Origin of the sequence: Streptomyces sp. NBC_00104 (assembly GCF_045160825.1) — a bacterium.
Lineage (GTDB): Bacteria > Actinomycetota > Actinomycetes > Streptomycetales > Streptomycetaceae > Streptomyces.
The window spans coordinates 5,001,756-5,058,576 of sequence record NZ_CP108215.1; the positions used below are offsets into that span (position 1 = coordinate 5,001,756).

General features: G+C 70.0%; 52 protein-coding genes and 1 pseudogene (2 of these 53 only partly in view). 25 read left to right on the forward strand and 28 right to left on the reverse strand.

What is annotated here, in order from left to right:
• On the forward strand, positions 1-424 hold the 3' portion of the coding sequence (locus OG272_RS21945; protein WP_327729182.1) for an SAM-dependent methyltransferase. 407 nt of this gene lie to the left of the window's left edge; the window shows 424 of its 831 coding nt (coding positions 408-831); the start codon falls outside the window, past its left edge; it ends in the stop codon at positions 422-424.
• A 28-nt stretch (positions 425-452) separates the two neighbouring features.
• On the opposite strand, the gene OG272_RS21950 is transcribed toward OG272_RS21945, so the two are convergent.
• Positions 453-1,466: an endonuclease/exonuclease/phosphatase family protein gene (locus OG272_RS21950; RefSeq protein WP_327729180.1), complete on the reverse strand. Its 1,014-nt coding sequence runs from the start codon at positions 1,464-1,466 to the stop codon at positions 453-455.
• Positions 1,467-1,548: 82 nt separating this feature from the next.
• Between OG272_RS21950 and OG272_RS21955 the strand changes: the two genes are divergently transcribed.
• Complete coding sequence (locus OG272_RS21955) at positions 1,549-1,971, forward strand: nitroreductase/quinone reductase family protein (RefSeq protein WP_327729179.1); 423 nt, start codon at positions 1,549-1,551, stop codon at positions 1,969-1,971.
• Here OG272_RS21955 and OG272_RS21960 read toward each other — a convergent pair.
• From OG272_RS21960 to OG272_RS21975, 4 genes are all read right to left on the reverse strand, one after another.
• Positions 1,968-3,308: an MFS transporter gene (locus OG272_RS21960; protein ID WP_327729178.1), complete on the reverse strand. Its 1,341-nt coding sequence runs from the start codon at positions 3,306-3,308 to the stop codon at positions 1,968-1,970. The genes OG272_RS21955 and OG272_RS21960 overlap by 4 nt on opposite strands.
• Positions 3,309-3,334: 26 nt before the next feature.
• Entirely contained in the window at positions 3,335-3,988 is a 654-nt protein-coding gene (locus tag OG272_RS21965; RefSeq protein ID WP_326585771.1) for a winged helix-turn-helix domain-containing protein, read from the reverse strand.
• Positions 3,989-4,425: 437 nt separating this feature from the next.
• Positions 4,426-4,689, reverse strand: a complete 264-nt coding sequence (locus tag OG272_RS21970; RefSeq protein WP_327729177.1) for a hypothetical protein — start codon at positions 4,687-4,689, stop codon at positions 4,426-4,428.
• 101 nt (positions 4,690-4,790) lie between these two features.
• Positions 4,791-5,225: an ATP-binding protein gene (locus OG272_RS21975; protein WP_326582055.1), complete on the reverse strand. Its 435-nt coding sequence runs from the start codon at positions 5,223-5,225 to the stop codon at positions 4,791-4,793.
• Between the two features lie 230 nt (positions 5,226-5,455).
• Here OG272_RS21975 and OG272_RS21980 point away from each other — a divergent pair, with 230 nt between their 5' ends.
• Both OG272_RS21980 and OG272_RS21985 read left to right on the forward strand, forming a co-directional pair.
• Entirely contained in the window at positions 5,456-6,307 is an 852-nt protein-coding gene (locus tag OG272_RS21980; RefSeq protein WP_327729175.1) for a helix-turn-helix transcriptional regulator, read from the forward strand.
• 12 nt (positions 6,308-6,319) lie between these two features.
• The gene (locus tag OG272_RS21985) at positions 6,320-6,562 is read left to right on the forward strand and encodes a DUF397 domain-containing protein (RefSeq protein WP_327729174.1); all 243 of its coding nucleotides are present in this window, start codon (positions 6,320-6,322) and stop codon (positions 6,560-6,562) included.
• Between the two features lie 408 nt (positions 6,563-6,970).
• Here OG272_RS21985 and OG272_RS21990 read toward each other — a convergent pair whose 3' ends face one another.
• Positions 6,971-7,255 carry a hypothetical protein gene (locus OG272_RS21990; RefSeq protein ID WP_327729173.1) on the reverse strand — a complete coding sequence of 95 codons (285 nt, stop codon included), beginning with the start codon at positions 7,253-7,255 and terminating at the stop codon, positions 6,971-6,973.
• 667 nt (positions 7,256-7,922) lie between these two features.
• On the opposite strand from OG272_RS21990, the gene OG272_RS21995 reads away from it, so the two are divergent.
• Complete coding sequence (locus OG272_RS21995; RefSeq protein WP_328223359.1) at positions 7,923-8,375, forward strand: IclR family transcriptional regulator C-terminal domain-containing protein; 453 nt, start codon at positions 7,923-7,925, stop codon at positions 8,373-8,375.
• Positions 8,376-8,450: 75 nt separating this feature from the next.
• On the opposite strand, the gene OG272_RS22000 is transcribed toward OG272_RS21995, so the two are convergent.
• Both OG272_RS22000 and OG272_RS22005 read right to left on the reverse strand, forming a co-directional pair.
• Positions 8,451-9,512 carry an esterase-like activity of phytase family protein gene (locus OG272_RS22000; protein WP_327729171.1) on the reverse strand — a complete coding sequence of 354 codons (1,062 nt, stop codon included), beginning with the start codon at positions 9,510-9,512 and terminating at the stop codon, positions 8,451-8,453.
• 337 nt (positions 9,513-9,849) lie between these two features.
• Complete coding sequence (locus OG272_RS22005; protein WP_327729170.1) at positions 9,850-10,284, reverse strand: hypothetical protein; 435 nt, start codon at positions 10,282-10,284, stop codon at positions 9,850-9,852.
• Positions 10,285-10,813: 529 nt separating this feature from the next.
• Between OG272_RS22005 and OG272_RS22010 the strand changes: the two genes are divergently transcribed.
• The 4 genes from OG272_RS22010 to OG272_RS22025 all read left to right on the forward strand — a co-directional run bounded on the left by OG272_RS22010 (position 10,814) and on the right by OG272_RS22025 (position 14,479).
• Positions 10,814-11,242: a DUF485 domain-containing protein gene (locus tag OG272_RS22010; RefSeq protein WP_327729169.1), complete on the forward strand. Its 429-nt coding sequence runs from the start codon at positions 10,814-10,816 to the stop codon at positions 11,240-11,242.
• Entirely contained in the window at positions 11,239-12,864 is a 1,626-nt protein-coding gene (locus OG272_RS22015; protein ID WP_328223360.1) for a cation acetate symporter, read from the forward strand. Before OG272_RS22010 ends, OG272_RS22015 begins: the two co-directional genes overlap by 4 nt.
• A gap of 185 nt (positions 12,865-13,049) precedes the next feature.
• Positions 13,050-13,196, forward strand: coding sequence for a hypothetical protein (locus OG272_RS22020; RefSeq protein ID WP_405894564.1), 147 nt, complete (start codon positions 13,050-13,052; stop codon positions 13,194-13,196).
• A gap of 302 nt (positions 13,197-13,498) precedes the next feature.
• On the forward strand, positions 13,499-14,479 hold the full coding sequence (locus OG272_RS22025) for a phosphotransferase (protein ID WP_327732212.1): 981 nt from the start codon (positions 13,499-13,501) through the stop codon (positions 14,477-14,479).
• A gap of 75 nt (positions 14,480-14,554) precedes the next feature.
• Here OG272_RS22025 and OG272_RS22030 read toward each other — a convergent pair whose 3' ends face one another.
• Complete coding sequence (locus OG272_RS22030) at positions 14,555-15,685, reverse strand: transposase (protein ID WP_327732211.1); 1,131 nt, start codon at positions 15,683-15,685, stop codon at positions 14,555-14,557.
• 50 nt (positions 15,686-15,735) lie between these two features.
• Between OG272_RS22030 and tnpA the strand changes: the two genes are divergently transcribed.
• Together tnpA and OG272_RS22040 are read left to right on the forward strand one after the other, a co-directional pair.
• Positions 15,736-16,164, forward strand: a complete 429-nt coding sequence (tnpA, locus tag OG272_RS22035) for an IS200/IS605 family transposase (RefSeq protein ID WP_326582560.1) — start codon at positions 15,736-15,738, stop codon at positions 16,162-16,164.
• A 225-nt stretch (positions 16,165-16,389) separates the two neighbouring features.
• A complete protein-coding gene (locus OG272_RS22040; RefSeq protein ID WP_328223367.1) occupies positions 16,390-16,887 on the forward strand; it encodes a hypothetical protein in 498 nt (165 codons plus the stop codon).
• Positions 16,888-16,947: 60 nt separating this feature from the next.
• On the opposite strand, the gene OG272_RS22045 is transcribed toward OG272_RS22040, so the two are convergent.
• The 7 genes from OG272_RS22045 to OG272_RS22075 form a co-directional block, all read right to left on the reverse strand.
• Complete coding sequence (locus tag OG272_RS22045) at positions 16,948-17,481, reverse strand: AAA family ATPase (RefSeq protein ID WP_328223368.1); 534 nt, start codon at positions 17,479-17,481, stop codon at positions 16,948-16,950.
• Positions 17,482-17,496: 15 nt separating this feature from the next.
• A complete protein-coding gene (locus tag OG272_RS22050) occupies positions 17,497-18,063 on the reverse strand; it encodes an HAD domain-containing protein (RefSeq protein WP_326582047.1) in 567 nt (188 codons plus the stop codon).
• The gene (locus OG272_RS22055; protein ID WP_405894566.1) at positions 18,063-18,878 is read right to left on the reverse strand and encodes a tetratricopeptide repeat protein; all 816 of its coding nucleotides are present in this window, start codon (positions 18,876-18,878) and stop codon (positions 18,063-18,065) included. The genes OG272_RS22050 and OG272_RS22055 overlap by 1 nt, the downstream gene beginning before the upstream one ends.
• Positions 18,879-18,917: 39 nt before the next feature.
• Positions 18,918-20,396 carry an aldehyde dehydrogenase family protein gene (locus tag OG272_RS22060; RefSeq protein ID WP_405894567.1) on the reverse strand — a complete coding sequence of 493 codons (1,479 nt, stop codon included), beginning with the start codon at positions 20,394-20,396 and terminating at the stop codon, positions 18,918-18,920.
• Positions 20,393-22,123: a D-aminoacylase gene (locus OG272_RS22065; protein WP_327729161.1), complete on the reverse strand. Its 1,731-nt coding sequence runs from the start codon at positions 22,121-22,123 to the stop codon at positions 20,393-20,395. Before OG272_RS22065 ends, OG272_RS22060 begins: the two co-directional genes overlap by 4 nt.
• A 131-nt stretch (positions 22,124-22,254) precedes the next feature.
• Positions 22,255-23,373: an LLM class flavin-dependent oxidoreductase gene (locus tag OG272_RS22070; protein ID WP_326582043.1), complete on the reverse strand. Its 1,119-nt coding sequence runs from the start codon at positions 23,371-23,373 to the stop codon at positions 22,255-22,257.
• Positions 23,374-23,533: 160 nt separating this feature from the next.
• The gene (locus OG272_RS22075) at positions 23,534-24,286 is read right to left on the reverse strand and encodes a glucose 1-dehydrogenase (RefSeq protein WP_326582042.1); all 753 of its coding nucleotides are present in this window, start codon (positions 24,284-24,286) and stop codon (positions 23,534-23,536) included.
• Positions 24,287-24,493: 207 nt separating this feature from the next.
• On the opposite strand from OG272_RS22075, the gene OG272_RS22080 reads away from it, so the two are divergent.
• Together OG272_RS22080 and OG272_RS22085 are read left to right on the forward strand one after the other, a co-directional pair.
• Positions 24,494-25,231 carry a hypothetical protein gene (locus OG272_RS22080; protein WP_327729158.1) on the forward strand — a complete coding sequence of 246 codons (738 nt, stop codon included), beginning with the start codon at positions 24,494-24,496 and terminating at the stop codon, positions 25,229-25,231.
• Positions 25,232-25,383: 152 nt separating this feature from the next.
• Positions 25,384-26,175 carry a hypothetical protein gene (locus tag OG272_RS22085; protein ID WP_327729156.1) on the forward strand — a complete coding sequence of 264 codons (792 nt, stop codon included), beginning with the start codon at positions 25,384-25,386 and terminating at the stop codon, positions 26,173-26,175.
• Positions 26,176-26,281: 106 nt separating this feature from the next.
• Here the strand turns inward: OG272_RS22085 and OG272_RS22090 are convergent, their stop codons facing one another.
• Both OG272_RS22090 and OG272_RS22095 read right to left on the reverse strand, forming a co-directional pair.
• On the reverse strand, positions 26,282-27,037 hold the full coding sequence (locus tag OG272_RS22090; protein ID WP_405894568.1) for a response regulator transcription factor: 756 nt from the start codon (positions 27,035-27,037) through the stop codon (positions 26,282-26,284).
• Between the two features lie 226 nt (positions 27,038-27,263).
• A complete protein-coding gene (locus OG272_RS22095; protein WP_405894569.1) occupies positions 27,264-28,784 on the reverse strand; it encodes a metallophosphoesterase family protein in 1,521 nt (506 codons plus the stop codon).
• A 373-nt stretch (positions 28,785-29,157) separates the two neighbouring features.
• Between OG272_RS22095 and OG272_RS22100 the strand changes: the two genes are divergently transcribed.
• Positions 29,158-29,895: a hypothetical protein gene (locus OG272_RS22100; protein ID WP_326582037.1), complete on the forward strand. Its 738-nt coding sequence runs from the start codon at positions 29,158-29,160 to the stop codon at positions 29,893-29,895.
• 265 nt (positions 29,896-30,160) lie between these two features.
• Here the strand turns inward: OG272_RS22100 and OG272_RS22105 are convergent.
• The 3 genes and pseudogenes from OG272_RS22105 to OG272_RS22115 form a co-directional block, all read right to left on the reverse strand.
• Positions 30,161-30,823 (reverse strand): annotated as a pseudogene (locus OG272_RS22105) (methyltransferase domain-containing protein); the annotation flags it as partial.
• The gene (tgmB, locus tag OG272_RS22110) at positions 30,820-31,791 is read right to left on the reverse strand and encodes an ATP-grasp ribosomal peptide maturase (protein ID WP_405894571.1); all 972 of its coding nucleotides are present in this window, start codon (positions 31,789-31,791) and stop codon (positions 30,820-30,822) included. The pseudogene OG272_RS22105 and the gene tgmB, both read right to left, overlap by 4 nt.
• Entirely contained in the window at positions 31,791-32,462 is a 672-nt protein-coding gene (locus tag OG272_RS22115) for a DUF6415 family natural product biosynthesis protein (RefSeq protein ID WP_405894572.1), read from the reverse strand. The genes tgmB and OG272_RS22115 overlap by 1 nt, the downstream gene beginning before the upstream one ends.
• A gap of 229 nt (positions 32,463-32,691) precedes the next feature.
• Between OG272_RS22115 and OG272_RS22120 the strand changes: the two genes are divergently transcribed.
• Genes OG272_RS22120 through OG272_RS22130 form a run of 3 tightly spaced genes read left to right on the forward strand, consistent with a single transcriptional unit; the run spans position 32,692 to position 34,329 of the window.
• Entirely contained in the window at positions 32,692-32,952 is a 261-nt protein-coding gene (locus OG272_RS22120) for a hypothetical protein (RefSeq protein WP_326582033.1), read from the forward strand.
• Positions 32,924-33,451, forward strand: coding sequence for a DUF6879 family protein (locus OG272_RS22125; protein ID WP_326582032.1), 528 nt, complete (start codon positions 32,924-32,926; stop codon positions 33,449-33,451). Before OG272_RS22120 ends, OG272_RS22125 begins: the two co-directional genes overlap by 29 nt.
• Positions 33,452-33,474: 23 nt before the next feature.
• A complete protein-coding gene (locus OG272_RS22130; protein WP_405894574.1) occupies positions 33,475-34,329 on the forward strand; it encodes a helix-turn-helix domain-containing protein in 855 nt (284 codons plus the stop codon).
• A gap of 21 nt (positions 34,330-34,350) precedes the next feature.
• On the opposite strand, the gene OG272_RS22135 is transcribed toward OG272_RS22130, so the two are convergent.
• Both OG272_RS22135 and OG272_RS22140 read right to left on the reverse strand, forming a co-directional pair.
• Positions 34,351-34,584, reverse strand: coding sequence for a GntR family transcriptional regulator (locus tag OG272_RS22135; protein WP_405896052.1), 234 nt, complete (start codon positions 34,582-34,584; stop codon positions 34,351-34,353).
• A 25-nt stretch (positions 34,585-34,609) separates the two neighbouring features.
• Complete coding sequence (locus tag OG272_RS22140) at positions 34,610-34,870, reverse strand: GntR family transcriptional regulator (protein WP_327729147.1); 261 nt, start codon at positions 34,868-34,870, stop codon at positions 34,610-34,612.
• A 156-nt stretch (positions 34,871-35,026) separates the two neighbouring features.
• Here OG272_RS22140 and OG272_RS22145 point away from each other — a divergent pair, with 156 nt between their 5' ends.
• Positions 35,027-35,371: a hypothetical protein gene (locus tag OG272_RS22145; RefSeq protein WP_327729146.1), complete on the forward strand. Its 345-nt coding sequence runs from the start codon at positions 35,027-35,029 to the stop codon at positions 35,369-35,371.
• Between the two features lie 454 nt (positions 35,372-35,825).
• Here OG272_RS22145 and OG272_RS22150 read toward each other — a convergent pair whose 3' ends face one another.
• Positions 35,826-36,728, reverse strand: coding sequence for an LLM class F420-dependent oxidoreductase (locus tag OG272_RS22150; protein ID WP_405896053.1), 903 nt, complete (start codon positions 36,726-36,728; stop codon positions 35,826-35,828).
• Between the two features lie 29 nt (positions 36,729-36,757).
• Positions 36,758-38,020, reverse strand: a complete 1,263-nt coding sequence (locus OG272_RS22155) for an amidohydrolase family protein (protein WP_405894576.1) — start codon at positions 38,018-38,020, stop codon at positions 36,758-36,760.
• Positions 38,021-38,420: 400 nt separating this feature from the next.
• On the opposite strand from OG272_RS22155, the gene OG272_RS22160 reads away from it, so the two are divergent.
• On the forward strand, positions 38,421-41,423 hold the full coding sequence (locus OG272_RS22160; protein ID WP_405894578.1) for an AfsR/SARP family transcriptional regulator: 3,003 nt from the start codon (positions 38,421-38,423) through the stop codon (positions 41,421-41,423).
• Between the two features lie 206 nt (positions 41,424-41,629).
• Positions 41,630-41,872: a sigma-like protein gene (locus OG272_RS22165; protein ID WP_405894580.1), complete on the forward strand. Its 243-nt coding sequence runs from the start codon at positions 41,630-41,632 to the stop codon at positions 41,870-41,872.
• Positions 41,873-41,961: 89 nt separating this feature from the next.
• Here OG272_RS22165 and OG272_RS22170 read toward each other — a convergent pair whose 3' ends face one another.
• From OG272_RS22170 to OG272_RS22180, 3 genes are all read right to left on the reverse strand, one after another.
• The gene (locus tag OG272_RS22170) at positions 41,962-42,333 is read right to left on the reverse strand and encodes a fic family toxin-antitoxin system, toxin component (RefSeq protein ID WP_326582024.1); all 372 of its coding nucleotides are present in this window, start codon (positions 42,331-42,333) and stop codon (positions 41,962-41,964) included.
• On the reverse strand, positions 42,330-42,548 hold the full coding sequence (locus OG272_RS22175; protein WP_215456223.1) for a hypothetical protein: 219 nt from the start codon (positions 42,546-42,548) through the stop codon (positions 42,330-42,332). The genes OG272_RS22170 and OG272_RS22175 overlap by 4 nt, the downstream gene beginning before the upstream one ends.
• Before the next feature lie 86 nt (positions 42,549-42,634).
• Entirely contained in the window at positions 42,635-44,296 is a 1,662-nt protein-coding gene (locus OG272_RS22180; protein WP_405894583.1) for a fatty acid--CoA ligase family protein, read from the reverse strand.
• Positions 44,297-44,469: 173 nt separating this feature from the next.
• Here OG272_RS22180 and OG272_RS22185 point away from each other — a divergent pair, with 173 nt between their 5' ends.
• The 5 genes from OG272_RS22185 to OG272_RS22205 form a co-directional block, all read left to right on the forward strand.
• A complete protein-coding gene (locus OG272_RS22185; protein WP_326585770.1) occupies positions 44,470-45,618 on the forward strand; it encodes a lipid-transfer protein in 1,149 nt (382 codons plus the stop codon).
• A 38-nt stretch (positions 45,619-45,656) separates the two neighbouring features.
• Positions 45,657-46,073: a Zn-ribbon domain-containing OB-fold protein gene (locus tag OG272_RS22190; protein WP_405894585.1), complete on the forward strand. Its 417-nt coding sequence runs from the start codon at positions 45,657-45,659 to the stop codon at positions 46,071-46,073.
• Entirely contained in the window at positions 46,070-46,849 is a 780-nt protein-coding gene (locus tag OG272_RS22195) for an enoyl-CoA hydratase/isomerase family protein (RefSeq protein WP_405894587.1), read from the forward strand. The genes OG272_RS22190 and OG272_RS22195 overlap by 4 nt, the downstream gene beginning before the upstream one ends.
• Before the next feature lie 248 nt (positions 46,850-47,097).
• Positions 47,098-51,438, forward strand: coding sequence for a LamG domain-containing protein (locus tag OG272_RS22200; RefSeq protein WP_405894588.1), 4,341 nt, complete (start codon positions 47,098-47,100; stop codon positions 51,436-51,438).
• A gap of 132 nt (positions 51,439-51,570) precedes the next feature.
• A protein-coding gene (locus OG272_RS22205; RefSeq protein ID WP_405894590.1) for a polymorphic toxin-type HINT domain-containing protein crosses the window boundary here: on the forward strand, positions 51,571-56,821 show its 5' portion. The gene runs 1,571 nt beyond the window's last position; only the first 5,251 of its 6,822 coding nucleotides appear in the window; the start codon lies at positions 51,571-51,573; its stop codon lies beyond the right edge, outside the window.

Genomic DNA, 56,821 nt, shown 5'->3' on the forward strand with positions numbered 1-56,821 from the left:
CGCGTACGTGGACGCCAGCCTCTACGACACGGACCGCGTCCTGGAGGCCGCGGCCGCGACGCTGGACCTGTCCCGGCCCACGGCTCTGATCCTCAGCGGCATCCTCGGCCACGTCCGCGACTACGAGGAGGCCCGCGACATCGTCCGCCGCCTCCTCGACGGCCTCCCCTCCGGCAGCTACCTCAACATCAACGAGGGCTCCCGGGGCACCGATCCCGACTACGAGCGCGCCCAGGACGCCTACAACGAGACCGGCGCCGTCCCGTACTTCCTCCGCCCCATCGACCAGATCACCGGCTACTTCGACGGCCTCGACCTGATCGACCCCGGCATCGTCTCCGTACCGCTGTGGCGCCCGGACGACACGGCGGCGGGCGAGCCGAAGCCGATCGGGCAGCACGGGGGGTTGGGCAGGAAGCCGTAGGTTTTCCGGGGGTGGGCGACCGGGGGTTTCAGTGGCCCCCGGCCCCGCCGTCACGCACGTCGTCGTCCGCTCCATCCGATCCGTTCGCTCCGTCGGTCAGGTCGGCCACGACCGCCATGTGGTCGGAGGGCCATACGCCGTCGACGGGGGCGTCGCCCGCCCTCCGTACGGCGCGCACGTGCCCGATTCCGCCGGCGCCCGGCGGCCCGACGTGGATGTAGTCGACCCGCACGCTCGGCCCGAACGACTTGGCGACGTACGGGTTCGCGATGTCCCAGGTGGCCGACGGCGCTCCCGGCTCGGCGTACTCCCAGACGTCGAAGAAGCACTGCCCGGGTACGGCGGGCGCGGTCTTGTACCCGCCGAGCAGCCGGACCTCGTCGGAGTCGGGCCAGGCGTTGAAGTCCCCGGTGATCACGGGCGGGTGGGCGCCTCGGCCCCGGTGGCGGGCGACGAACTCGACCAGCGCGGTGACCTGGCGGCAGCGCACCGCGGACGCGTCGGTCGCGGAGCTGAGGTGGGCGGTGAAGAAGGGGACGGGTGCCGCCGGTGCGTCGAGGAGGGCATAGAGGGCGCCGCGCCCGCTGTCGCCCTCTCCCGTCGGCAGCCCGATGGTGTCCCGCTCCAGCACGGGCCACCGGCTCAACACGGCGTTACCGATCCCGACGCTCGGGTCCCCGATCCGCCGCTGCCAGCGCGCGGGGTCGCCGTACGTGCCCCAGGCCCAGTGCATACCGAGTTCCCCGGCGAGCCACCCGGCCAGGTTCTCCCGGTTCGCCGTATCCGCCGGGTTCGCTGCGGTGGCCGTACCCGCTGCGGTCGTCGTGTTCGCGGCATTCGCCGTATCCGCCGCGCTCACCACACCCGCCGCCGCGTCTGCCCCCGCGTCTGCCGCGTCTGCCGAGTGCTCTCCGCCCTGCTCCCAGACCTCCTGCAACCCGACCACGTCGGGCCGCAGTTCACGCAGCACGGCGAGGATCGCCTTCTGCCGCTCCTGCCACGGCCCGAACCTCCACCACAGATTCCATGTCACGACCCGCACCGGCCACCCACCGCCTTCGCCCCGTAACCCCGTACCCGATCCTGTAATCCGTACCTCCCACACCCCGAGGAGAACCACGCCGATGTCCCGCAGTGCGGACCACGCGAACCATCCGGGCCACGCCGGCCTCAAGCAACGCGTCGTCACGGCCTTCCAGCGCCGTGTCGCCAACCCGGTCCTCCGCCGCGTACCGCTCCAGACGGTTCTGGAGACCACCGGCCGCACCTCCGGCCTCCCCCGCCGCACCCCCATCGGCGGGCGCCGCGTCGGCACCACGTTCTGGCTGGTCTCCGAGTACGGCGAGAAGTCCCACTACATCCGCAACATCAAGGCCGACCCCTCGGTCCGCGTCCGCATCCGGGGCCACTGGCACGAGGGCACGGCCCACCTCCTCCCGGACGACGACGCGGTGGCCCGCCTGCGCACCCTGCCCCGCATGAACAGCGCGGCGGTACGGGTGCTGGGGGCGGAGCTGCTGACGGTACGGGTGGACCTGCGCGGCTAATGCGCTGTGCCGGCACCGGCGCCGGGCCCGCGGGTTGATCGGTCAGGGAGCCTTGGTGGAGCTTCTTCCTCAGGGTGGCGTTTCAGAACACCTCTCCCACCCGGACGGTCCATCTCGCGCCACTCCGGCCGCAGTCCTGCCAGGTTCGTGGTGAGGAAGTACGTGGCCCCGCAGACGAGCAGTACCGGCACCAGTCCGACGGAGGCCACCGCCGCCCCGGCGATCAGCCCACCGAGCGGGATTCCTGCCCAGGCCAACGAGTCGCGGAGCGCGTTGACCCGGCCCAGCATCCGGCGGGGCACCCGTTCGAGGAGGACGACCCCGATCACCGGGTTGAGGAAGCCCGCACCGAATCCACTGACGGCGAAGACGGCCAGCACCGCTCCCAACGGGGCGTCGACGGCGAGGATCAGGAATCTCGGGGCCCCGGCCAACAGGAACCCGGTGAAGAACACGACCCTGCGCCGCAGCCGGTGTGCGGCCACCGCGGCGATCAGGCTCCCGGCAACCGCCGCGGCTCCCATCGCGCTGCCTGTGAGGCCGATCGCGGTCGGCCCGTTGCCGGACTCCTTGGCCCAGACGGGCAGGAGAACCGTCATGAACGCCGCATCGAGCAGGTTGGTGATGCCCACCATGATGATGACGATGAGCAGCAGCGGCTCGGTGCGCAGGAAGGTGAGGCCTTCACCGAAGCGTTTCCAGTAGCCCGCTTTCGTCTCTTCCGCCTGCGACGAGGCGCCCTCGGCCGGCTCTCCCATACGGCGGGGCAGCGCCAGGGCGATGATCACCGATCCGAGAGCGAAGCAGCCTGCGTTGACGACGAGACCTGTCAAGGGGCCGAGCAGTGCCACCAAGGAACCGCCGACCGCCGGGCCGACGGTGGAGGCGAGCCGCTCGGTCGCGCCGGACAGGCCGGTGGCCCGCTCCAGCGGCACCCCACAACGCTCAGCCGCTTCCGGGACCATGACTTCCTTGGCCAGGTCGCCGGGTCCACGGGCGGCGCCGATCACCGCGACGAGGGCCAGCAGAAGCGGAAAGGACAGCAGGTGCAGGGCGTGCAGTAAGGGGACGGCGGCGGCAGCGGTTGCGCTGACGAGGTCCGTCGTCCAGGAAACGATCCGTGGGCCGGCCCGGTCCACCAGTGGTCCGGTGAACGCCTTGACCACCACGTAGGGAGCCATCTCGAAGAAGGCGACCAGCCCGGTCTGGGTGGCGCTGCCGGTCGTGACCAGGACGAACCAGGGCAGCGCGACCGCCGAGATCCGCGTACCGGTCAGCGACACGGCTATGGCCGCCAGCACCCCACCGAGGGGCCGTAAGGACCGCCTTGTGGACATGCTGTCGGCGCCTAAGCCGTCCCGTGTCACGACGTCTCCGTTCCGGTCACGGCCTCAGAACCGGAGTGGGCCGCCGACGGGGCGGGCGCATCCAGTTCCGGCAGGAACTGCGTGATGACGCCGACCCGCTCGGCTCCCTCCGGGGCACTCGCCGCCGCCTCGGGCGTATCTCTCCGGTACCGGGCGATGACGGCCCGCAACTCCTGCCGCAAGGCGACGGCCTCTTCGGGTGTGAGCCGCAAGGCCAAGTCGCTCATGTCGAAGGTGTCCCGCCACGCGCGGGGCATCGTCTGCAACTCGTTCAGCGTCTGCTGGGTGCGCAAGGTGTAGGTGGCGGCGACGGATTGCAGGAAGGCCAAGGTGGCCTCGGGCTCCCGATCGACCAGCTCCCGGTCGTTGAGCTCCGTCATCTGATGCACGGAACGCCACCAGCGCTCTCGCGCGTTGCCCCGCCCGGCGTCCTCCTCAACGAAACCGGCCGCGCCGAGCTGGCGCAGGTGGTAGCTGGCCGTCCCGGAATTCACGCCCAGCCGCTCCGCGAGACGGGTAGCTGTCGATGGGCCGTACTTCCGCAGCAGTCCAACCAGCTGCACGCGCACCGGATGCGCCATGGCACGCAGCCCCTTGGCATCCAGAACAACGGAGTCCTCTTCAACCTTGGGGCCCTCTGGCCTCTTCATCGCGTCGGTCACACCGCACAGGCTAAACCGCGAAGAGTCCTTCGCGAAGAGTCCTTCGCAAAGAACTCTTCGCGGTCTGCTTCGCGCGCGAGATACCGTTGCTCATCCATCGACCGATCGATGAGCAGGAAATTGCGGTCCGAGCAGGGCGGCCGCGCGGGGATCACGGAGCCTGACACAGCCGATGCCCGCCGGCCGCCTCACAGCGCCGACCGGGGCCGTCGCCGTCTCCTGCGACCGCCGGCAGCGCCAGGTCTCCGGCGACACCGGCACCGAGCCGGCGAGCGAGCAGGCACTCCGGCCGCCTGGACAGAGATCGGGCCGGCACCGCGCCGCCGGGACGCCCGTCATCCGGCCTACGAACGGCCGTCAGGGTCCAGCTCCTCCCGCCAGAGCGTCTGCCACAAACAGCGGTTGCGGGACAGCCCTTGGCCCTGTCAGGTGTCCTCGGGCTCCAGCTCGAAGGTGAAGTAGATGCTCAGCGTGTAGGGCTCGTCCTCGTCGTGTGCGAAGTCCCATGACACGTCCACGAGGAAGACGTCGTGCTCCCCCACCCACTCATGGGCCTTCCTGAAGGCGTCCGCGGCGGTCGTGGCGGGAAACAGCTTCCTCGCCATGGGATGCACCTGGGACTCGGCGTCCGTGTCGTCGAAGCCCTCCGGAACGGCCAGGCAGAGATTGGGATCGGGATCGGGTTTCATGGAGTACGCCCTTTCCGGTCGGTCGCCGGTACGAGTCGGGCGGAGGCCGACCCTCCGATCACGACGCCGGGTAAGACCGCCGCACCCCCGGCAGGGTTGCTTCAGCCCACCGCGGCCCCGCAGTCCACCCACAACAACTTCCCGCCCCGCGAGACGCCGAGGTCGCGCAGGACGGACACTCCCCGATCCTCGGAGCAGGCCCGCACGAGACACAGCCCCCGACCGCGCTCCGAGTCGGCGTGGACATCGACGCGCTCGCCCTTGCCCTCGAACCCGGCCGGCACCCGCCAGTCCCGGTCCCACACCCCCACCCGCAACCGCCCGCCGATCTCCACCACCCGCAGGGCGTACTCCCTCGTGGTGTGCTGGTGGGCGTTCGTCAGCAACTCCGTGGCCAACAGCTCTGCCACCGGGCGGAGTTCATCCAGGTCATGGGCTGCCAGCACGGCCCGCAGGGTGGCACGTCCCACGCCGGGGGAGCGCGGGTCGCGGGGAAGGCGCAGCGTGTAGTCGAGCGACGGCGATACGGTGGCCATGAAAGTCTCCGGTCACTGAGGGGAGTTGGATCGTGTCGTTGAGCAGTCGAAGTCGGGGTCGAGCAGTACCCAGTGGCCGTCGCCGCTCCGTCGAGCGGGGCACTTCTGGGTGGGGCGCCTGGAAATAAAATAGAGCCCACGCAAGTAACTTTTGATGAATCCGCGAAAACTTCGACAAGCTTCCCTCGTGTGGGTGATACCCCAGTCGGTCCTGAACAAGAGGAGTTCGCATGCCCCCGAAGCCCGTGGCGTCCGCCCGCCGCCTCCGGCTGGCTGTCGAGCTGCGCAAAATGCGCGAACGAGCGGGTATGACCGCCACCGAGGCAGCACGGCACCTCGGCATCGGCCAGGGCCAACTCAGCAACATCGAGTCGGCCCGGTTCGGTGTCAGCCCCGATCGGCTTCGAGCGATGGCCCGCGCCTACTCATGTGCGGACCAGGCCTTCGTTGAGGCCCTGGTCGACATCTCGACCGACAAGTCACGCGGCTGGTGGGAGACGTTTCGCGAAGTGCTCCCGCCCACGCTCCTGAACATCGCCGAGTTGGAGCATCACGCGACCGCGCTCTGTTCGGCCAACACGGCACACGTGCCCGGACTGCTGCAGATCACCGACCATGCTCGCGAAATCTTCCGGCAGGTGGTTCCCGAGTTCTCCCGTTCCGAGATCGAGCACCGGGTGAGTCACCGTCTCCAGCGTCAAGCGCTACTGGACCACAACGACGCGGTGCCGTTCCGCGCGATCATCCACGAAGCCGCACTACGTGTGCCGGTGGGCGGCCCCTCCGTCGCCAAACGTCAGTTGGATCACATCGTGGAACAGAGCGAACAGGCGCACATCACCGTGACGGTGATCCCGTTCGCCATCGGCGCCTACCCCGGTTCCGGGCAGAACATCTTCTACGCGTACGGGCCCGTCCCCCAACTCGACACGGTTTCACTGGATCAGTCTCACGGGCCTGTACTCGTGGACGCGGAAGCCCAGTTGGAGACCTACCGCATGCTGCTGGACCGTATGGAACAAGCAGCCCTCAAGCCGTCGAAATCGCGCGACTTCATCCACAACCTCGTCCACGACCTGTGAAGGGTAAAAGCCATGCCTGCCTACGCCTGGCAGAAGTCGTCCTACTGCGGCCAGGGCGAATCCTGCGTCCACGTCGCCGCCATGCAGAAGTCCTCGCACTGCCAAGAAGGCGAAGCCTGCGTCCACATATCCGCCGACCCCACCACCATCCGCCTCATCGAGTCCGCCGACCCCACCCAAGCCGTACTCGACGCCGCCCCCTCTGCCTTCGGCGCCCTGCTGCGCTCGCTGAAGGAACTCCCACGTCGCGACTGACATCCTCCGCGTACTGGTGGGCTCCCGTGTTCAACTGTCGCCGGAGCTGGTGGAGTTCAACGGGGCGAGGGACCACGTCCACAGACCCGACCGACACGGGACGCAAACGCTGGACCATGCACTGGAAGGCCGCGCTCCAAGCCTTCGACATCACCTTCGACGGCCGGCTCACCGCCGGACACCGCTGAACAAAACCGAGGGTGTCGGCGAGGTCGGCTGGGTAGGCCGGGGGCTTCATGAAGCGCGTGCAGAAGGGGCCCTGCCAGTGCCGGGGCCCCTTCTCAAAGCTGGGCAGGACGTGGACCTGCGACTCGCGCTTAGTTGCGGGCTACCAAGCTACGCAACCCGTGTCGGGGGCGTTCAGCCTGGGTGGTGGCCGACTGTGACAGGAAGTTATGAAGCAGCGATTTACGTGCTGGGATCCTCTGCCAGAATCGCGTCTCGAATTACTTCGAAACTGGACTCCGCTTCTGGGTCACGTTCCATCATGCGCTCCCAGAAGTCGCCTGCAATCCATTCCCTCGGCCCGAGGCTCAAACCACCCCGGCGGTTGATCTCCACACTCCACTGGGAAGGGATGACGTCCGACACTTGATCGAAGCACTTCCCACTGTACAGGCCAGCGAGTTCACCCGACGAGTCCTCGATTCGCAGCGAGGAAGAACCGTCGCTACTCACATGCAGTTCGAGCACGACGTACTCCCGGCCGGGGGTGAGGTGGTACCTGCCGTCGACGGGATTGGGCGGTGAATCCGGAGAACCCAAATAGCGAACTCTCACCTTCTCTCCCCTCCACCCAGCTTGATCTTGTAGTCGCATCAGTAGATTTCTTCGGTCACTTCATTCTTGTAGAAATAAACGTGCGTCGCGCCGTCGTAACAGTGCACGATTCCATACAACGGGCACGGGGAGGTCGCCTCCCCGGGCCCGTTGTATGCAGGGGCGAGGGTCAGATGTCCCCGGGCGCTGTGGCGGTGAGCCGGTCGGCGGCTTCGGCATCGGTCATGATCAGCATCTGCGGCTGGTGGGCGGTGCCGTCTTGGACGACGTGAACGTGACCCGGATGGGCACTACAACTCGCACAACTCTCCCAGATCCCCAAAGGTCCCAGTCAGACAGAAATTCTGAACAATATCCCAGGCGTGGTCGACGGCTGCCGTGTAGAGGTGCCGGAACTCGCCGCCCTGCTCGCCGCGGTCGTAGAGGATGCCGAGTTCCCGGTAGGTGTCCAGCTCGCCGGGGGTGAACTCGTAGCGGGCGTCGAGGTCGTCGTAGTAGTGGCGGGGATCTGGAGCAGTCGCGTGCCGGCTGTGCGGAGTCGGCGGGCGGTGGCGGCGATGTCGTCGGCGGCGAGTGAAACGTGTTCGTCGCCCGCGACCTCAGACGCGTCTGCGTCGCCCACGAGGAGAGCCCGCACCCTCTGCGCCACGTCGTCGACATCGGTGACGAGCAGCCCTTGTGGGCCGGCGCCTCCTCCAAGATCCTCCTGCGGGACGCCTCCGACACCCTGCTGCGCCGCGTCGCCGCCTCCTCCCCGCACGGCGAGGCGTACGCGGACGAACTGCGCACGCGAGCGCAGGAGGCGGTGCATCACGGCTACGCGGTCAGCAGCAGCGAGTGGGACGAGGGCCCGACCGCGGTCGCCGTCCCGGTCACCGGCCTCTCCGGCAAGGTCATCGCCTCCCTCTCCGTCAGCGGCCCCAGCCACCGCTTCCCCTACGACGCGGTCGAGCGGTTCGCGGCCGACCTCTGCGAAGCGGCGGGGCTCATCTCCGATCAGGGGTTCAGCCACCCGCTCGGGCCGAACCACTGAACCCGCCTCGGCCGGCCCGTCGCTCCCGCGGTCGCGTGGGACGACGCGCCGGCCACGTCACGGCTGCCCGATCACTCAACGCGGCAGCCGGACATCGAGCGAATACAGGCGGGTGATCTGGGTCTCCCGCTCGTTGTCGTCGCTGACCAGCAGCAACCGCAGGCGCCCGGCGGCTGTGTGGCCGGTCACGGCCAGTCCTTCGATGTTGTCCAGCAGGGGGTTGGGCTGAGGCTGTTCGGCCGTCGCGCCGAGGCTCGGGCAGTCGACAAGGTCGGCCAGCAGGGTCTTGGACGCCAGCCGGGCCGGGCCGTCCGAGGTGAGGGCCTCGGTGCCACTGACGTCGTCGGCCCGGCGCGGGTCGGCCAAGTAGAGGCGGACGGTGTTGCCGACGCCGACGGTGAAGCCGCGTTCGAGGACGAGCAGCCGGCCGTCTCCGACAGCGGCGAGCTCGACGACTCCCAGGCCTGTGTCGGCCTGGTAGCCGTACTGGGCGCCGACCTTGAAGGACTTGCCAAGGCCTGCGCGGTGCCAGGTCTGCAGCCGCACCACGTCGGCCTGGTCCCCGGAGAGCGCGCCCTCCATCGAGGCGACCAGGGTGCGTCCGCCGCGCTGGAGCGTCAGCCCCTCGAAGGTCTGGTTGCGTACCGCCCGTCCAGCCGGGGCGACGGCGAGGGCCGCCGGTACCGGCAGTGCCTCGACCGCCGTGCCGTCACGGTCGTAACGGGTGACGGAGGGCTCGGTCTCCGAGCTGATCAGCCGGGTGCCGTCCAGGTCGACGGCCAGCCCCTCGGAGTCCGGCGCCCTGCCGTTCGCGTCGGTGAGCGAGGCCACCGCCACCGCCTCGGCGCTCAGCGAACGGGCCCTCTCCCGCACGTCGAGCGAGTAGACGTACGACTCGTCGGACACCGCGGTGATCCGGCCGCCCCGGTCGACGGCGAGGGCGGACAGATTGCCCACGTAGACGTCATCCAGCGTCTTCTTGTCGAGGTCGTCGGAGAAGGCCCGTATGCGGACAAGGTCGGAACAGTCACGCGACAGGGCCCCCGGGGAGCCCGCGTGAGCCGCGCCCTGCGCCAGCACCACACCTATTGCCATGCTCATGACCACAGATGCCGTGATCGATCTGCTCAAGCGCATGCGCGTACTCCTTGAACGAGGGAAAGAGGGGGAAAGTCCGTTCCCGCACGGAGCCGCGCACGCCGAACACCCTCGTCCGACATGCGCGGTGGCGTGCACACCCCGGGCGTCACGACAGGCCAGGCGCCCAGGCCGCACAGACATGACGGGCAGGGCGGACGGCCGAGCACCGCGCGGGTTCAACAAAATGTCAACCTACAGCGCGAAGGTCCGGATGTCTCTACTCACCCGGCAAGTGCCCAATGAGTAACTTGTGCAGCCGCGCAACCGAACACTCCGGAGCTGCAACGTCGGCCTTTCAGCCACACCGCCGGCGCTCTCGGCTCTCTCGGTGCCCTCACTCGGTGAATGCGGTGAGCTCCTGCGGGTGTTCGGTACCGTGTTCCCGCAAGTCGGCGGCCTCGGACTCCAGTCCCTCCACCTGAGCCGTGATCGCTGCCACGGCCTCCTCCGGCGACATCCCGTCGATGTCGGCGGGGTCACCCGCCGCAGGGCAGACGGCAAGCAGAGTCCGCGCGATCTCCCACGGCTCGTGCACGAACCGCGGCCCGCTCACGGGCTGCCCGAAGTCGTCGTAACCCAGGAGGACTTCATGGCTCGGCCCGTCGTCACGCTGGAGCCACAGGTGCCAGATCCGAGCGAGCGCAGCACAGGCGCGCAGCAGCAGCGCGCGGCCCTCCTCGTCCAACGCGGAAGGCGAGATGCAGGTGTGCCCGTACGTCCGGGCAATCTGCTCGTAGTGCCTCAGTTCCGATGTGGCGTCGCGGCGCACCCGCCTTCCACCAGTCGTGGGGGACCTCGGGGGCCCAGCTTCCAGGATTTCGCGGGCCGGTGACGGAACGCCGAAAGGGACGATGACGTCCGGGGACGACCTGCCCATGCCCTTCTCCCAACGCGACCAGGAACCGCACCCGTTGGCCCATTTCCACAAGCACAACATTCACCGACAGGCCACTGCAAGGGTTTGTGTCCGCCACAGCAAGCCGGCTCGGTCGCTCGTCGAAGAACGAAACGTACGCAAGTAGGCCGGATCGTTGCCTGACCAGCCTTGTCGCATGGCGGGCCGTTACGGCACCGTGAACGGCCAATGAGGTGCAGGTGCCTGGTGGTCGCGCTGCGGCCCCGGTGGCGGACGGTACGGACGTCTGCGCTGTCGGACGGCACCCGGCCGGGCACCCCCGGTGCATCGTGTCAGACCAACTCTTCGCGGCTGTGGGCCCGTCGGCTCCAGACATATGCCGCTTCCCCCGACCACGCGAGTCCTTCCGCCGGCTGTGCGCCCTTCCAAGCTGAGGACACCCATGCACCCGTACGAGCAAACCGACCGTCACGACGACACCGATCCGTACGGGCACTCCGGTCCCCGCGCCCAAACCAACGAGCAAGGCTCATGGTCCGACCGCGCCCCCCAGCAGTTGCGGTCACTCCCGTCCCGGAACGACGCCGCCGCTCTGCGCAAGCTTCGCGCCGCGCGCAAGCCGCCCGCGAAGGTCGCCGCCGCCGTGGCCGGCGGGCAGGTGTGCGCCGTGGTCCTGGCCGCCGAGGTACCGGGCTTCATGGGGACCGGGCTGCTCGGGCCGGTCAACATCGGCCTCGTGCTCATCCTCGTGGAACTCGCCCTCGCCGCCTGGGCGATGGTGTGGTACGGGCGCTACGCGGGCACCAAGCTCGATCCAGTGGCGGCGCGGCTCAGACCCGTTCTCCCGCCCCAGCGAAAGGGCCACCGGTGAACACCTTCGTCGCCCTGGCCGCGCCCCACGACGTCGGCCCCGTCCTCGCCATCTTCGCGATCTTCGTCGTCCTCACCCTGCTGCTCTCCCTCCTCGGAACCACATCGGAGGGCACCGACCTCAGCGACTTCTACGTCGGCCGACGTCGGCTGTCGTCGGCAGTCAACGGGATCGCGCTCTTCGGCGGGTACATGTCCGCGGCCTCGATGCTCGGCAACCCCGGACAGATCTCCCTCAACGGGTTCGACGGCATCGCCTACGTACTGGCGCCGGCGGTCACCTGGGTGGTGGTGCTGATGCTGGTCGCCGAGCCGTACCACAGCACCTCGCGGTTCACCGTCGGCGACACACTCGCCCACCGTCTGCGGTCGCGTCCGGTGCACCTGGCGGCGGGGATCACCACCCTGTTCATCTCCCTGCCGTACCTGATCGCCCAGCTCGTCGGAGCCGGGGTGCTCGCCGCGCCCGTCCTCGGCTACGACGGGCCGGCCGCTCAGCGGGGCATCGTGGCCTGCCTCGGTCTGGTGATGATCCTCTTCGTCGTCCTCGGAGGGATGCGGGTGACCACCCTGCTGGAGACCGTCAAGGCCGTCCTGATGATCGGTGCGTGCGTCGCCCTCGCCCTCGCGGTGTTGTGGCGCTTCGGCTGGAACCCGGCGGACCTGCTGTCGCAGGCGGCCGGGCGCAGCGGCTTCGGTGAGCAGTTCCTGCGCCCGGGCATCCGCTACGACGATGGCGTCAGCAAGCTGGACCTGGTGAGTCTGCAGGTGGCGTTCCTGCTCGGAGCGGCCGGGCTGCCGCACGTCCTGATGCGCCTGTCGACCGTCTCCACCGGTCCCAGGGCCCGCCGCTCGGTGCAGTGGATGGGGCTGCTGAACCTCGGTTTCGTCGTGCTGGTCGTGGTGAACGGGCTGGGCGCCACTGCCCTGCTCAGCCGGGACACCATCGTCGCCGACGCCGACTCCGGCAACACCGCCATCCTGCTGGTCGCCGAGCACGTGGGCGGCACCGTCCTGCTGACCGTGATCTCCTGCGTGGTGTTCGTGACGATCCTGACGGTCGTCGCCGGAATCACGCTCACTGTGGCCTGCGCGCTCGCCCACGACATCTACGGCGCGGTGATCATGCGGGGGAGGTCGTCGGAGAAGAGCGAACTGCTGGTCGCACGGCTGGCGGTCGTCTTCATCGGGCTCGTGACCATCGTGCTGTCGCTGTACGCCCAGCACCTGCCCATCTCGTTCCTCGTCAGCCTGGCCTTCGCGATCGCGGCCTCCGCGGTGCTGCCGGCCATCCTCTTCACCCTGTGGTGGAAGGGGTTCACCACCCGGGGGGCGATCTGGAGCATGTACGGAGGGCTGAGCACGGCGGTGCTGCTGGTGGCGCTGTCCCCGGCCGTCTCAGGCGACCCCCACGCGCTGCTGCCGGACGCCGATTTCGCGGTGTTCCCGCTGCGCAACCCCGGCCTGGTGTCCATACCCGTCGGCTTCTTCCTGGGGTGGATCGGCTCGGTGCGCGACCGGCGGGAGCCCGGCGGCGCGGACTACACGGAGACGGAGATCCGCGTGCTCACCGGAGCGCCGGGCGACACCGAGTCGAAGGCAGGGGTGGGGCAGCCCGCCTGATGCGGGTGAGCACGTCCGCAGGCGGACCGCGGCCGGACCGAGGCTTCGTAACGGTCCGGCCCCCGCGTATGAGTCCGACTCCGCACAACTCCATGAGAGAGGCTTCGCTTGAGCAGGCAGGGAACGCGATGACACAGGCGTACGACACGACGGCGCACGACCGAGGTGCTGCCGGGGTGCCGCTCGTGAGCAGAACGGCCGAACTGGGCTTCCTCGAGCAGGCCGTTGTTCAAGGCCGCTCACGTCCCGCGATCGTGGTCGGCAGGGGGCCCAGCAGGCTTACCGCTGCCGTCGCCCTGGCCCTGGCCCTGGCCCTGGCCCTGGTGGAGTAGATCACGGTGCTGGTGGCGGCCGGTGACATCGACTCCGTTCACCGCTCGGCGACGAGCTCAGCCGCCTACCCGTTCTCGCAGTTCCGTCAGCAGCCGCTGTACCCGGAAGCCCCATTCCACGGACCCGCGATGCTCGACGCCGAAGCACTCCTGGAGAAGTACCGGCGCCTCCTCGACATCGTGGAAGCCAGGCGGCGTCGGCGTTCTGACGTCCTTCGCGTGCTGACAGGCTCCCGTGTTCAACTGATCGCCGGACGAATTGTCGGGGCGGAGAGGCGGTTCGGAACGTGGCTTCCAGGTCAGTGGCACGGGAGCAGTTGGCGGGTGCGGCGCGGGCCGCGCTGGGCGGCGGACGGCGGCTGGCGGCGGTCGAGCGGGTCGCGGGCGGCAGCAAGAAGGGCGTGTACCGCTTGGTGATGGACGACGCGACGACCGCGATCGCCTACCTGTGGGACGACGCCGAGAACTACTGGCCTGCCGCCGAGGGGGACGACGACCTGACCGACCCGTTCTCACCCGGCCTCGGACTCGATCTGTTCGAGGCCGCGCACACGCGGCTGGACACGCTCGGCGTCCGCGTCCCGGCGATCCGTCTCGTCGACCGCGACGGTGCCCACTGCCCGGCCGACCTGGCGATCGTCGAGGACCTTCAGGGCGAGAGCCTGGAGGAGCTGCTCGCGCGCGACCGGCGGGCGGCCGCTCCGGTCATGGCCCGGCTCGCGGAGTCGCTGGAGGCGATGCGGCTCCACCGGGCCCCGGCTTACGGCAAGGTCGCCGTGGTCGACGCGGGCGGGTCCTCACGCGGTACGTCGTGCGAGGGAGTGGTTCTCGAACGTGCGCTGCGGGACCTCGCCGAGGCAGCCTCCCGCGATCCACGGATAGCGGACGCCCGCGACCGGCTGGAGGAGCGGCTGCTGGACCTGGCGGCGGCCGTGCGGCCGCGCGCGGAGTACGCGGTCGTGCACGGCGAACTGGGGCCCGACCACGTACTGGTGGACACGGACGGGAACCCCGTGGCGATCGACATCGAGGGCACGATGTACTTCGACGTCGAGTGGGAGCACGTGTTTCTACGGATCCGCCTGCACGATGCCTACCAGCCCCTGGCGGCGGCCGGATTGGACGAGGACCGGCTCGCGCTCTACATGCTCGCGCAGCGGCTCTCGCTGACGGCGGGGCCACTGCGGCTGCTCGACGGGGACTTCCCCGACCGGGCGTTCATGGCGGGTATCGCCGAGCACAACCTGAAGCAGGCGCTGGACCTGATGCACGCGTCAACTTGACCCGGTCCTGAAGGGCCGGGCTTGGAGGTAGTGCCCAGCTGGCGGCTGGGTGGGCTCCTCCGTCCTGCCACCCCTTTACGGGGTGGCTGGGACGCGTGACTCACGCCCCGCGTTCCACACCACGGCGCCACGTTGGGCGATGTTGTGGGAAGCGTTCCGGTCCGCGTGGGCAACGACCCCGCAGTTCCGGCAGATGAAGAGGGCCTGGTCGACCCGGTTCTTCTTGTCGACGTGCCCGCACTCGCAGCATGTCTGCGAGGTGTGGGCAGGGTCGACGTGAACCACGGGCACGCCTGCTCGGCGTGCCTTGTACGCGATGAACTCTCCGAGCTGGGCGAAGGCCCAGGAGTGGAGCGCGACCCGTTGGGGCTTGCGGAGCCGTACCCTCTGCCGGATGCCGCCCAAATCTTCCAGGGCGATTCCGGCCGAGGTGCGTTCAGCCTCGGTCACGATGCGTTTCGCGATGATGTGGTTGGTGTTGGAGACATGGCGCTGCTCGCGCCGGTTGCGCTTCTTCAGCAGCCGCTTGGCGGACTTGGTGCCCTTGCGCTGGAGCTTGCCGCGTAGATCGCCGTGGCGTTTGCGGTGGTGGTTCAGGTCGCGCCCGGCGGCCTGGTAGCCGGTGGACGTAGTGGCGATGTTGACGATGCCGAGGTCGACGCCGATGAACCCGTCGGGCTCGTACTGCTTCTCCTCGGGGACCTCGCAGGTAGCGATCAGGTAGAACACGCCGTCGCGTTCCACCAGATCCGATTCGCCCTGCCGGTGCTCACGCAGCATCTTGAGGCCGTCGGCGGAACAGACGAACCGCACACCCCGGATGCGTCCGGCAGTGGTCCAGATAGACACCGTCTGCGCGTCGTACTGCCAGCTCAGGCACCGGTCGTCGTACGGCTGGGCTGCCTCGGGCCGAAAGGCGACGGGCTTGGACTCGGCCTTCCTGCGCCGCTTCGAGCCCGGTCTGCCGAGGTTCCCAGCCTTGATGTTGGCCTTGAGTGTCGTGTAGGCGTCGCGGACCTTCTTGATGGTGTGCTGGGCTGCTTGCGCCCCCAACCCCCGCGACTTCAACTCCGCGTAGGTGTGCTTACGCAGCTCGTACTCACGCGGCACACCCTGCTCGAACGCCACCGCCGACACCCAGTTCGCGGCCTCGTTGACCGTGCGCAGGGCCGCGAGAAGCGCGGTGGCCTGCCCGGCCTCCGGCATCAGCTTCACCTGCACAACGAGTTTCACAGGCGTGATCGTATCATTGATCTATGTCACCACGCTGGGAACCAAACCCCAATATTCGTAGGGGTAGAACAGTCGTCTACACCCTTCACGCGCACTTGGTCTTCACACCAAAGTATCGGCGCGGCCCGTTCACCGATGAGATCCTTCGGCGCTGCGAGGAGGTCATGCGTGACGTGTGCGCGGACTTCGACACCGAGCTGGTGGAGTTCAACGGGGAGAGGGACCACGTCCACCTGCTGGTGCACTACCCGCCCAAAGTCGCCCTGTCCCGGCTGGTCGGCTCTCTCAAGGGCGTCTCTGCCCGGCGGCTCCGCCAGGAGTTCCCAGCCCATATCCGTAAGTACCTGTGGGGTGACCACTTCTGGTCGCCTTCGTACTTCGCCGCCTCGTGCGGCGGAGCACCGTTGGAGATCATCAAGGAGTACATCGAGAACCAGAAGCGCCCTGGCTGAGGTCAACAGTGCAGACCCGTGAGCACCTGCAAGTCAGAGCGATCCAGAGAAGCGCTTCCTCCCGGACGTGAACGCCCGGGGTTCCGCGCTAGATCAAGCTGAAGTCGCCCCTTCGCCTTGTCGCAGCTCTCGGCCCGGTGCCACGATCACGGCCTCGCCCGCCACCAACGGGCCGACCGACGGGGGTAGTTCATGTCACGCCGCACACTCATCACCCTGACGCTCATGTCAGCTGCCGCCCTCCTCTCCGCCACCGGTTGCTCGTCGGGCGGCGACACGGAGGCGCGGGAGCAGCGGCCCGTACGGACGGCCGGGCCGACCCCGGCGAAGGCGACACCGGCGGCCGACTCGAACCAGTTCGACTCGCGGAGCGAGTTGGCGAACCGTGCCCCGGACCACTTCGCCGAGCGCGTCGTCCTGCGTCAGAACCGGACGCAGGGCAGTGCGCACCTGGAGTTCGGCAAGGCGGAGAAGGACGAGGGCAAGGCCCTGACCGTCGCGGTGAACTGCGAGGGCAAGGGCACCATCGAGGTCGTGTTGCGCCCCATGGACGCCTCCTTCCCCATGGACTGCCTCGACGGGGAAGTGACCAGCATCGGCAACCAGTTCGCCATCGACGACGCGGAGCGCGCCGGCACGGTCTCCGTCACCGCCACCTCGGGAGTGCGCTGGTCCCTGTCGATCGGTCGCGGTGAGCCGGCGGAACAGGACCTCGGCGACTAGACACCGAAGCCCGACGGCTCACGCGCCCTCACCCGGCCACTCGGCGGAGCTGCTTCTCGGCTACTCGGCTACTCGGCGAAGAACCAGTCCGGCCAGCTCGCCAGGGCTCGACTCGCCGTCCAGGAAGACCGTGTCGGTGGGCAAGGTGTCGGCCGCGGCCACGCACGCCGCGATCCGCCCCTTGCACCACTGCCGGACCCGTTCGTCCTGCTCGGGGTCGTCCGGTGTGAAGCTGCGGCCGTCGATCCGGGCGACCAACACCCCCTCGGGGACCTTGAGAAAGAAGTGGTGGAGCGGGATGCCGGCCGCCTCGATGGCGCCGAACACCTCAGCCACGTACGCGGGGTTCACCAGGGTCATCGGCACCAGCACCGGCCGCCGGTACTCCTCCACCAGGCCCACCAGAGACTCGGCGACCTGCCGCCGCCACAGCCGCAGGTCCTGGAAGTCGCCGGTCGGCACCTCCACGATCTCCCTCAGCACGTAGCCGATCACTTCGGGGTCGAACACCAGCGCCTCGGGCCACAGCCCCCGCAGCTCCTCGACCAACGTCGTCTTTCCGCTCCCGAAGGCCCCGTTCACCCACACGATCATCGGCCGACCGTATCTCTACCCCGCCCGGCCGGTGGTCCGGGCGAAGGCAGCGAGGGTGGCGAAGTCCGGTTCGCGCAGGCCGAGCCGGGGGTCGACGCGGTGCAGCAGGGCGGAGTTCCGGTGGTGGGTGGCCACGAACCGCTGGTCGGCGGTGCCGATCTCGTCGTCCACCCATGCGAACGGACGCCCCGCCGCGTGTTCGACGAGACGCGATGTCTTCCAGAACACGCCGGGCTCCGGGGCCACCCCGGACCGTTGGGTGACAGGGCTCTGAGGCCAGTCCACCACCGGCAGTTCCGGCAGCCCGAGGACCGGGGCTATGTAGGTGTTCGCCTCACCGACCCAGGTCGTCGCCCACACCAGGTCGAACAGCTCGCTCAGCTCCAGCAGCCGGCGGCCGTGGTCCGGGTTGAGCCAGACCCGTAACGGCCTGACGTACGCCGCGGGCTTCTCCGGATGCTGGGCGATCCAGCCCTGCGGTTTCATCCGGTGGGTCGTGTAACCGGCGGGCCGCCGCTCCGGCTGAGCGGCGTACGGGTTCAACGGTCCGTCCACATCGAGGTAGAGGAGAGGGCGGTCCATCAGCCGGTCTCTCGGGGCCGGGCGTTCTGCCACTGGGTGAGGAGGCGGCGGGTGGAGGCCGTGGTCGGATCGTCGGCGCCGAGGGCGCGTTCCATCGCGTCGACGACGGCGGCCATGTCGTCGACGGCGACAGCGGACGCGGTCCCGTCGCCGGTCCGGCCGGCCCGGTCGTGGCGCAGGATCGTCAGTGAACTGCGGGCGATCAACGTCATGTTGTGGTCGGCGCCCAGATGCTCCGTGGTCGCGGCGATGACGTCGGTGTACGCCGCCTCCGCCTCGTCGGTACGGCCGTCCTGGCCGAGCCACTCGGCTCGGCAGTAGACGGCGGCGAGCGTGTCGGGGTGGCCGGGACCGAGGACGCGGCCGATGTCGGAGATCACTTCGTCGACCGCGGTGAGCCGGTCGGGCAAGTCACCGATCTGGCCGCGCAGTTGGACGCCCAGCACGCGGGCGGACAGCGTCTCGGGGTGGTCCGGCCCCAAGGCGCGGGCCAGGTCCGGCAGCACGGACTTCAGCCGGTACACCGCGAGAGCGGGCTGCCCCTGCTGCAGGCACGCCACCGCCGAGAGGGCACGGGCGCGCAGTACGTCGGGATCGTCGCCCCCGAGCCGCCATTGCGCCACGGCCACCGGGAACGGGACCTCCCGGTTCGCCATGCGTACGAGGGTGACGATCGCGCCCAGTGTCACCGACAGATGCACCCAGAGCAGTGCGCCGATCGGCACGAACAGGGCGCCCACGACGGCGACCACCGCACCCCACAGCGGCCAACGCCACGCCTTCGCCACTCGCCCACCACGCCGCACATCCCGCATTCGAACATCATTGCGTCACCGACGGCCGCACGGAAGACATCAGCCGGGCCAGACGATCGCCTGCGTCTCGCTGTACGCGTGCAGCGCGTACGACCCCACGTCACGCCCCACCCCGCTCTTCTTGAAGCCGCCGAAGGGGGCCTCCATGTTGCGGCCGACGGTGTTCACGCCCACTCCCCCCGCCCTCAGGCACCGGGCCACGCGGAAGGCACGGGCGACATCGCCGGACCAGACGTAGTCGATGAGGCCGTAGTCGCTGTCGTTGGCGAGGGTGACGGCCTCGTCCTCGTCGTCGAAGGGGAGGACGACGACGACCGGGCCGAAGATCTCCTCGCGGACGACGCGCATGTCGGGGGTGCAGTCGGCGAGCAGGGTCGGGGCGACGAAGAACCCCCGGTCGTACGGCGGCCGTTCACCGCCCGCCACCACCCGCGCGCCCTCCTTGCGGCCCAGCTCGACGTACGACTCGACACGGTCCCGGTGCGCCGCCGAGATCACCGGTCCGACCACCGTGCCCGGCTCGCGCGGGTCGCCCACCGGCAACCGCCCCGCGTATGCGGCCAGTTGGGTCACCAGCCGGTCGTAGACGCCGCGTTGCGCGATCACCCGCGTCGGTGCCGTGCAGATCTGCCCGCTGTAGAAGGAGAAGGTGGTGGCGATGCCGGCCACCGCCGAGCCCACGTCCGCGTCGTCGAAGACGACCGCCGCGCCCTTGCCGCCCAGTTCCATCAGCTGGCGCTTCATCCCGCGCCCGCACACCTCCGCGATCCGCTGTCCGACCGCCGTCGAGCCGGTGAAGCTCACCATGTCCACGTCGGGCGCATCGACCGCCGCCTCGCCGACGTCCGCGCCCGACCCGCTCACCACGTTCACCACACCCGGCGGAACACCGGCGGCCTCCAGTGCCTCCGCCATGCGGTAGACGGAGAGCGGGTCCTGCGGGGCCGGCTTCACCACCACCGTGTTGCCCATGGCCAGGGCCGGGGCGATCTTGCCGGCCGGGTTGGCCCAGGGGTTGTTGTACGAGGTGACGCAGGTGACCACGCCCACCGGCTGCCGTACGGCCAGGGCGCCCATCACGGCCGCCCTGCCGAAGGGGCCCGCCTCGTTGATCTGGGGGGCGATCGGCTCCTCCACCGGCTCCACGCGGGCGTACCGCCGGAAACGGGCCGCGCCCACGCCCACCTGCATCGCCCGCGCCGTACCGGTCGTCGCACCGCTCTCGGCCTGCGCGAGTTCGGCGTACGGGACGAGGTGGCGGCGTATGTGGTCCGCCGTCCGGGCGAGGATCGCCGCCCGTTCGGCGGCGGGGGTCCGTGACCACGGGCCGAAGGCCTCGCGGGCTGCGGCGGCGGCCGCGTGCACCTGGTCCCGCGAGGCCTGCGGCGCCCACCCGACGACGCTCTCCGTCGCCGGGTCGACCACCTCGTAGTGCCCTCCGTCGGGCTCCACCCAGGAGCCCCCGACGAACAACCGCTGCCCCTCGGACGCCCCTTCGGACGCCCCTGCGGAACTCACTTCGTACTCACCGTCCGTGTGTCCCGTCCGCTGCGCAGCACCTTGCCGGGCACGGCCCCGGTCACCACGTCGTCGCGGATCGCCTCGACGCCGTTGACCCAGACGGCCCGGATGCCGATCGCCTTGGAGTCGAGGCGCGGGCTGTCACCCGGCAGGTCGTGCACCAGGGTGGCCTTGCCGGCGTCGACGCGTGCCGGGTCGAAGAGGACGAGGTCCGCGTGCCAGCCCTCCCGCACCTGCCCCCGTTCCCGCAGGCCGAAGAGGCGCGCCGGGTCGTCGGTCAGCATCTTCACCGCCTGTTCGAGCCCGACGAGCTTCCGGCCGCGCAGACAGTCCCCGATGAACCGGGTGGTGTACGGGGCGCCGCACATACGGTCCAGATGGGCGCCCGCGTCCGAGCCGCCGAGCAGCACGTCCTCGTGGCGCCAGGTCTCGGCGCGCAGGGCCCAGGAGTCGGGGTCGTTGTCGGTGGGCATGGGCCACAGGACCGTACGAAGGTGGTCGGCGGCGCAGATCTCCACCAGGCACTCGAACGGTTCCTGCCCCCGCTCCGCCGCGATGTCCTTCACGACCCGCCCGGTGAGGCCCTCGTTCGCCTCGCTGTACGTGTCGCCGATGACGTACCGCCCGAAGTTGGCGAGCCGGCGGAAGACGCCCGCCTCCTTGCTGTCCGCCCGCCGCAGCATCTCGGCGCGGACGTCGGGATCCCGCAGGCGCTCGATCCGTTCGGGCACCGGCAGGCCCAGGATCGGCCCCCACCCGGGGATCAGGTTCAGCGCGCAGAACGTACCCAGCGACATGTTCATCGGCGTGAGGATCGGCATCGTCAGGGCGACCACCCGGCCGCCGGCCTTCCGCGCCCGCTCACTCGCCTCCAACTGCCTCGGCACCCGCTCGGGGACGGCGGCGTCGATGGTCAGCACGTTCCAGTTGAGCGGCCGCCCGGCCACCGCGCTCATCTCCACGAACAGATCGATCTCGTCGTCGCCGAACTGGTCCAGGCAGCCCGCCACGATCGCCTCGATCTGCGTGCCCTCGTGCTCGCCCACGGCCCGGGAGAGGGCGATGAGTTCGGCGGGCTTCGCATGCCGCGACGCGACCGGCTGTCCGTCCCCGTCGCTGTGCGTCGACGACTGCGTGGTCGACAGCCCCCACGCCCCCGCCTCCATCGCCTCGTGGAACAGCCGCAGCATCGCGTCCAGTTGCTCGTCGGTGGGCTGCCCGCCGATGGCATCCGGGCCCATCACATACCGCCGGAGCGCGCAATGCCCCACCATGAAGCCCGCGTTGACGGCGATCCGTCCTTCGAGGGCGTCCAGGTACTCCCCGAAGCCGTGCCAGCTCCAGGGCGCCCCCTCCTCCAGCGCGACCAGTGACATCCCCTCGACCTTGGACATCATCCGCCGCGTGTAGTCCGCGTCCTCGGGACGGGAGGGGTTGAGGGGCGCCAGCGTGAACCCGCAGTTCCCGCCCGCGACGGTCGTCACCCCGTGGTTGAGGGACGGCGTCGCGTACGGGTCCCAGAACAGCTGGGCGTCGTAGTGGGTGTGGGGATCGACGAACCCGGGCGCGAGCACGAGCCCGGCCGCGTCCTCGGACGTGCGGGCCTCTTCGGTGACGGTCCCGACGACGGCGATACGACCGTCGCGTATCCCCACGTCAGCGGTGTACGCGGGAGCGCCGGTCCCGTCGACGACGGTCACACCTTTGATGACATGGTCGAGCATGCCTCACCCCTCCGGGCGCCTAGTAGCAACCGAGTACCGCGGTCGGCCCAGGGGCGCGGGGCCGCGTCGATGTGCGGCTCCGCCGCGTGGGCGCGACCAGCCCCCACCGCCCCGCGGCCGCCGTACCGACCTCAACCCGCCGCCCGGAACCGCGACGTCCGGTGCACGGGATCCGTGTCGATCTTCGGGATCACGTGCTCCCCGACCAGCCGGATGGTCTGCAGGGTCGCCTCCTTCGGCACCCCCACCGGCAGCCCAAAGCTCAGCTGGTCCGCCCCGGCCTGCTCCCACCGCTTGCACTGCCGGACCACTTCGTCGGGGTCCCCGCAGATCAACAGCTCTTCCTCGATGAGCAGTTCGATGAACTCCTCGTTGTACTCGGGCAGCGTCTCCGGCCACACGGGGAAGCCGTCCGGCCGCGGGAACGTGTCGTGGTAGCGGAAGACGAGCGAGGGCAGATAGTGCAGCCCGCCGTTCACCGCGATCCGCACCGCCTCGTCGTGCGTGGGCGCGCAGATCGCGGTCGTCGTCACCATCACGTTGTCGTTGACGAAGTCCCCGATCGGCTCGGCGTCGACGATCGCCGTCTTGTACTTCTCCAGCACCCACTCCATGTCGGAGACCTTCTGCACGCTGAAGCCCAGTACGCCGAGTCCCTTGCGGGCGGCCATGGAGTACGACGGCGGCGACCCGGCGGCGTACCACATCGCGGGGTGCGACTTCCCGTACGGCTTGGGCAGGATCTTGCGCGGCGGCAGGGACCAGTGCTTGCCCTGGAAGCCGACGTACTCGTCCTGGAGCCACATCTTGGGGAACTCGGCGATGGTCTCTTCCCAGATCTCCTTGGTGTAGTTCATGTCGGTCACACCGGGGATGAAGCCGAGGATCTCGTGCGAGCCGGCCCCGCGCCCGCTGCCGAACTCGAAGCGCCCCTCGGTGAGATGGTCGAGCATGGTGACCTTCTCGGCGACCTTCACCGGGTGGTTGACCTGGGCGAGCGGGTTGAAGATGCCGGACCCCAGATGGATCCGCTCGGTCGCGTGCGCCAGGTAGCCCAGGAACACCTCGTTGGCGGAGAGGTGCGAGTACTCCTCCAGGAAGTGGTGCTCGGAGGCCCACGCGTACTTGAAGCCGGACTTGTCCGCCTGGATGACGTACTCGGTCTCCTCCATCAGCGCCTTGTGCTCCGCGAGTGGGTCGGTCTCGGCCCGCTTGCCCACGTATCCCTGTACAAAGAGCCCGAATTCCAAGGAGGTTCACCGTCCTCAGCGATACCCGGCAACTGTTTCTGACAGTACGTCAGATCTGGATACGGCCGACTGTTCCACCGGCCCCGTGGAGCGTCAATAGCTGACGTACCGTCAGATGGACGGGTTCGGACAGATGCCGTGCGGTCACAAGGTCACCGGCTCACAGGCTCACTCCGGCCAGCCAGCCCCCGTCGATCACGAACGGCTGTCCGGTGATGTAGGAGGAGTCCTCGCAGGAGAGGAAGAGGGCGAGGCGGGCGACCTCCTCGGGGCGGCCGATCCGGCCGAGCGGAATCCGCTTGCGGTAGAGCTTGCCGACGGCCTCCGCGGACGCCTCGTCGCCCGGGTCGGTCATCGCGGTGTCGACGGAGCCGGGACAGACCGCGTTGACCCGGATGCCCTTGCGGGCCAGCTCCAGCGCGGCCACGCGGGTGAGGCCGACGATCGCGTGCTTGGTCGCCGCGTACGCGCCGACGTACGCCATGCCCGTCATCCCCGTGTACGAGGCGGTGTTGACGATCGTGCCGCCGCCGGCCGCCTCGATCTCGGGGGCCAGGGTCTTGATGCCGAGGAAGACGCCGACCTGGTTGACCCGCACGACCTGCATGAACTCGTCGAGGGGGGTGTCGACGAGGGAGTTGAAGCGCAGGATGCCGGCGTTGTTGACGAGCCCGTCGACGCGGCCGTACGCGGCCTTGGCGGCGGCCGCGGCGGCCGTCCAGTCGTCCGCACTGCTCACGTCCAGGTGGACGTAGTGCGCGCCCAGCTCCTTGGCGAGGGCCTCGCCCTGGTCGTCGAGGACGTCGGCGACGACGACCTCGGCCCCTTCCGCCCGGAACAGCCGGGCCTCCTGCTCCCCCTGGCCGCGTGCGGCGCCTGTGACGAGGACGACACGTCCGTCGAGCTTGCCCATGTGGACTCCCTTCGCGGTGCGTTGACCGAGGTCAGCGTACCTCCGTAGCTGACGAAGCGTCAGATGCGGGGCGCGGGCGAGCGCATGCTTGCGATTGCGATCTCAAGTGACCAATGGGTAGGGACATTTGACCCTGTCCACAACACGTACGGGACCTCAATAATCCGTCATCAGAAGGTAAAGCCACCCCCAAGGAGAGAGCCGAGCATGGCGAAGAGGCGCTTCAAGAACAAGAAGGTCCGATACCTGGCGATCGGTGCCTCACTCGTGACCGGTACCGCTATCGCAGCCGTGCTGCTGCCGTCGGCCAGCGCGGCCGACGAGAAGACGCCCGAGCAGATCATGAGGATGTGCGAAAGGACTGCCAAGCTCAACGGAAAACAGCAGACGACGAGGGATTTCGGGGGTGGTCTCGGGGACGGTTTCGAGTCCGACACCTGTGATTTCGTCGAGACGAAGTTCGAGACCTTCGACGGTCCCACGGAGAAGGTCACCGTCGACTTCCCGAACTGCGAGCCGAACGCCACCGAACCGTCGAAGGTGACCACCGAGTTCTCGAAGGCGGTGGGCCAGGGCCAGGGCAAGTACACCGCGACCCAGCAGGGCGCCCTCGGCGGTCTCTTCGGAGCCCTGAGCGGCGGCTGGGTGAAGCACAAGGGCACGCTGGACATGACCATCAAGACGGCCACCGCCAGCGAGTCGGAACAGCGGGAAGTGCCCGTCGGCAAGGTCATGCACGTGACGTTCACACCGAAGATGCAGCGCATGACCGGCGAATGGCGGGTGCACCTCGACGCCGATCCCGGAAGCTTCGCCGTGAACCCCTCCCCCGAGCAGAACTTCGTGGCGCCGGAGGTCGTCGAGGGCCCGGTCATCCTGGAGAGCGCCGCGGGTACGCCCGGACTCGCGGACGGCACCAGCAAGGTCGTCCTGGAGGACTGCTGACCGAAGACCGGCGGCCGACGGCCGGCAGCCGACGGCCTCGGGGCGCCCGCCCCACCCCACAGACTTCTCCCCCCACGGGATCACCCCACCCCCCACGGGACGACCCCTCCCACCAGCACACAACCCCCTCATCACCCTCGCAGGAGACACACATGACACGCACCGGGCGCAGCGGCAACCACCGCAGCAAGAAGAAGCGCATCACCCTCGCGCTGGCGCCGGTCGTCGCCCTCGGACTGGCCGTCCCGCTGATGTACAGCGCGGGTGCCGCCACCCCCGACGAGGTGGCCACCGACTGCCGTACGGACTCGGACAAGCTGGAGAACTGCGAGTTCGTCGACGTCCAGTCCAAGGCCAACAGCCTCGGCCCCAACGAACGGGTCACCTCGGTGACCGACAACTGCGGAGTCAGCACCGCGGCGACGAAGACCTTCAGCGGCACGGCGTCCGTGACACGCGTCATTCAGCTGGAGGACGGCTTCAACACGGACGGCAGCACGAAGCTGGCGAGCTCCATCTTCGAGATCGGCATCAAGTTCGCCACGCAGGAATTCAATATCAAGCGCGACGACACCACGTCGTCGTTCTCCTTCTCGAGGAGTGACACGGTCAAGCCGGACCACATCGCCTTCTTCATGTGGTCCCACAAGCGCACCGACGTGAGCGGTTTCCTCAAGGCCACCTACAAGGACGCCCAGGACGGCCAGAAGGTGTTCTTCTCCCCCAGTGAGGGAGCCGCGACCGTGCACGTCTTCTATCCGCAGCTCCTGCCCAGCGGAACGCCGGACGGTCGGCTCTGGCTGCGCAACGTCCAGTGCGGTACGCCCCAGGCCAACGGAATCATCAACAGCGAGAACAGCGCCCGCGCCGAACCCGGATTCGACGAGGGTGGCGCGAACGTGACCGACATCGAGGTTCCGCTCTCCGAAGTCACCATTCAATAGCGGCCGGATAAACCCGAGTAATCCCCCGTGCCCTGCGCGGGGGATTCTTTTGTGCGGTTTCCCAAACAGGCTCCCCGTGTTCCTGGACGCGCTCAGTCCCGCGTTCTCATACGCGAACCCCGGGGGTCGCCCCCAGCCATCGCAGCACCGCCTCCGTGCTCCCCCGGACATCCAACTTGGCGTAGACGTTGCTCAGGTTGTTGCGGACGGTCTTCTCGCTCAGCCGCAGCCGCAGCCCGATCTCCTGGGCGCCGAGACCGGTGGAGAGGAGTTCCATGATCTGGCGTTCGCGGGGCGAGAGCAGCGAGCGCAGTCGCTCCATCGCCTCCCCGTGGTCCGGCAGCTGCCGGGCCGCGTCCCGGACGGCGGCGCAGGCGACGGGCGAGAAGTAGGTGTGGCCGACCGTGGCGGCCATGACCGCCGAGGAGAGCATGCAGGTGCAGTAGTCGCCCTCGACCAGGTAGCCGGCCCCGCCGCGGAACACCTCCACCACCACCTCGGCGTCCCGGCGGGGGCTGACGACGATCACCGGAGCGCTCATGGAGCCCATGGCCTTCAGCAGCTCCGCGAAGGAGACCGACGGGTCCTCGCAGCGCAGGACCACGACATCCGCCTCGGTCTCCCGGAGTGCGCGATAGGGCGGCGGGATGTGCAGCGCGCTGCTCACGTACCGGTCGTCGGGGGCCGGCCAGTCGTCGTGCGGCCACTCCCTTTCGGCACAGGCGAGCGCGACGGACAGGCCCTGGGACGACGGTTCCGGCAGGTGGGGTGGGTGTGCCGGGACGCGGGAGGGGCGTGCGGGAACAGCTGAAACGGGGGTGCCTACGTACTGGGACGTGCCGACGTGCCGGGGGGATCGCACTTCGCGTGTCCTTCCGCCGAAGCCATGACTCCCCTACATACGTGACTCCGGCGTAAGTTGTTCGAAGTTTCAAGAACGAAACGCGAAGCTGTCTGACAGGTTCGGCCGCCCCGTCCCGCCCCCGCCCCCGTCCCGCGCCCGCCCACTCCGACGGCGGGACGGAGAAGCCGCTGACACGGTTCTCCGCCCCGCTGCCCGAACATGCCCGAACATGCTCGAACGGCTCCTAGCAGACGAAGTTCCGGTGGTCGGTGCTCGTGCTCAGCCGGCAGCTGCTGCCCAGGGGGTCGCCGGTCCTGTCACGGAAGGTGAGATTCCAGGTCGTGCCGTCCCAGCGGAGGTCCCCGTAACCGTAGATCGCCAGACCTCCGGGGGTCCGCAGCTTGGTCACCGACTGGTTCACCTGCTGCGGCGGCGTGCCGATGGACTGCAGCTCGACATTGCCGTCGATCGGGCCGTTGTCCAGGGGACCACCGGAGTTGCCCAGGGTCAGCTGGGGTGGGCGGGTGCTGTCGAAGTCGAGCTTCTGGGCGAGGTGGAAGTGTCCCGAGAGCACCATGCGCACCTTGCTCTGCAGGTGACGCAGCTGGGTGTTGGCGACGGCCCCGTCGAGAACCCGCGTCGCCCAGGTGACCGCCCCCGGCGTCTGTCCGGCCGCCTTCACCATCCACAGCGGCTTGTGCGTGACCACGAAGACGTCGCCGGGAGCCAGCGCCGCGGCCTGGTTCACGGCGTTGAACTGCGTGGTGTAGGTGCCCTGGTTCGCTGTGCTGCCGTCGTCCCTCCGGTCGGCGAGCGAGGAGTCCACGGAAGCGAGGGTCAGCGTGCCGGCGTGGATCATCGCAGGCCGGCTGAACAGGCTGCAGGAACCGTTGGAGCGCAGTTCGTCGGCGAGATAGCGGAACCACGCGCCGCCCGCGCCGCCCTGCTGGTTCATGTTGCAGTCCTCGTGGTTGCCCCGCGCCAGCACGACGGGAGCCGTGGCCAGCAGCCGTTCGGCGGGCCTGAAGAAGTCGGCGACCACACAGGCCCAGTTGGCCGCGTCGGCGGTGCTCGTGCAGCCCGCCGGATTGTCGTTCCCCCTGCCGGGGTCCTCCCGGTAGAGGTAGTCACCGACGTGGACGACGAGATTCGGCCTCGTCCGGTCGACGACACTGTCCGCGATCTGCCGGAACGGCCAGCGGTTCGCACAGTTCTGCGCCGGCTCGTTCATGTCCGTGGGGAGCTCGCAGCCGGTGTCGCCGATCACGCCGATCCTGGCGGGACGGGTGGTCGAGGTCCAGTTCGGCAGAGGCAGCTGACCCGTCGACGGGTGCAGCCTGGCCGCTCGTACCGTCGCGGGAACCAGCGTCGCGTCGGAGGCCGTGAGGGGTACCTCGGCCTCACAGACGGTGGTCGGGAACTGGAGCCCCCGGGGCTCGCTCCTCCGGCCCAGGGGGTCGGTGTGCTGGCTACCCCCGTACGTGTAGCGCACGCTGGGGCACGTCTGGCTGGAGTCCGTGGACACGTATCGGATCTGGGTGCCGCCGCTGGTCAGCTGCGTCCAGGCCCAGGCCTCGCCGTCCGGGGACGCCGAACCGGGCGGCGGAGGGGTCGGCCCCGGCGGCGGTGAGTCCCCGTCCCCGTCCCCGTCCTCGTACCCGTCCTCGTACCCGTACCCGGGCACGGGCTCCGGGGAAGCCGCGCCGGCCGGGACCGCCGCGGCCAGCACACCCGCCACCGCGAGGGCCACTATCCGATGTCTCATGCTCACATACCTCCGTCCACGTGCCCCGGACACAGGCGTACGTCATCGCCTGACAGGCACACCTGGAATCGTTGGCACCGCTTCGGGACCGCGCACGACGACACCGGCAAACGGCCTACACGGCCGCACGGGGGTCCGGCCGCGCACGGGGTGCCCGAGCCCGGTTGCCCGACGGCCGTCCCCACGGGGCCGGCTGTCCCGACCCGCGTCGCACCACGGTCGGCTGCCTCCGCGCGGACGGGGCGGTAGGGTCCGGCTGTGCGTTGATCTGCCGGGCGGTGGCCGAGTGCCGCCGCAGAGGGTGCGGGTGGCCCCGACGAGTCGTGGGGCCGCCCGATCGGCATACCCGTCGTCATCACACCGGAGATCACCCATGACTGCTCAACAGCCCCTCGCCTACGACGCGTTCGTCGCCACCGCCGCCGCCGACCCGGCTGTCGTCGGCCTGGTCCTCAAGGGCTCCCGGGCCCACGAGGGCATGACCACCGAGCACTCGGACCACGACCTGTACGTCGTCCTCGCCGAGGGTGCGACGACGGCTCTCACCCGGTTCGCGGGGCACCGCTCCCCGGAACTCGACCTCGTCGTCCTCTCCCTCGACGCGTTCCGCGCCGCCGGGATGCCCGGCTTCGAGCGGTACGCCCTCGCCCGCGCCCGGGTCGTGCTCGACCGGCTGGGCGGAGGCATCGCCCGGATCCTGGCCGCCAAGGCCCGGCTCGACGCCGAGGAGGCCTTCCGGGAAGCGGGAGGATGGCTCGACGCCTACGCCAACTCCCTCTACCGCTCGGTCAAGAACGACCGCGACGGGCATCCGCTCGCGGCCCGGCTCGACGCCGCGGACAGCGTCCGGTTCCTGCTGGAGACGCTCTTCGCCCTGGACCGCCGTCCCCGCCCCTACAACAAGTACCTGGAGTGGGAGCTGGCCCGGTTCCCGCTGCCCGGCTGGGACACCGGCACGCTCCTCGACGCCGTTCAGCACATCACGGCCACGGGCGACGTATCCGCGCAGCGCCGACTCTTCGCCCAGGTCGAGACCGTGGCCCGGCGGGCCGGGCACGGCGCCGTCCTGGACGCGTGGGGTGAGGACCTGCACCTGATGCGACCGCGGTAGCAGCGCGCCCCGCGAAGACAGCGCGGGGCGGCGACCTGTTCCAGCGGTGGCGAGGTGATCGCGGGATCTCCGCGTTGTGTCGGCGGGACCGCGTCGTCGGGTCGGGCCGACCGTACGGCGGTGCGGTTCGTCCGCTGCCCCTCGTTGTCAGGGCCCGGTGCCCTCGCACCGTGCCGGGCAGGAACCGCCCTTCGGCCGTGCCGCCCTCGCCGACGGTCAGCTTCACCAGGCCCGACCCGTACAGCCACCCGGAGACAGTCGTGACGATCGTGCCCCCGGGCCGCACCTGTTCGAGCCAGGCCCCGGGAACGGTACGCACGGAACACGTGGCGATCAGCCCGTCGTACGGGGCGTCTTCGGGGTGGCCGAGGAGGCCGTCGCCGTTGACGAGCGCCGGTTCGTGGCCGACCGCCGTGAGCGCGGCCCTGGCCCGTGCGGCGGCGGCCGGATCGACCTCGACCGAGGTCACGTACTCACTCCCGAGACGCTCGCACATGAGGGCTGTCGAATAGCCGGTACCGGTGCCGATCTCCAACACCCTGTCCCCGTCCTGCGGATCGAGGTCCTGAAGCATCCGTACGACCAGGCTCGGCAGGGTGGACGAGGACGTCGGATCGCCGTGGACGGGCCCCTCCACGTCCGCCGGATGCAGCTGACCGCCGAGCTGGGTCACCAGCGTGACATCGGCGTACACCTCCTCCAGCCAGGCGCCCAGGTCGTCGGGGCCGGGAAGGACCGGCGTCCAGAGCGTGCCTCGCGGCCCGTCGGACCGCCGGAAGAACGCGCGCACGAACTCGTGCCGGGGCACGGCCTCGACGGCGGACCGCCAGACCGCCGACCGAAGATGCCCGCCCTGTTCCAGCCGGTCGGCCAAGGCATGACGCAGCTCGACCGCACGGCGCTCGTCCGCGAGCGGGGTGTCGGTCATACCGGGTGTCCCTTCTCCAGCAGATCGGCCAGGGCCCAGGTGATGGCCCCAGTCGTTTCAGGATCCACAAACGCCCACTGACCGTTCGCGTTGCACTCCAGAAAGCGCCACGCCCCGCTCGCTTCCAAGGCGAAGTCGAACGCGCCGAAGAGCAGACCGAATGCCTTCAGATAGGCGCGGATGCCCCGACGGACCGTGAGAGGGACATCTGCCGCTTTCATCGGCGTGCAGTTGATCAGGCCGTAGTCGAACCGCCAGTCGAGGTGATCGCCGTCGATGGTGATCCGTGTGGCGAACAAACGCTCGCCCACTGCCGCCACCCTCACGTCGGCGGTCTTGGCGACGGCCTGCTGGAACAGGTGCGGGCAGGCGGCGACACCATCGCCGATCTCGTCGGCCGCGACCGGGCGGACCCAGACCGTACGCGACGCACCACCCGCGCGGTACGTGGTCGACCTGAGCGGCTTGTAGACCACCGGCCCGTACTCCCTGGCGAAGGACCGGGCGGCTGCGGAGTCGTTGGTGATCAGCGTCGGGGGTACGTCCAGCCCGGCCCGTACGGCTTCGGTGATCTGGCGGGGCTTGAACTCCGCGCCCGAGTTCCGGTGCGGGTGGTTGACGTACAGGCAACCCGGAAGGGCGGCGAGAAGTCCGCCGAGACCGTGCCGGAACTGGGCCACGGCGAAGTCCCTCTCTTGGTCGTCCAGACCGTCGGCCGGAACGTACGGGGTCGGACGCCGGTAGTACACGGCGCGGGCGTCTTCCAGGCCGAGGGCGCGAGTAGGGGTGGTGAGCGGACCGTGCCACGACCAGCCGCTGCCCGCCCTTCCGGAGAACGTCACCTCGGCCGGTGAACCGGGGTCGAGCCGTACGACCGGGACGCCCCGGTCGTTCAGGGCTGTGATGACGTGGTCGGACGTCACGTCGTCCAGGGCGGTCAGGACGACGACCGGGCGAGGCGAGGCCATCAGTCCTGGTCCGCGTCCTGATCATGACCTTCGTCCGAGTTGGAGGGGCCGGAGCCGTCCCCCTGGCTGGTCTGGGTCCTGGTCTCCGTTCCGGAGCCGGTGCCGTGCTTGCCCAGCTCGACGCGGCGTCCGTGTACGTCGTGGAAGACAGCCGTCTGCGACATCGGGTCCAGGGCCACGGCGGTGGCGACGGCGTGCAGCGCCGGGTACGGCTCCAGGCGGGACAGGCCCCAGGGGCGAAGGGAGGGAACGCGGACGGGCGGCTCCAACAGGCCTCGCTCCGTGTCGAGTTCACGCTTGGTCAGGTTCTCATGGTGGTCGCACAAGGCATTCACCGAGCGGGCGAGACGCTGGGCGTGCGCGATGCCGGCGGGGAGCGTGGGGCCGGGTTCGAGGCCGAGTCGCCTGCGGGCCTCGCCGACACAGGCGAGCGCGCAGGCGCGGGGCACGTCCCCCTCGGGCAGCGCTCCGGCTGCGGCCTCCACCTCGGGGAGGGCCACCATGATGTGGCCGCGCAGTTGAAGGGTGAGCGTCTCCCACTCGTCGAAGGACGGCGGCTCGGCACTCTCGGCGAGCAGACGGCGTGCGGTGACGCGCATCGTCTCGATGTCGAGCGGGATCGGGTCCCGCTCCGCCGCAGCCCCGGAACAGACGGTTGGTGTTGCTGCCATTCGGCGCTCCTCAGCAGCGGTGGCCACGCCTCGCGAGGCTGTCGTCTCGCCGAGGCTTCGTCGTGACTGCTGACGTTAGGCAGCGGCGGCACACCGCGCCCAACACTGTGCAGATATGTGCAAGTGCTCTTTTGGGCAGGAAAGTTGGCAGCGAAGCACCCTTGACCCTGCTCGCCTCCGAAGCCCACTCTGGTGCAGAAGTCTGCACAGCTAGTCGAGGGGGACTGACGTGCCACTGCTGTTCATCGGGATCGATCCGAACACCGGTGACGACGAGAGCCCGACGGTGTGGGTCGATCAGGAGAACCAGGAGCTTGTCTTCCAGGGATGGAAGCCCGGCCGTGAACTCGAAGCGGAGTGCGCCGCGTTCGAAGTACCGGGTCACGGAGCAGGGATTCCGGACGGGGAGGCAGTGATCCGTATCCCGGCCAGGATGGTGCACATGATCAGGGAGGCCTGCGATGCCGTCGAGCGTGCCGCCGTTCGGTGAGCTGATCGCCGGCTGCGAGCGCTCGGCCGTTCACCTGGAGATGCGCGACTCCTACGCCGTCGACAACGAGAAGGGTCCATTCGCCCAGTGGCGTGCGGGGTACCGCCATGACCCGGAGGATCGGGCGTCATGGTGGCGACCATGGCTCGACCTGATCCAGGAGACGGTCTCTCGCGGGATCGTCGTACGCCGAGCCCGGATCATCTCCGAGCCGGTCACCGAGTACATCCGCTTCGAGCACTCGAACACGTTCACCAACATCGCCGCAGGCGAGCACGTGCGCTGGCTGCCCCGCCGAGAGGCCTCGGACATCGCGCTGCCCGGCAACGACTTCTGGCTGTTCGACGACCGGCTGGTCCGGTGGAATCACTTCACCGGCGACGGTCGTTCGGCAGGCCAGGAGATCACCGACGACCCGGCAGTCGCCGAGTTGTGCTCGGCGGCGTTCGCGACGGTGTGGGCGCGTGCCGTTCCACACAACCAGTACGAAATCCGCTGACAGTAAGCCCGGTAGGCCCGTTCATGCCCCTCTCCCCGTCGTCATCCGCCCAGGCCGCGCGCGAGGCCGTCGCCCGACGCCTGCGCGACCTCCGGAAGGAGGCGGGACTGACGGTCGTCGAGCTGGCCGACCGGTGCGGCTGGCACCACTCCAAGACGTCCCGCATCGAGAACGCCGTCACCGGTCCCACCGCGAAGGACATCCGCCGCTGGTGCGGGGCGGTCCACGCCGACGAGCAGGCCGACAACCTCATCGTCCAGTCGGTGAACGCCGAGTCGATGTACCGGGAGTGGCGCCATCAGGTCCGTAACGGCCTGAAGCAACTGCAGGAAAGCTCCGCGCAGGTTTTCAACAGCACCGCGCTGTTCCGTGTGTACTCATCCACCCTCGTCCCCGGACTGCTGCAGACGGAAGGTTACGCGGCGGGCATTCTGCGCAGGGCCGCCCATTTCCGTGAACTCCCCTTCGACGACAGTGCCGAGGCGGCCCGGGCCAGGGTCGAACGCTCTCGAGTCATCCACGAACCGGGGCGCCGCTTCGTCCTGCTGGTCGAAGAGTCCGTCCTCCACTGCCAGATCGCCGACGCGGACGCCATGGCCGCGCAACTCGGCTACCTCCTCACGGCCGGAGCCCTGCCGTCGGTGTCGCTCGGCATCATCCCGATGGGCACCCAGGAGCGCGTTCAGTGGCCGCGGGAGACGTTCCACATCTACGACGACGAACTCGTGTCCGTGGAGCTCGTGTCAGCCCGCGTGAGAATCACCCAGCCCGACGAGATCACCCTCTACCTGAAGGCCTTCGAGCAACTGCGGGGCATGGCCGTGTACGGGCCGACCGCTCGCGCTCTGATCCTGAAGGCAATCGAGGCGCTGGGCTGACACAGGTCCAGCAGGACTGGGTCACTTCTCCTGGTCGGCGACGAACGAGCCCTGCCCCAGCAGGGTACGGAGCCTGCCCTCCGCGCGAAGGGAGGCCACAGCCTTCTGCACCGTCGACGCGGCTACGCCGAACTCCGCGGCCAGGTCCACCACAGCGGGAAACCGGCTGCCGGGGGCATACGTGCCGACGTCGATACGGCGGCGGAACTCGTCCGCGATCCGGGGCCAGACGGGCTTGCCACGGTTGAGGTCGATGAGGCGAGCGTAGAGGCGCCGCGCGTCAGCGGCTGTCGGCCGAGCCCGTAGGCCGCCTGTCCACCACGTACACCCCCATGCCCGTCACCGTCTCCACCAGCCCCTCGTCCTTGAGCACCTTCACGGCCTTGCGCAAGGTGTCACGGGCCACGCCGAACTCGGCTTCCAGCTCGACGAGGCTCGGGATACGGCGGCCGGTCGGGATGCTGCCGTCCTCGATGCGGGCGCGCAGGCTGTCGGCGATCTGACGGTACGGCGGGACTGGCCCTTCCCGGTCAATGGTCATGAGCGCAGACACTAGGTGGCGAGCGTGTACCTGCCATAGCTACCCCAGAGGCTAGACGGGGGTAGTACAGTCCGTTACCCTGCGGGAACGTAAGACCCCGGCGAGGTTGTGGGACCTCCCGGGGCATGGTCACCAGCTGAAAAGGAGCTGAAGACAATGGGCATTATCCACGCGCTCTTGCGGTGCGTTCTGGGCACCTTCGCCCCAGGTACCGGCAGGAGGCGGGCTGGTACGCGCCTCTTCGAGCCAGGCCCCGGACGCGAGTCCGAGGCATCCTCGACGGCCACCGGGCCCCTCCCGGCCCCGCGTTCCCCGTACAGCCTGGACACGGGCACCCCTCTCGACGGCGCCGCCTCCCCCCTCGTCCGCCCCTACCTCGTCGCCGTCGAGCGGGAGCAGGCGCGGCAGTCCCGGCGACGACTCGCGCTGATCCTGGCTGCCGACTTCGGCATCGACCTCGACCGTCACGTCGTCGGCGCCGAGCAGGTGGTGGCGGGTTGAGGACGCCGGAGACAGACGCGGCGCCGTCGGCCGAGGGCGCGCTCGCCGGGCGACCCGACCACGAGGATCTGCACCGGCGGTGTCGTCGAGCGGCCGACGTACCGCTGACGCCGCCAGGAACCACGGGCCCGCTGCCGATGTCCGCCTGCCCGTGCTCCCGGCACGCCCCCTGCCCGGACGGGACCCGGTGAAGGCTGGGCGGTACCCCGAGAACGGGGCTTCCCGACTGACCATCCGTACCTACCGGATCAGCCCTGACGGCGAGACCGACGGCCGTGCACAGCAGCGCACGGTCACCAGCGAGCACGACACCGAGCGCCTGCCGAAGTCGCACGAGTGGCCCCCGTGCCGCTGCCCCCGCTGCCGGGCCGAGCGGGAAACAGAACCCCGGTAGCCGACCCAGCACCATCAGCCGCCTGCCCTTCCACAGCCTCCGGGGAAGGGCGGGCGGCTTCTACAGCAGCGGTCCCACCTCAGCCCCGAACTCCCCCATCTGGTCCGTGAGTTCGTCTCTGCTACGGCTGCGGAACCGCACCTGGATCTGGTCCACCCCCATCGCCCCGTACGCCCGCAGCGACTCCGCGAGGACCTCGGGGCGGCCGGTGAGGGTGCGGCGGCCGACGTCCCAGTCCGGGTCGCCGACGTACAGGGGCTCGGTGATCGCGCCGACGGTGAGGGGGGCGGTGACCCCGGCCTCCTCCCGTAGCCGCCGCAGCCGGGCGATCTGGGCCGGCAGTCGGTCGCGGGGATCACCCTGGGGCAGCCAGCCGTCGCCGCGGACGGCGGCCCGGCGGACGGCGGCGGGGGACGAGCCGCCGACCCACACCGGGACGCGGTCCTGGGCGGGGCGGGGGCGTTGGCCGAGGCCCTCGAAGTCGTACGACTTGCCGTGGTGGGAGGGGAATTCGTCCGGGCCTAGGGCGGCGCGCAGCGCGTCCACGCACTCGTCCAGGACGGCTCCCCGGCGGTCGAAGTCGACACCGAGCGCCTCGAACTCCTCCCGTACGTGCCCGGCGCCCACGCCGAGGATCAGCCGGCCGCCGGAGAGGTGGTCGAGGGTGGCGTACTGCTTGGCGGTGAGGAGTGGGTGGCGGAGTCCGACGACCGCGACGTGGCTGAGGAGCCGGACGCGCTCCGTCACCCCCGCCAGGTAGGCGAGCGTGGCGACCGGGTCGTACCAGACCGTGCCCATCGCGGGCGCGAGGCGGCGCGGGATGGCCACGTGGTCGCAGGTGGCGACGTACGCGAACCCCGCCCGGTCGGCGGCCCGCGCGATCTCGGCCAGGTCCTTTGGCCCGGCGTCCGCCTCCCAGGGCTCGGCGTAGAGGGTGCTCTGCGACTGGACGGGGAGCTGCATCCCGTAACGGAGCGTCGTGCCCGCCCCGTTCAACGGGCTCTCCCCGGCCCCGCCCACAGCCCCTCCTCCGTCAGCCCCAGCAGCTCGATCGCGTTGCGGCGGACGATGCGGTCGACGACGTCGGGGTCCAGGTGCCCCATCTGGGTCTCCCCCACCTGCCGCGACTCGGGCCAGGTGGAGTCGGAGTGCGGGTAGTCGGTCTCGTAGAGGACGTTGCCGACGCCGATCGCGTCCAGGTTGCGGAGCCCGAACGCGTCGTCGAAGAAGCAGCCGTAGACGTGGTCGGCGAACAACTCCGACGGCGGGCGGTGGACCTTGTCGGCGACGCCGCCCCAGCCCCGGTTCTCCTCCCAGACGACGTCCGCGCGCTCCAGGATGTAGGGGATCCAGCCGATCTGGCCCTCGGCGTACATGACCCTGAGGTTCGGGAAACGCTCGAACTTGCCGCTCATCAGCCAGTCGACCATCGAGAAGCAGCAGTTGGCGAAGGTGATCGTGGAGCCGACGGCGGGCGGCGCGTCGGCGGAGGTGGACGGCATACGGCTCGACGAGCCGATGTGCATCGCCACGACCGTGCCGGTCTCGTCGCAGGCGGCGAGGAAGGGGTCCCAGTCGTCGGTGTGGACGGACGGCAGCCCGAGGTGCGGGGGTATCTCCGAGAAGGCCACCGCACGGACCCCGCGCGCCGCGTTCCTGCGCACCTCCGCCGCCGCCAGCTCCGCGTCCCAGAGCGGGATGAGGGTGAGCGGGATGAGGCGGCCCCGCGCCTCGGGTCCGCACCACTCCTCCACCATCCAGTCGTTGTACGCCCGGACGCCGAGCAGCCCCAGCTCGTGGTCCGCGGCCTCGGTGAACGTCTGGCCGCAGAAACGCGGGAAGGTCGGGAAGCAGAGGGCCGACTGGACGTGGTTGACGTCCATGTCCGCGAGACGCTGCGGGACGTCGTACGAGCCGGGGCGCATCTGCTCGTACGTGATGATCTCCAGCTTGATCTCGTCCCTGGAGTAGCCGACGGCGGTGTCGAGGCGGGTCAGCGGGCGGTGCAGGTCCTCGTAGACCCACCAGTCGCCGATCGGGCCGTCGTCGCCGGGGGCGCCCATCACGGGCTTGAAGCGGCCGCCGAGGAACGTCATCTCCTTCAGCGGCGCGCGGACCACGCGGGGCCCTATGTCCAGGTACTTCTTCGGGAGCCGGTCCTGCCAGACGTTCGGGGGCTCCACCGTGTGGTCGTCGACGGAGATGATCTTCGGGAAGGTGGTGGGATCCGTGGCGCTCGTCTCCATGGTGTCCATGTGCGTCACGGTAGCGCTGATCTGACGGTCCGTCAGCAATCTCGTCGGCTCCCCCTCGCCCACCCCTCACCCTCCCCTCGCCCGTCCCTCAACCACCCCGCCGACCGCCATTCGACCGCTCCTCGACCGCCATTCGACCGCCACTCGACTGCCATTCGACCGCCATTCGCTCGCTCCTCGGCCGCCCCTCCGGCCTTCTCGTGGGGCACCGCCCCCGGTCCGCCCCGCCAGGACACGCCAGGCGCCGGGCGGACATCGGGGAGCGCATCCGCGGGGAGAGCTTGTGTGGACCTGGTGATATCCCGCGTGGCTACCTGTGATCGAGCTCTCGCACGGCTGACGGATCCGCCATGAACAAGGCAAACTGGCTGGGTTGTCAGGGAGGTCCTAGGGGGCGTCGATGGGCGGTGAGCCGGGAGTGCCGGAGATCGGTGTGCCGCGAGTGCCGGAGCAAAGGGTTTCCGTGGACGCTCAGATTCCGGAAGCGGACCCCCGGGCGGCTGCCGAGCTGCGCTTCGGCGTGCTCGGACCCGTGCGGGCCTGGCGCGGCGCGGAACCCCTCGCCACCGGTTCGCCCCAGCAACGCGCCCTGCTGGCCGCGCTGTTGCTGCGCGAGGGCCGCACGGCCACCGCGAGCGAGCTGATCGACGCGCTGTGGGGCGACGATCCGCCGTCGCAGGCACTGGCCGCCGTACGGACGTACGCCTCACGGCTGCGCAAGGTGCTCCCCGGTGTGCTGGTCAGCGAGTCCGGCGGGTACGCGGTCCGCGCACTGTCCGGCGGCGCGCTGGACCTCGCCGAGGCCCAGGAACTGGCGACCGACGCGGAGAAATCCAAGAACTCCGGGGATCTGTGCCATGCCCGCCATCTGCTGAACAAGGCGCTGGGGCTCTGGGACGGCGAGGTCCTGGCGGGCGTTCCGGGGCCGTACGCGGAGACCCAACGGGCCCGCCTTGAGGAGTGGCGTCTCCAACTGGTCGAAACGCGCCTCGACATGGACCTGGAGCAGGGCTGCCACGCGGAGGCCGTCTCCGAGCTGACCGCCCTCACCGCCGCGCACCCTTTGCGGGAGCGGCTGCGCGAACTGCTGATGCTGGCGCTGTACCGCAGCGGACGGCAGGCGGAGGCCCTCGCGGTGTACGCCGACACGCGCCGCCTGCTCGCCGACGAACTGGGCGTGGATCCCCGCCCGGGGCTGCGGGAGTTGCAGCAGCGCATCCTGCAAGCGGACCCGGGCCTCGCGGAACCCTCCGCGCCCCTGGCCCCCGAGCCCGCCGCGACACCCGTCCGCCCCGCCCAACTGCCCGCCACCGTGCCCGACTTCACCGGTCGTTCCGCCTTCGTCAACGACTTGAGCGGGGTCCTCGCGGAGGCGTCCGGCGCCGAGGGCCAGGTGATGGCCGTGTCCGCGCTGGCCGGCATCGGCGGCGTCGGCAAGACGACCCTCGCGGTGCATGTGGCCCACCAGGCCCGGTCGGCCTTCCCGGACGGCCAGCTGTACGTCGACCTCCAGGGCGCCGGGGCCCGCCCCGCCGAGCCCGAGACGGTCCTCGGCTCCTTCCTGCGGGCGCTGGGCACGGCCGACTCCGCGATCCCCGACTCCCTGGAGGAGCGGGCCGCGCTGTACCGGTCGGTCCTGGACGGCCGCCGGGTGCTGGTCCTGCTCGACAACGCGCGGGACGCCGCCCAGGTACGGCCCCTGCTGCCCGGTACGGCGGGCTGCGCGGCCCTCGTCACCGCCCGGGTGCGCATGGTGGACCTGGCCGGGGCCCACCTCGTCGACCTCGACGTGATGTCCCCCGACGAGGCCCTCCAGCTCTTCACGAGGATCGTCGGCGAGGAGCGCGTCGCGGCGGAGCGCAAGGCCGCGCTCGACGTCGTCGCGGCCTGCGGGTTCCTGCCCCTCGCCATCCGCATCGCCGCGTCCCGCCTCGCGGCGCGCAGAACCTGGACGGTCTCCGTCCTCGCCGCCAAACTCGCCGACGAGCGGCGGCGGTTGGACGAGCTGCAGGCCGGCGACCTGGCCGTGAAGGCCACCTTCGAGCTCGGCTACGGCCAGCTGGAACCCGCCCAGGCCCGCGCCTTCCGCCTGCTCGGCCTCGCGGACGGCCCGGACATCTCCCTGGCCGCCGCGGCCGCCGTACTGGATCTGCCCCCGGAGGACACCGAGGACGTCCTGGAGATCCTCGTCGACACGTCCCTCCTCGAATCCGCCGCGCCCGGCCGCTACCGCTTCCACGACCTCGTACGTCTCTACGCGCGTGCATGTGCCGAACGGGACGAACAGCCGCCGGGCGAACGGAGCGCGGCGATGTCGCGGCTGCTGGACTTCTATCTGGCGACGGCGTCGAGGGTGTACGCGATCGAGCGGCCGGGGGACCGGACGATCGCGCATCTGGAGAAGAGTCAGTACGACGGCCGGGAGTTCCCCTCCGCCTCGGAAGCGCTGGACTGGCTGCACGCGGAGGCGGAGCCGCTGCTCGCGTGCGTTCAGCAGTCCCTCGGGGCATCCACCCTGCGACGGGCTGTCGACCTGCTGCTGGCCACCATCGATCTGGCGGAGTCCGGGGCCGGTTCCCGCCGCTACGAGACGACCGCGCTGGCCGCACGTGACGCGGCCGCGGCGCTCAAGGACGCGCGCGCCGAGACCAGGGCGCGCATCACGCTGGCCCAGGTCCTCAGCCAGGCGGGCCGTTTCGACGAGGCGGAGCAGGAGGCCGAGCGCGCCGATCTCGTGAACGGGACGGCCGGCGACCCCTGGACGAGCGGCACCGCCCCCAACCAGCTGGGGATCATCGCCATCTGCACCGCTCGCTTCCCGGACGCCGAGGTCTTCCTGCTCAGGGCCATCGAGGCGTTCCAGGCGGACGGCAACAAGCCCGGCGAGGCCAGCGCGGTGTGCAACCTGTCCCGTTCCCTCGCCTCGATGGGCCGTACCGCCAGGGCTGTCGATCTCGCCCAGCGAGGCGTGGAGATCTACGACGAGCTCGGTCTGTCCGTACGCCTCGCGAACGCGCGCTATGCCTCGGGGACCGTGCTCACGCAGGCGGGTCGGCTCCATGAGGCCCTGGAGCAGCTCGACGCGGCACTGCGGATCTTCACCGAGAACCGTCAGCGGCTCTGGGAGGGTACGACCCATTTCCGGGTGGCCCAGGTCCACCTGGCGGCCCGTCGCCCCGCGCAGGCCGCCCAGCACGCCGAACAGGCGCTGGCGATCGGCTGCATCGGCGGCGACTGGATGAGGGCCAACGCCCTGACCCTGCTGGGCAAGGCGCTGGTGGCCCTCGGGCAGTCAGACCGTGCCCGTGCCTGCTGGCGTGAAGCGCTCACGGCGTACGAGCAGGCCGGCTCGTCCGAGGCAGCCGAGGTGCGTGGCCTGCTCCATCCGGTCGCGGCGGCGTGACACCCCTGGGGCGGGGCGTTCATCGAACGTTTATGGGTGGCTGACAGTCTCAGGCCATCGATCCGTCGCGTCGGGGGGCAGGCGGATCTCGCAGGCCTCATGGCTACCCTGAGGCCGCCTGAAACGCCCGTTCGGCGACCCCCGGGGGAGTCGCCGAACGGGCGCTTCCACCGAGAAGCACCGCTCACTCACGGGGAGTTCCAGCTATGAGCGAAAAGAAGAAGCAGGACCCGGAGATCACCACGATGGACCAGCACGCACCCGCCCCGCCGAGCAAGGACGGAGCGATCACCACGCTGGACCAGCACGCACCCGCCCCGCCGAGCAAGGACGGAGCGATCACCACGCTGGACCAGCACGCGCCCGCCCCGCCGAGCAAGGACGGAGCGATCACCACGCTGGACCAGCACGCACCCGCCCCGCCCGCCCTGGACCTGGGCGGCAAGTAGACCTTCCTCCCGACGGGGATCGGCCGCGGTGGCGCGGAGGGGGAGCCACCGCGGCCGAGGTGTGTCCGGGGGCGGTCTCCAGACCGTCTCTAGACCGCCCACGACCGGAGGATCTCGGCCACGCTTCCAGCGGTACAGCTGTCCTTCTTCAGCTCGGCCGCCAGCGCGGAAACCCGCCGCTGATCCAGCTTGGCCGGGGCCCCGGAGGCGATCAGATACGCGTGGGCGACCGCGACCGCCACCCGGAGGTTCGAGCGCTCCAGCCACCTCATGCGGCCGAGGGAGTGGGCAAGGGCCGCCGCCCTGGCGTACGCACCCTGGTACACGTCCTGGCCGACGAGCACCGCCCGATGCCGTTCCACGGCGGCGATCGCCACTCCGTAGTCGTCGATGGCAGGGTCGTCCTGGCCCGCCCGCTGCGCGACCTCCAGGATCCATGCGAGGTCGATGTCGACGTTCACCTACCGGACTCCCCCTCGATCTCGTCGAGGAGATCGCCGTACTCGTCGAGCACCTCCTGCGCGGCAGCCATGAAGACGGCACGCACCTGCTCGTTGTCGTTCCGAATGAGTTGCTCGACATACTCGTTGACCGGTATCCGCCGCGTCGCCGCCGCCTGCCGCGCCATCTCGGCGGTGTCGTCGTCCATGCGGATGTTGATCTGGGTCTTGGCCATGCCTGGACGGTATCACCGGATACCAGGCATGGCTATCCGGTGATACCAGCACACCTCGGCCTCGCACCCCCTCAGGCAAGAGCGCGTCAGACCACCCGCCCCCGCAGCTCCCCCTTCACCACCTTCCCGCCGGCGTTCCGCGGCAGCTCCCCCACGAACTCCACCGCCCTCGGCACCTTGTAGTTGGCCATCTCGCGCCGGGACCAGGCGATCAGGTCGTCGGCCGTCACCAGGGACCCTCGCCGGCGGACGACGTACGCCTTGCCGACCTCGCCCAGCCGGGCGTCCGGGACTCCGATGACCGCCACGTCCGCGACGTCCGGGTGCAGGCCCAGCAACTGCTCGATCTCGGCGGGGTACGCGTTGAAGCCGCCGACGATGAACATGTCCTTGATGCGGTCGGTGATGCGGAGGTTGCCGTCGTGGTCGAGGACGCCGACGTCGCCGGTGCGGAGCCAGCCGTCGGCGGTGACCGCGCGGGCGGTCTCCGCGGGGTCCTCGAAGTAGCCGCGCATGACGTTGAAGCCGCGGACGAGGACCTCTCCGGGAGAGCCGGGCGGCAGGGCGGACCCCAGGGGGTCGACGACCCGCACCTCCGTCCCCGGGATCGCCCGCCCGGACGTCGACGCGATCACCGACGGCTCGTCGCCGCGCCGGCACATCGTGACGATGCCGGAGGCCTCGGACAGGCCGTACGCCGTCAGGACGGTGTCCACCCGGAGTTCCGCCCGCAGCCGTTCGACCAGGCGCAGCGGCACCACCGCCGCGCCCGTCACCACCAGGCGCAGGGTGCTCAGGTCGTGGTCGTCGCGGGCGGGGTGGTCCAGGAGGGACTGGTGGAGGGTCGGCGGGCCGGGGAGGACCGAGACCCGCTCGGCCGCCACGTTGGCCATCGCCGTCTCCACGTTGAACACCGGCTGCGGGATGATCGTCGCGCCCCGCATGAGGCACGCGATCACGCCCGCCTTGTAGCCGAAGGTGTGGAAGAAGGGGTTCACGACGAGGTAGCGGTCGCCCCGGCGGAGCCCGGCCAGTTCGCTCCACACCTCGTACGCCCGCAGGGTCTGCGCGTGGGTGATCACCGCGCCCTTGGGGCGGCCCGTGGTGCCCGAGGTGAAGATGATGTCGGAGGGGGAGTCACCGGTCAGCGCCTCCGACCTCGCCCGCACCTCCCCCGCCCCGACCCCGTCGCCGCCGGCGAGGAAGTCCTTCCAGGTACGGAAGTCGGCGGGGGCGTCGTCCGACAGCACCACCACCTGCTCCAGGTGCGGGAGTCCGGGCAGCGGACCGGGGGTCTCGCACACGCTCCCGGCCCCCGGCGCCCGCAGTCGGCCGGCGTCCGCCCCCGCCGCCCGCCGCAGCGAGGCCACGTACGAGGTCCCCAGGAAGGTCCCGGTGATGAACAGCAGCTTCGCCCGGCTGCGCGCCAGGACGTCCGCCGCCTCGCCGCCCTTGAAGCGGGTGTTCAGCGGGACGAGCACCGCGCCCGCCGAGACCGCGCCGAGCGCGGAGACGATCCAGTCGAGGGAGTTCGGCGCCCAGAGGGCGACGCGGTCGCCGACCTCGACCCCGTTCGCGACGCACGCGGCCGCCGCGCGCTCCACCCGCGCGCCCAGTTCCGCGTACGACACCCGCGTACGGCCGTCGACGACGGCCTCGCCCGCGCCGAACCGTTCGGTCGCGGAGCGGACCAGCCCCGCAACGGTCACCCACTCCACGTCCCCGCGCCCATCCAAGTCACCGCGCACAGCAGGCCTCCGTACCCGAGAACCAGTGTCCCAGCATTAGCTGACTACCCGTCAGATTAGCTGTACCCTGACGGACTGTCAGCAGCCGGCCACTCGGCGGACAGCCCCTGGCTGCCGTCGGCCGGACAGCCCCTGGCCCATGCCCCTGTGCGGAGGTGTGCCCCATGGCTCCCATGGCCGTACTCAAGGACGCGACAGCGATCGTCGGCATCGGCCAGACCCCCTTCGCCAAACAACTACCGGAGACGGAAAGGGCGTTGGCGTGCCGGGCGATCCTCGCCGCCCTCGACGACGCGGGGGTGTCCCCGGACGAGGTCGACGCGCTCGCCTCGTACACGATGGAGGAGACGGACGAGGTCGAGGTCGCCAAGGCGCTCGGCCTCGGGGACCTCACCTTCTTCAGCAAGGTCGGCTACGGCGGCGGCGGTTCCTGTGCCACGGTCGCGCATCTCGCCGCCGCGATCGCCACCGGCCAGGCCACGGTCGGCGTCGCCTGGCGGTCCCGGAAGCGCGGCTCGGGCCCCCGACCGTGGAAGAACACCACGGCCCAACTCCCCACCCCGGCCCAGTGGACCCGCCCCTACGGCCTGCTCCGCCCGGCCGACGAGATAGCCATGCTCGCCCGCCGCCACATGCACGAGTACGGCACCACCCGCGACCACCTCTTCAACGTGGCCCTGGCCTGCCGCAACAGGGCGAACCAGAATCCCGCCGCGATCATGTACGAGCGCCCGCTGACCCGCGAGATGTACATGAACTCCCGATGGATCAGCGAGCCCCTCTGCCTCTTCGACAACTGCCTGGAGACGGACGGGGCGTTGGCGTGCGTCCTCGTCTCCGCCGAGCGCGCCCGCGACTGCCGCCGGACCCCCGTCTACGTCCACTCCGCCGCCCAGGGCCTGCCCGCCCAGCACCACGGCATGGTCAACTACTGGAACGACGACCCGCTGACCGGCCCCGCCTGGACCGCCGCCCGGCACCTGTGGAAACACGCGGACATCGCCCCGGACGACATCGACGTCGCCCAGATCTACGACGCCTTCACCGCCCTCATCCCGCTCTCCCTGGAGGGCTACGGCTTCTGCGGCCGCGGCGAGGGCGGTTCCTTCACCGAGGGCGGCGCCCTGGAGATCGGCGGCCGGCTACCCCTCAACACCTCCGGGGGCGGCCTCAGCGAGGCCTACGTCCACGGCTTCAACCTGATCACCGAGGGCGTACGGCAGCTGCGCGGCACGAGCACCGCCCAGGTGCCGGGCGCGGCGACCTGCCTGGTGACGGCGGGCGAGGGGGTCCCGACCTCGGCGCTCCTGCTCCGCAACTGAACATCGCCACAACGACACTACGAAGAAGGGGAGTTGAGATGCTCGCACCGGTGGTGGACGACGACGGCGCCCCCTTCTGGGAGTACGCCGCCCGAGGCGAACTGCGGATCCAGGCCTGCGCCGACTGCGGCGAACTCCGCTTCCCGCCCCGCCCCTGCTGCCCGCACTGCCGCTCGTTCGCGGCCGAGTGGCGCCGGGTGACCGGTCGCGGCCGCGTCTGGTCCTACGTCCGCCCCCACCCGCCCCTCCTCCCCGACTACGCCGAACAGGCCCCGTACCACGTCGTCCTCGTCGAACTGACCGACGCCCCCCGCATCCGCCTCGTCGGCAACCTGGTGACCGAGCCGGACGCCCGCCTCGACTCCGTCCCCGTCGAACGCCTCCGGATCGGCGCACGGGTCCAGGTGGTCTTCACCGCCGCCGGCCTCCCCCAATGGGTACTGGAGCGACCGTGACCCTGCGCACGACGACGGACAAGGACACGGGCGTAGCGCTCCTGACCCTGGACCGCCCGGAGAAGCTGAACGCCCTGGACCTGGCCACGGCCGAACAACTCACGTCTGCTTGGCGGGAGTTGCGATTCGACGACACCGTACGGGCCGTCGTCGTGACGGGCGCCGGCGACCGCGCCTTCTGTACGGGCCTGGACAGGGACGCGGCAGCCGCCGTACCGCAGCCGAACTCCCCTTACACGATCGAGGATCCCCTCCTCAGGGTCGGCCCCAAGTCGAACGACCTGTGGAAGCCGGTGATCGCGGCCGTGAACGGCATGGCCTGCGGCGGGGCCTTCTACCTGCTGGGCGAGGCGGAGTTCGTCGTCGCCGACTCCTCCGCCACCTTCTTCGACCCCCACACCACCTACGGCATGGTCAGCGCCTTCGAGTCCGTCCTCATGGCGCAGCGGATGCCGTACGGGGAGGCCGCGCGGATGGCGTTGATGGGCACCGCCGAGCGGATGTCGGCGCGCCGGGCCTACGAGGTGGGGCTGGTGTCGGAGGTGACGGAACCCGGCGAGGCGGTCGCCGCCGCCGTTCGGTGCGCCGAGGTGATCGCCGGGTATCCGCCGGAGGCCGTCCAGGGCACGGTCCGGGCCTGCTGGTCCGCCCGGGAAGCGGCACGGGCGCACGCTCTCGCGTACGCCCCGCACCTGATCTCGCTGGGCAACCAACCGGCGCGATCCCAGGGGAAGTTGTTCGCCGCGCGGCGGCCGGGCGGGTTCCGGACGCGATGAGGGGGAGACGTGTTCAATCGTGGACATTTCGCGAAGCAAACGTGAAGTGTTTCACTCTTCGACTTCGCCTGCTTGAAGCGGCTCACGCGTTTTGCCCCCATGTGAGTCTCTGGTAAGTGGCTGGAGATGTACGTATGTTGCGACCTGATCGATTGATCACTCATATCCAGTCATAGCTCAACACCGCTTGGCGGGGGACACCACATATGAATACGCACGGGGGAAGACGTCGGCTCCGCAGAGCCGGCGTGGTGCTTTCCGCAGCCTTGATGCTGGCGGCGAGCACATCCGAGGGCGCGATGGCAGTGGCCGGCGGGAGTGCCGGCACCTCGGCCGTCGACGCCACCGAGGCCGTCAAGACCGCCGCATCGGGCGGAACGGCGGAAGAGGCCGGAGAAGGCGGAGCGGGCGAGGACACCGCGGCCCTGACCAAGGCCGCGCGCACGGGCAAGCTGGTGGAGATCGCCTCACTGCGCGGTGAGAGCAGCGAGGTGTACGCCACCCCGGAGGGGCACCTGGAGGCCCGGGAGCATCTGCGTCCGGTGCGGACGCGCGTAGACGGCGAGTGGCGGAACATCGACACCACGCTGGCGCGCGGCGCGAACGGAGCGGTCGCGCCCAAGGCCACCACCGTCGGCCTGACGTTCTCGGGCGGGGGTTCCGACCCGCTGGTGCGGATGACCAAGAACGGCCGGGAACTGGCGTTGTCCTGGCCCGAGAAGCTGCCCGCTCCCGAGCTGAGCGGGAACACCGTCACCTACCCGGACGTGCTGCCCGACGTGGATCTGCGGATGACGGCGCAGCAGGACGGCTTCACCCAGCTTCTGGTCGTCAAGTCGGCCGAGGCCGCGGCGAGCACGGAGCTGAACGAACTCCGCCTGAAACTGGACGCCGACGGCATGCGGGTCGAGGAGACGGAGGACGGCGGCCTCGCGGCGATCGACGAGGGCGCCGGAAGCGCGGTCTTCGAAGCCCCTCGCCCGGTGATGTGGGACTCCAGCGACAAGGCGCCCGCCACCACGGAACAGTCCTCGACACAGTCTGCCGACGAGGCCGCCTCGAAGGCGTCGTCGGTCTCCGCACCGCGCTCCACCACCGCGTCCGTCACGACGACCGCCGTCACCGCGGCCGACGACGGTGGGGACAACCCCGAGGCCGTCGCCGCCGAGTCCGCGAACGTGGCCCCGGTCGGTGTGGACGTCCCCGCCGCGCAGGACGCGTTGGTGCTGACGCCCGACAGGGACGTGCTCCGGGGCAAGGACACGGTGTACCCCGTCTTCATCGACCCCCAGTTCTACTCCCCGAAGGCCTCCGCGTGGACGATGGCCTCCGAGTACTGGGCGTCGTCGCCGCAGTGGAAGTTCAACGGCGAGTCGGACGCGGGCCTCGGGTACTGCAACTGGGCCTACTGCGCCCCGCACGACACCAAGCGGCTCTTCTACCGCATCCCGACCTCCAAGTTCGCGGGCCGGACCGTGCTGGAGGCCGAGTTCGTGGTCCGCAACACCTGGTCGGCGTCCTGCTCCGACCGGAGTGTGGAGCTGTGGCGCACCAAGGACATCTCCTCGTCGACGACCTGGAACTCCCAGAAAGCGTCCGGCTTCTGGATCGACCACCTCAAGACGGAGTCCTTCGCCTACGGGTTCACGGGCTGTGCCGCGAAGGACGCCGAGTTCAACGTGAAGTCCGCGATCCAGTTGGCGGCGGACAAGAAGTGGTCGACGATGACCTTCGGCATGAAGGCGGCGAGCGAGTCCGACGCCTACGGCTGGAAGCGGTTCTCGGACGACGCCTTCCTGCGGGTGCAGTACAACCGGCCGCCGCCGCAGGTGAAGATGTCGCAGCTGGTCATGGAGTACGGCGGTTCGTGCAAGAAGCCCGAGAACGCGCCGCGCGTCCGCACCCTGGGGACGATCCGCGCGAACGACATCACCGACCCCGACGGCGACGCCGTCAAGGTGGAGTTCCGGGCGAGCTGGGACACCGGGGACGGCAAGGGCTCGGTCACCCGCTGGAAGTCGGGGCTGACGAAGGCGAAGGCGTCCGGCTCGGACTTCGTGATCAACCTGCCGTCCTCCATCCCCGCCAACAAGACGGTCAACTGGTACGTCCAGTCCTTCGACGGGGCCCAGTACTCACCGTGGTCGTACACGGGTGACGCGACCTCCTGCTACTTCGTGTACGACACGAGCGTGCCGAAGGCACCGAGCATCTCCTCCGCCATCTACCCGGCCTCCGATCCGGAGGACCCCGAGGACCCCTGGCACGACGGAGTGGGCCAGTACGGCAACTTCGTGATCACCGGGGCCGTCTCCGACGTGACGAAGTACTGGTACGGCGTCAACGGCGACCCGGTGTCCGCCAACACGGTCACCACCTCGGGCGGAGCCGCCAGGACCGTCCCCGTACTGCCGCTCAAGCCGGGCCTGAACACCTTCACCGCGCGGTCCTTCGACGCCGCCGGCAACGGCTCCGAGATCCGCACCTACCAGTTCCGCGTCAAGGCGGGGCAGCTCGAACGCGCGGGCTGGTCGATGGACGAGGCGGCCGGCGCCACCCAGGCGGCGGGCAGCGCACCCCAGCAGACCGCGACCCTGCACGGCGGCCCGACGCCGGACGTGGAAGGCAAGATCGGCAAGGCGGTGCGGTTCGACGGTGTCGACGACTACGCCGTCACCGATGTCGCCACCATCAACACCGACGTGAGCTTCTCGGTGTCGGCGTGGGTGAAGCTGTCGGCGATGCCGTCCGACGCGGCGGTCGTCGCCTCCCAGCGGGGCAACAACGCGCCGGGCTTCGAGCTGTACTACTCCAAGGGGTTCGACCGCTGGGTGTTCAACCAGTACAGCTCCGACAGCACCAGCGGCACTCCCGTCCGGGCCATGCAGGCCGCCGCCGGCGGGGTCAGGGCCGGCGAGTGGACGCATCTGGTCGGCATGTACGCCGCCGGTGAGCAGCAGCTGAAACTGTTCGTCAACGGCACGCTGGCCGGGACCACCGCCTACAGCACGGGGTGGAACGCACGGCGCGGCATGGTGATCGGCGCCAACGTCCTCAGCGGCACGCCGACAGCGCCGTTCCCCGGCGCCATCGACGAGGTGAAGACCTACGAGAAGCCGCTGTCGGCGGCCGAGGTGTCGACCCTCTACAGCTCGGACTCGATCGGCGCCGGACGTCCGGCCCGCGCGGTCTTCCACATGGACGACGCCGCCGACGCCATCGCGCTGACCGGCCGGGCCGATGTGAACCCCGCGGTCCTCAAGGGCGGCGCCACGGCAGGCGCCGCAGGGGTCGACGGCAACGCCCTGACCCTGGACGGCACCGACGACTACGCCGTCACCAGCGGCCCGCACATCAACACCTCGTACAGCTACGCCGTCTCGGCCTGGGTGAAACTGCCGAAGACCAAGCCGACCCACGCCGCCACGGTCGCCTCGCAGATCGGCACCACGGTGACGGGTCCGGAGCTCTACTACTCCAGTACCTACGACCGCTGGATCTTCAACCAGCACAGCGCCGACACCGCCGACTCCACGGTGGTGAGGGCCATGCAGCCCACGGGAACCACCGCGTACGGCGGTGAGTGGACGCATCTGGTCGGCGTGCAGGACACCGTGGCCGACAAGCTCTCGCTGTACGTCAACGGGACCCTGGCCGGCACCACGGCCACGACCTCCACCTGGTACGCCGGGGGCGCGGTGCAGATCGGCGCCAGCGCGTTCGAACGTACGCCGACCTCGTTCTTCCCCGGCCAGATCGACGACGTACGGCTCTTCGACCGGCCGGTGTCCGCCGGTGAGGTGCAGCAGCTGTTCAAGCAGCGCGCGGTGGTCAAGGGCCGCTGGAAGTTCGAGACGGCCACCGGCACTCCGTCGCTGTCGCCCGACGCCTCGGCCTCCGGTAACGCCATGACCCTCTACAACGGCGCCCAGACGGGCTCGGGCTGGGTCGACGGTGCCGTCGTCCTCGACGGCACCAACGACTACGCGGCGGCCTCCGTGGTCCCGGTCGACACCGCCGCCAGCTTCACCGTCAGCGCCTACGTCCAGGCGGCCGCGACACCGACGAGCCCGGTCACCGTCGTCAGCGCTCCGGGAGCCAAGAAGAGCGCGTTCGCGGTGCGCTACGAGCCCAGCGCCACCCCGGCCACCGATCCGGGCCGCTGGCGGATCGCCACGGCCGATTCCGACAGCGACTCCGCCGCCGTGTCCGACGTCGGCAACGGCATGTTCTACAGCCCCACCGACTGGAACCATCTGGCACTCGTCTACGACGGGTTCTCCAAGGAGGTCCGCCTCTACGTCAACGGCGAACTCCAGGAGACCGCCTGCGCCGACGCCGACGAGGACGGGGCGCAGGACGACGCGAGCTGCGCCGACACCGTCTCGTGGGCCGACGACGTGCTGACCTACAAGGCCGCGAAGACGCTGCAGCTCGGCCGGGACACGACGGGCACCACGTCCGGCCAGTACTTCCCCGGTTCGCTCTCCGACGTCTGGGTCTTCCAGGGCGCGCTGACCGAGACCCAGATCGATCACCTCGCCGTCGGCATGCCGGGCGTGGACACCGCCGTTCCCAGCGGCGGCTGACCGGCTCGGCCAGGGGGCCGGGGCGCGCCGCCGCACGCGGTGGCCCCGGCCCCCTGTCGCCGATCGCCTCACTCCGCCGTGCGCGGCTGCACGCTGCCCGCGGAGTACTCAACGGGAGGAAAACGAGTAGCGATGAAGTCCAGACCACCCAGGAGAACAGGCCGGCCGTGGCGCCTGCTGGCCATGGCCTCGGCCGCCGTGCTGACCGGAACACTGATACAGGCGTCGAGCCTGCCCGCCGTCGCCCAGGGCTGGCGCAAGCCCGCGCTGCCGCAGGCCGAGGGCCCGGTTGCCGGCGGCCCGGCGGGCAAAGCCGTACCCCGCAAGCTCACCAAGGGCCCCCGCACACCCGCCGAGGACCCGGCCACCACCTGGCCCAAGGCGACCACCACGACCGTCACCCTTCAGAAGGCCACCACCCGGGTCAAGGGACTCCCCCTCACCCTGGACACCCGCGTCAAGAAGTCCGCCGACGCGGCCGACGGCACCTACACCGTGCGCACCCTGTCCAAGAAGGCCGCCCGCAAGACCGGCGTCGACGGCCCCGTCTTCACCCTGACACCCCGCCAGAACAGCACCCCGCGCGGCGGCAAGGTCCGCGCCGGACTCGACTACTCCTCCTTCGCCGGCCTCTACGGCGGCAACTACGCCTCCCGCCTCACCTTCGTCCAACTCCCCGCCTGCGCACTCACCACACCGCAGAAGGCGAAGTGCCGCACCACGCGCCCCGTGGAGACCGTCAACGACACCGACAAGCAGACGCTGACCACGTCCGACGTGGCCCTCAGCTCGGGCGGTCCCACCGTGTTCGCCGCCGTGGCGGACACCAAGAGCGTCGGCAGCGACTACAAGGCGAGCCCGCTCTCCCCCTCGGCGACCTGGGCCACCAACCTCAACACCGGTGCCTTCTCCTGGTCGTACGACATGGCGGTACCCGATGTGCCCGGCGGTCTGAAGCCCAACGTCGGGATGACGTACTCCTCCGCCTCCATCGACGGGCGGACGGGGAACACCAACAACCAGTCCTCGTGGCTCGGCGACGGCTTCGACCTGTGGCCCGGCTACATCGAGCGCCGTTACAAGCCGTGCGACGACGACGGGGTGGAGAACGCGGACGGCGGCAAGCCGGGCGACCTGTGCTGGGCCTACGACAACGCCTTCCTCACCTTCAACGGCAAGGCCGGTGAACTCGTCCCGGACGGCACCGACTCCTGGAAACTGAAGAACGACGACGGCACGAAGGTCGCCCGGATCAACGGATCCAGCGACAACGTGCGCGGCAACGGCGCCCGCAACGACGAGTACTGGCGGGTCACCGCCCCGGACGGCACCCGCTACTACTTCGGGTACAACCGCCTGCCGGGGTGGTCGGACGGCAAGGAGACCACCGACTCCGCCTGGACGGTCCCCGTCTTCGGCGACGACTCCGGGGAGCCCTGCCACGCCTCCACGTTCGCGTCGTCCTGGTGCCAGCAGGGCTGGCGCTGGAACCTGGACTACGTCGTCGACGCGCGCGGCAACGCCATCGCCTACTACTACGACAAGGAGACCAACTCCTACGGCCGCAACCTGAAGGCCGAGGACGACACCCGCTACGTCCGCGGCGGCACGCTCGACCGCATCGAGTACGGGCTGAAGTCCGCCTCGATGTACAGCGTGAAGGCACTGGCCAAGGCGAACTTCACCAACGGCGAGCGCTGTATCCCGGACGCGCAGACCGACTGCGACTCCATCGCCAACGACGCCGCGTACTGGTACGACACGCCCTGGGACCTGAACTGCGACGCGGGCACGGACTGTGACGAGGGCCGGTTCTCACCGGCGTACTTCACCCGCAAGCGGCTCACCCAGGTCTCCACGCAGGTGTACGACGGCAGCGCCTACAAGGACGTCGACTCCTGGAAGCTGACCCACCGCTGGGGCATGGCCGACACCGACTACCAGCTGCTGCTCGACTCCGTCCAGCGCACCGGTCACACCGCCACCCCGGCGGTCACCCTGCCGAAGACCACCTTCGCGTACACCCAGCTCGCCAACCGGCTCGACAGGACCGGCGACGGCTACGCCCCCTTCATCAAGGCCCGGCTGTCCACGGTCGCCGACGAGTCCGGCGGCCAGACCGACGTCAACTACTCTGCACCGGTCTGTGACTCCGCCGCGCTGCCGACCCCGCAGACCAACACGACCCGCTGCTTCCCGCAGTACATCGGCGGCAGTTCGACCGACGATCCCGAGCTGCAGTGGTTCAACAAGTACGTGGTCACCTCCGTCACCGCGACCGACCGCACGGGCGGCTCCCCCGACCAGGTCGTCACCTACGACTACAAGGACGGCGCGGCCTGGCACTACGACGATGACGACGGGCTGACCAAGGAGAAGCACAAGACCTGGTCCCAGTGGCGCGGTTACGGCCACGTCCGTGTCCAGACCGGTGGCCAGGGCGGCGCCCCGGCGATGCGGACGCAGGAGGACACGTACTTCCTGCGCGGCATGGACGGCGACCGCAAGGACACCTCCGGCGGCACCAAGTCCGTGAGCGTCACCCTGGGAGACGGCGAGGGCGACCCGATCACCGACCACGAGGCGGCGGCCGGCTTCGCCTACAAGACCGTGGCCTTCTCGGGGCCGGGCGGCAAGGCCCTGTCCAAGACGGTCAACCGCCCCTGGCGCCACGAGACGGCGAAGAAGACCCGCGACTGGGGCACTGTGACGGCCAACCTCACCGGCACCGCCCACTCCAGGACCTGGACCTCGCTGGACGACGGTGCGGGCGCGGCCTGGCGGATCACCTCCCTCGCCAACACCCACGACACCGTGGCGGGACGCGTCACGCAGGTCGACGACCACGGCGACAACGCCACGTCCACCGACAACAGGTGCACCACCACCGCCTACGCCACCAACACCACCGACAACATCCTGACCTTCGCCTCCCGCGTGGAGACGGTCGCCAAGACCTGTGGCTCGACGGTCAGCCGTCCCGCCGACGTGATCTCCGACGTGCGCTCCGCCTATGACGGCGGTGCCTACGGCACGGCCCCCACGAAGGGCGACCTGACCGCGAACGCGGTACTGAAGAAGTACGACGGCACCACCGCCGTGTACCTGGAGTCCGGCGCCACCTTCGACTCCTACGCCCGTACGCTGACCAGCACCGACCTGACCGCCGACGTGCGGGTCACCGCCGCCGGCGTGCTCACCCGGACGGCACGCGGCGACAGCCGTACGACCACCACCGCCTACACACCGGCCACGGGGTTCGCCACCAGCACGAAGGTGACCTCGCCCCCGGCCACGGCGGGTGACGCGGCCACGGCACACTCCTCGACGACCACGTACGACATCCTCCGCGGCCAGCCGCAGACCCAGACCGACACCAACACCAAGGTCACCAACCTCACCTACGACGCGCTGGGCCGCTCCTCCAAGGTGTGGCTGGCCGACCGGACCACCGGCCAGACCCCGAACTTCGAGTTCACGTACACCATCGCCGAGGGCAAGCCGGCCGCGGTCGGCACCCGGACGCTCGGCAACGACGGGGCGCAGCGCACCTCCTACACCCTGCACGACGGCTTCCTCCGGCCGCGCCAGACCCAGGAGCCCGGCCCGGACGGCGGCAGCCTGCTGGCCGACACCTTCTACGACGAACGCGGCCTGGTCACCAAGGAGTTCGCGAGCTACTACGCGCAAGTCGCGCCGTCCACCACCCTGTTCAAGCCCGAGGACGCCCTGAGCGTCGAGACGCAGAACCGCTACACCTACGACGGTCTGGGCCGGCGGACCGAGACGAAGCAGATCGCCGGAAACGGCGACGGCGGCGCGGTCCTGTCCACGACGAAGACCCTCTACGGCGGCGACCGCACCACGGTCGTCCCGCCCGTCGGCGACGTCGCCACCACCAAGCTCACCGACGCCCGGGGCCAGACCACCGAGCTGCGCCGGCACCACACGCGCAGCGCGACCGCCGCGTACGACACCACCAAGTACGGCTACACGGCGGGCGGGAAGCTGGAGAAGGTCACCGACCCGGCGGGCAACTCCTGGGAGTACCAGTACGACCTGCTGGGCCGGCAGACCAAGTCCGTCGACCCGGACAGGGGAACCACCGTCAGCGAGTACGACGACCGGGGCCGGCTCACCACGACCGACGACGCCCGTCCCAACGCGGAGTTCCCCGCGCTCTGGTACGGCTACGACAACCTCGGCCGCCGCACCGAGATCAGGGAGGGGTCGTCGGGCGGCAGCCTGCGCGCCAAGTGGGTGTACGACACGGTCAGCGGCGCCAAGGGCCACCTCGCGGAGTCCATCCGCTACAGCGGCGGCAACGCCTACAGCTCCAAGGTCGTCGCCTACGACCGGCTGTACCGCCCGCTGCGCACCTCCGTCACCGTCCCGTCCTCCGAGGGCGCCCTGGCGGGGACCTACCTCTCGGCGACCACGTACAACGCGTCGGGCACGGTGCAGGGCGCCGGCTACCCGAAGGCCGGCTCCCTGCCGGCGGCGACGGTGGCCTTCACCTATGAGGACGACACCCTGCGCCTGACCGGCGTCGACGGCAGTCAGGGGTTGAAGTCCACCACGAGCTACAGCCTCACCGGCAAGCCGCTGCAGTACGAACTGTCCCACAGCGGTGCCAAGAAGACCTGGTCCACCAACACCTACGAGTGGGGCACCCAGCGCCTGGCCACCTCCCGCGTGGACCGCGAGAACGTCGCGGGCGTCGACCAGCACAACACCTACCGCTACGACGAGGCGGGCAACGTGCTGTCCGTGTCGGACGTCTCCCGCTCCGGCACCGACACCCAGTGCTTCACCTACGACCACCTGCGCCGCCTGACCGAGGCATGGACCCAGCCCGCCACCGGCTGCGCCACCGCGCCCGGCGCCGGTGTCCTCGGCGGCCCGGCCCCGTACTGGCACTCCTACACCTACGACAAGGTGGGCAACCGGCAGAACGAGACGATCCACGACACCGCCGGCGACACGGCCAAGGACACCAGGAGGGCGTACGACTACCCGGACGCGGGCACCGCGCAGCCGCACACCCTGACCTCGGTCACCACGACCGACGCGACGGGTGCGGCGGAGGACAGCTACGGCTACGACGAGACCGGCAACACCGAGACCCGCACGCTGAACGGTGACACCCAGACCCTCGCCTGGGACGCCGAGGGCCACCTCGCCAAGGTGACCGAACCGGTCCAGGGCGGCAGCGACAAGGTCACCGAGTACCTCTACGACACCGACGGCAACCGCCTGATCGGCCGCACCCCCACCGAGACCACCCTCTACCTCGGCACCACCGAGATCAGCCTGGCCAAGGGCTCCACCACGGCCAGGGCCACCCGCTACTTCGACCTCGGCGGCGGCCACCAGGGCGTCC

Excerpts from the sequence above, each read along its gene's own strand:
- OG272_RS21955 (WP_327729179.1), top strand. The coding sequence starts at position 1,549 with ATGTCCCGCAGTGCGGACCACGCGAACCATCCGGGCCACGCCGGCCTC.
- OG272_RS21960 (WP_327729178.1), bottom strand. The coding sequence starts at position 3,308 with ATGTCCACAAGGCGGTCCTTACGGCCCCTCGGTGGGGTGCTGGCGGCC.
- OG272_RS21965 (WP_326585771.1), bottom strand. The coding sequence starts at position 3,988 with ATGAAGAGGCCAGAGGGCCCCAAGGTTGAAGAGGACTCCGTTGTTCTG.
- OG272_RS21970 (WP_327729177.1), bottom strand. The coding sequence starts at position 4,689 with ATGAAACCCGATCCCGATCCCAATCTCTGCCTGGCCGTTCCGGAGGGC.
- OG272_RS21975 (WP_326582055.1), bottom strand. The coding sequence starts at position 5,225 with ATGGCCACCGTATCGCCGTCGCTCGACTACACGCTGCGCCTTCCCCGC.
- OG272_RS21980 (WP_327729175.1), top strand. The coding sequence starts at position 5,456 with ATGCCCCCGAAGCCCGTGGCGTCCGCCCGCCGCCTCCGGCTGGCTGTC.
- OG272_RS21985 (WP_327729174.1), top strand. The coding sequence starts at position 6,320 with ATGCCTGCCTACGCCTGGCAGAAGTCGTCCTACTGCGGCCAGGGCGAA.
- OG272_RS22000 (WP_327729171.1), bottom strand. The coding sequence starts at position 9,512 with ATGCGCTTGAGCAGATCGATCACGGCATCTGTGGTCATGAGCATGGCA.
- OG272_RS22010 (WP_327729169.1), top strand. The coding sequence starts at position 10,814 with ATGCACCCGTACGAGCAAACCGACCGTCACGACGACACCGATCCGTAC.
- OG272_RS22030 (WP_327732211.1), bottom strand. The coding sequence starts at position 15,685 with ATGCCGGAGGCCGGGCAGGCCACCGCGCTTCTCGCGGCCCTGCGCACG.
- tnpA (WP_326582560.1), top strand. The coding sequence starts at position 15,736 with ATGTCACCACGCTGGGAACCAAACCCCAATATTCGTAGGGGTAGAACA.
- OG272_RS22040 (WP_328223367.1), top strand. The coding sequence starts at position 16,390 with ATGTCAGCTGCCGCCCTCCTCTCCGCCACCGGTTGCTCGTCGGGCGGC.
- OG272_RS22045 (WP_328223368.1), bottom strand. The coding sequence starts at position 17,481 with ATGATCGTGTGGGTGAACGGGGCCTTCGGGAGCGGAAAGACGACGTTG.
- OG272_RS22050 (WP_326582047.1), bottom strand. The coding sequence starts at position 18,063 with ATGGACCGCCCTCTCCTCTACCTCGATGTGGACGGACCGTTGAACCCG.
- OG272_RS22055 (WP_405894566.1), bottom strand. The coding sequence starts at position 18,878 with ATGCGGGATGTGCGGCGTGGTGGGCGAGTGGCGAAGGCGTGGCGTTGG.
- OG272_RS22065 (WP_327729161.1), bottom strand. The coding sequence starts at position 22,123 with ATGCTCGACCATGTCATCAAAGGTGTGACCGTCGTCGACGGGACCGGC.
- OG272_RS22075 (WP_326582042.1), bottom strand. The coding sequence starts at position 24,286 with ATGGGCAAGCTCGACGGACGTGTCGTCCTCGTCACAGGCGCCGCACGC.
- OG272_RS22080 (WP_327729158.1), top strand. The coding sequence starts at position 24,494 with ATGGCGAAGAGGCGCTTCAAGAACAAGAAGGTCCGATACCTGGCGATC.
- OG272_RS22085 (WP_327729156.1), top strand. The coding sequence starts at position 25,384 with ATGACACGCACCGGGCGCAGCGGCAACCACCGCAGCAAGAAGAAGCGC.
- OG272_RS22095 (WP_405894569.1), bottom strand. The coding sequence starts at position 28,784 with ATGAGACATCGGATAGTGGCCCTCGCGGTGGCGGGTGTGCTGGCCGCG.
- OG272_RS22100 (WP_326582037.1), top strand. The coding sequence starts at position 29,158 with ATGACTGCTCAACAGCCCCTCGCCTACGACGCGTTCGTCGCCACCGCC.
- tgmB (WP_405894571.1), bottom strand. The coding sequence starts at position 31,791 with ATGGCCTCGCCTCGCCCGGTCGTCGTCCTGACCGCCCTGGACGACGTG.
- OG272_RS22115 (WP_405894572.1), bottom strand. The coding sequence starts at position 32,462 with ATGGCAGCAACACCAACCGTCTGTTCCGGGGCTGCGGCGGAGCGGGAC.
- OG272_RS22125 (WP_326582032.1), top strand. The coding sequence starts at position 32,924 with ATGCCGTCGAGCGTGCCGCCGTTCGGTGAGCTGATCGCCGGCTGCGAG.
- OG272_RS22130 (WP_405894574.1), top strand. The coding sequence starts at position 33,475 with ATGCCCCTCTCCCCGTCGTCATCCGCCCAGGCCGCGCGCGAGGCCGTC.
- OG272_RS22140 (WP_327729147.1), bottom strand. The coding sequence starts at position 34,870 with ATGACCATTGACCGGGAAGGGCCAGTCCCGCCGTACCGTCAGATCGCC.
- OG272_RS22145 (WP_327729146.1), top strand. The coding sequence starts at position 35,027 with ATGGGCATTATCCACGCGCTCTTGCGGTGCGTTCTGGGCACCTTCGCC.
- OG272_RS22150 (WP_405896053.1), bottom strand. The coding sequence starts at position 36,728 with ATGCAGCTCCCCGTCCAGTCGCAGAGCACCCTCTACGCCGAGCCCTGG.
- OG272_RS22155 (WP_405894576.1), bottom strand. The coding sequence starts at position 38,020 with ATGGACACCATGGAGACGAGCGCCACGGATCCCACCACCTTCCCGAAG.
- OG272_RS22160 (WP_405894578.1), top strand. The coding sequence starts at position 38,421 with ATGGGCGGTGAGCCGGGAGTGCCGGAGATCGGTGTGCCGCGAGTGCCG.
- OG272_RS22165 (WP_405894580.1), top strand. The coding sequence starts at position 41,630 with ATGAGCGAAAAGAAGAAGCAGGACCCGGAGATCACCACGATGGACCAG.
- OG272_RS22175 (WP_215456223.1), bottom strand. The coding sequence starts at position 42,548 with ATGGCCAAGACCCAGATCAACATCCGCATGGACGACGACACCGCCGAG.
- OG272_RS22185 (WP_326585770.1), top strand. The coding sequence starts at position 44,470 with ATGGCCGTACTCAAGGACGCGACAGCGATCGTCGGCATCGGCCAGACC.
- OG272_RS22190 (WP_405894585.1), top strand. The coding sequence starts at position 45,657 with ATGCTCGCACCGGTGGTGGACGACGACGGCGCCCCCTTCTGGGAGTAC.